The 56073-nt window shown below is 56.3% G+C and carries 58 protein-coding genes and 1 other annotated feature (1 of these 59 only partly in view); of the genes, 17 read left to right on the forward strand and 41 right to left on the reverse strand.

Annotated features, from left to right (window positions below; translation table 11 throughout):
* The first annotated feature begins 107 nt into the window (after positions 1-107).
* Entirely contained in the window at positions 108-1013 is a 906-nt protein-coding gene (locus IM284_RS09620; protein WP_047366710.1) for an EamA family transporter, read from the forward strand.
* A gap of 48 nt (positions 1014-1061) precedes the next feature.
* Here IM284_RS09620 and nepI read toward each other — a convergent pair whose 3' ends face one another.
* Entirely contained in the window at positions 1062-2252 is a 1191-nt protein-coding gene (nepI, locus tag IM284_RS09625; protein WP_047366711.1) for a purine ribonucleoside efflux pump NepI, read from the reverse strand.
* Positions 2253-2459: 207 nt separating this feature from the next.
* Between nepI and IM284_RS09630 the strand changes: the two genes are divergently transcribed.
* The gene (locus IM284_RS09630; protein WP_047366712.1) at positions 2460-3458 is read left to right on the forward strand and encodes an aldo/keto reductase; all 999 of its coding nucleotides are present in this window, start codon (positions 2460-2462) and stop codon (positions 3456-3458) included.
* 63 nt (positions 3459-3521) lie between these two features.
* Here IM284_RS09630 and IM284_RS09635 read toward each other — a convergent pair whose 3' ends face one another.
* Genes IM284_RS09635 through IM284_RS09670 form a run of 8 tightly spaced genes read right to left on the reverse strand, consistent with a single transcriptional unit; the run spans position 3522 to position 9446 of the window.
* Positions 3522-4697, reverse strand: a complete 1176-nt coding sequence (locus IM284_RS09635; protein WP_028014974.1) for an acetyl-CoA C-acetyltransferase — start codon at positions 4695-4697, stop codon at positions 3522-3524.
* The gene (locus tag IM284_RS09640; RefSeq protein WP_047366713.1) at positions 4694-5107 is read right to left on the reverse strand and encodes a carboxymuconolactone decarboxylase family protein; all 414 of its coding nucleotides are present in this window, start codon (positions 5105-5107) and stop codon (positions 4694-4696) included. The genes IM284_RS09635 and IM284_RS09640 overlap by 4 nt, the downstream gene beginning before the upstream one ends.
* The gene (locus tag IM284_RS09645; RefSeq protein WP_041911706.1) at positions 5094-6314 is read right to left on the reverse strand and encodes an MFS transporter; all 1221 of its coding nucleotides are present in this window, start codon (positions 6312-6314) and stop codon (positions 5094-5096) included. Before IM284_RS09645 ends, IM284_RS09640 begins: the two co-directional genes overlap by 14 nt.
* Before the next feature lie 21 nt (positions 6315-6335).
* On the reverse strand, positions 6336-6986 hold the full coding sequence (locus IM284_RS09650; RefSeq protein ID WP_047366714.1) for an HAD family phosphatase: 651 nt from the start codon (positions 6984-6986) through the stop codon (positions 6336-6338).
* Between the two features lie 3 nt (positions 6987-6989).
* The gene (locus tag IM284_RS09655; protein WP_041911708.1) at positions 6990-7214 is read right to left on the reverse strand and encodes a 2-hydroxymuconate tautomerase; all 225 of its coding nucleotides are present in this window, start codon (positions 7212-7214) and stop codon (positions 6990-6992) included.
* A gap of 7 nt (positions 7215-7221) precedes the next feature.
* Positions 7222-8055, reverse strand: a complete 834-nt coding sequence (locus IM284_RS09660; protein ID WP_047366715.1) for a hypothetical protein — start codon at positions 8053-8055, stop codon at positions 7222-7224.
* Positions 8048-8824 (reverse strand): AfsA-related hotdog domain-containing protein, encoded by a 777-nt coding sequence (locus tag IM284_RS09665; RefSeq protein ID WP_047366716.1) that lies wholly within the window; start codon positions 8822-8824, stop codon positions 8048-8050. The genes IM284_RS09660 and IM284_RS09665 overlap by 8 nt, the downstream gene beginning before the upstream one ends.
* A gap of 10 nt (positions 8825-8834) precedes the next feature.
* Positions 8835-9446, reverse strand: a complete 612-nt coding sequence (locus IM284_RS09670) for a hypothetical protein (RefSeq protein ID WP_045260828.1) — start codon at positions 9444-9446, stop codon at positions 8835-8837.
* A gap of 187 nt (positions 9447-9633) precedes the next feature.
* Between IM284_RS09670 and IM284_RS09675 the strand changes: the two genes are divergently transcribed.
* Positions 9634-10554 (forward strand): LysR family transcriptional regulator, encoded by a 921-nt coding sequence (locus IM284_RS09675; RefSeq protein WP_028014966.1) that lies wholly within the window; start codon positions 9634-9636, stop codon positions 10552-10554.
* On the opposite strand, the gene IM284_RS09680 is transcribed toward IM284_RS09675, so the two are convergent.
* From IM284_RS09680 to IM284_RS09730, 11 genes are all read right to left on the reverse strand, one after another.
* The gene (locus IM284_RS09680; RefSeq protein WP_028014965.1) at positions 10551-11003 is read right to left on the reverse strand and encodes a DUF1198 domain-containing protein; all 453 of its coding nucleotides are present in this window, start codon (positions 11001-11003) and stop codon (positions 10551-10553) included. The two genes, IM284_RS09675 and IM284_RS09680, sit on opposite strands and share 4 nt — an antisense overlap.
* Positions 11004-11154: 151 nt before the next feature.
* Positions 11155-12159, reverse strand: a complete 1005-nt coding sequence (locus tag IM284_RS09685) for an alpha/beta fold hydrolase (protein ID WP_047366717.1) — start codon at positions 12157-12159, stop codon at positions 11155-11157.
* Positions 12160-12320: 161 nt separating this feature from the next.
* Complete coding sequence (uhpT, locus tag IM284_RS09690) at positions 12321-13712, reverse strand: hexose-6-phosphate:phosphate antiporter (RefSeq protein WP_047366718.1); 1392 nt, start codon at positions 13710-13712, stop codon at positions 12321-12323.
* A gap of 132 nt (positions 13713-13844) precedes the next feature.
* Positions 13845-15155, reverse strand: a complete 1311-nt coding sequence (locus IM284_RS09695; protein ID WP_047366719.1) for an MFS transporter — start codon at positions 15153-15155, stop codon at positions 13845-13847.
* Positions 15148-16653 carry a signal transduction histidine-protein kinase/phosphatase UhpB gene (gene uhpB / locus IM284_RS09700; RefSeq protein ID WP_047366720.1) on the reverse strand — a complete coding sequence of 502 codons (1506 nt, stop codon included), beginning with the start codon at positions 16651-16653 and terminating at the stop codon, positions 15148-15150. Before uhpB ends, IM284_RS09695 begins: the two co-directional genes overlap by 8 nt.
* Positions 16650-17243 carry a transcriptional regulator UhpA gene (gene uhpA, locus IM284_RS09705; RefSeq protein WP_041911714.1) on the reverse strand — a complete coding sequence of 198 codons (594 nt, stop codon included), beginning with the start codon at positions 17241-17243 and terminating at the stop codon, positions 16650-16652. Before uhpA ends, uhpB begins: the two co-directional genes overlap by 4 nt.
* 82 nt (positions 17244-17325) lie before the next feature.
* Complete coding sequence (ilvN, locus tag IM284_RS09710) at positions 17326-17613, reverse strand: acetolactate synthase small subunit (RefSeq protein ID WP_010426528.1); 288 nt, start codon at positions 17611-17613, stop codon at positions 17326-17328.
* Positions 17614-17616: 3 nt separating this feature from the next.
* On the reverse strand, positions 17617-19305 hold the full coding sequence (gene ilvB / locus IM284_RS09715) for an acetolactate synthase large subunit (RefSeq protein WP_045260834.1): 1689 nt from the start codon (positions 19303-19305) through the stop codon (positions 17617-17619).
* Positions 19306-19411: 106 nt separating this feature from the next.
* Positions 19412-19510 carry an ilvB operon leader peptide IvbL gene (ivbL, locus tag IM284_RS09720; RefSeq protein WP_057979964.1) on the reverse strand — a complete coding sequence of 33 codons (99 nt, stop codon included), beginning with the start codon at positions 19508-19510 and terminating at the stop codon, positions 19412-19414.
* Between the two features lie 107 nt (positions 19511-19617).
* On the reverse strand, positions 19618-20097 hold the full coding sequence (locus IM284_RS09725) for a type VI secretion system tube protein TssD (protein WP_047366721.1): 480 nt from the start codon (positions 20095-20097) through the stop codon (positions 19618-19620).
* A 208-nt stretch (positions 20098-20305) separates the two neighbouring features.
* Positions 20306-21010, reverse strand: coding sequence for a hypothetical protein (locus IM284_RS09730; RefSeq protein WP_048957713.1), 705 nt, complete (start codon positions 21008-21010; stop codon positions 20306-20308).
* A gap of 691 nt (positions 21011-21701) precedes the next feature.
* Between IM284_RS09730 and tisB the strand changes: the two genes are divergently transcribed.
* From tisB to emrD, 4 genes are all read left to right on the forward strand, one after another.
* On the forward strand, positions 21702-21791 hold the full coding sequence (gene tisB, locus IM284_RS09735) for a type I toxin-antitoxin system toxin TisB (RefSeq protein WP_045260836.1): 90 nt from the start codon (positions 21702-21704) through the stop codon (positions 21789-21791).
* A 64-nt stretch (positions 21792-21855) separates the two neighbouring features.
* Positions 21856-22302, forward strand: a complete 447-nt coding sequence (locus IM284_RS09740) for a GNAT family N-acetyltransferase (RefSeq protein WP_028014956.1) — start codon at positions 21856-21858, stop codon at positions 22300-22302.
* Between the two features lie 62 nt (positions 22303-22364).
* A complete protein-coding gene (locus IM284_RS09745) occupies positions 22365-23198 on the forward strand; it encodes an EamA family transporter (RefSeq protein WP_028014955.1) in 834 nt (277 codons plus the stop codon).
* A 175-nt stretch (positions 23199-23373) separates the two neighbouring features.
* On the forward strand, positions 23374-24558 hold the full coding sequence (gene emrD, locus IM284_RS09750; protein ID WP_039024559.1) for a multidrug efflux MFS transporter EmrD: 1185 nt from the start codon (positions 23374-23376) through the stop codon (positions 24556-24558).
* On the opposite strand, the gene IM284_RS09755 is transcribed toward emrD, so the two are convergent.
* Positions 24461-25549, reverse strand: coding sequence for a glycoside hydrolase family 5 protein (locus IM284_RS09755; protein ID WP_047366722.1), 1089 nt, complete (start codon positions 25547-25549; stop codon positions 24461-24463). The two genes, emrD and IM284_RS09755, sit on opposite strands and share 98 nt — an antisense overlap.
* A gap of 84 nt (positions 25550-25633) precedes the next feature.
* A complete protein-coding gene (gene dsdC, locus IM284_RS09760; protein ID WP_047366723.1) occupies positions 25634-26560 on the reverse strand; it encodes a DNA-binding transcriptional regulator DsdC in 927 nt (308 codons plus the stop codon).
* A 204-nt stretch (positions 26561-26764) separates the two neighbouring features.
* Here dsdC and dsdX point away from each other — a divergent pair, with 204 nt between their 5' ends.
* Together dsdX and dsdA are read left to right on the forward strand one after the other, a co-directional pair.
* Positions 26765-28102 (forward strand): D-serine transporter DsdX, encoded by a 1338-nt coding sequence (gene dsdX, locus IM284_RS09765; RefSeq protein ID WP_028014951.1) that lies wholly within the window; start codon positions 26765-26767, stop codon positions 28100-28102.
* A gap of 17 nt (positions 28103-28119) precedes the next feature.
* Entirely contained in the window at positions 28120-29406 is a 1287-nt protein-coding gene (gene dsdA, locus IM284_RS09770) for a D-serine ammonia-lyase (RefSeq protein ID WP_047366725.1), read from the forward strand.
* 17 nt (positions 29407-29423) lie between these two features.
* On the opposite strand, the gene IM284_RS09775 is transcribed toward dsdA, so the two are convergent.
* The 4 genes from IM284_RS09775 to IM284_RS09790 form a co-directional block, all read right to left on the reverse strand.
* Positions 29424-29771: a DUF202 domain-containing protein gene (locus IM284_RS09775; protein WP_023309822.1), complete on the reverse strand. Its 348-nt coding sequence runs from the start codon at positions 29769-29771 to the stop codon at positions 29424-29426.
* The gene (locus tag IM284_RS09780; protein WP_047366726.1) at positions 29761-30108 is read right to left on the reverse strand and encodes a YidH family protein; all 348 of its coding nucleotides are present in this window, start codon (positions 30106-30108) and stop codon (positions 29761-29763) included. The genes IM284_RS09775 and IM284_RS09780 overlap by 11 nt, the downstream gene beginning before the upstream one ends.
* 92 nt (positions 30109-30200) lie before the next feature.
* Positions 30201-31523, reverse strand: coding sequence for a 6-phospho-alpha-glucosidase (locus IM284_RS09785; protein WP_045260840.1), 1323 nt, complete (start codon positions 31521-31523; stop codon positions 30201-30203).
* Positions 31520-33142, reverse strand: a complete 1623-nt coding sequence (locus IM284_RS09790; protein WP_047366727.1) for an alpha-glucoside-specific PTS transporter subunit IIBC — start codon at positions 33140-33142, stop codon at positions 31520-31522. Before IM284_RS09790 ends, IM284_RS09785 begins: the two co-directional genes overlap by 4 nt.
* A 221-nt stretch (positions 33143-33363) precedes the next feature.
* On the opposite strand from IM284_RS09790, the gene IM284_RS09795 reads away from it, so the two are divergent.
* Positions 33364-34110 carry a GntR family transcriptional regulator gene (locus IM284_RS09795; RefSeq protein WP_028014945.1) on the forward strand — a complete coding sequence of 249 codons (747 nt, stop codon included), beginning with the start codon at positions 33364-33366 and terminating at the stop codon, positions 34108-34110.
* On the opposite strand, the gene IM284_RS09800 is transcribed toward IM284_RS09795, so the two are convergent.
* The 3 genes from IM284_RS09800 to ibpA all read right to left on the reverse strand — a co-directional run bounded on the left by IM284_RS09800 (position 34078) and on the right by ibpA (position 36844).
* Positions 34078-35739, reverse strand: a complete 1662-nt coding sequence (locus tag IM284_RS09800; protein ID WP_047366728.1) for a putative transporter — start codon at positions 35737-35739, stop codon at positions 34078-34080. The genes IM284_RS09795 and IM284_RS09800 overlap by 33 nt on opposite strands.
* Before the next feature lie 129 nt (positions 35740-35868).
* Positions 35869-36297, reverse strand: coding sequence for a small heat shock chaperone IbpB (gene ibpB, locus IM284_RS09805; RefSeq protein WP_028014943.1), 429 nt, complete (start codon positions 36295-36297; stop codon positions 35869-35871).
* A gap of 136 nt (positions 36298-36433) precedes the next feature.
* Entirely contained in the window at positions 36434-36844 is a 411-nt protein-coding gene (ibpA, locus tag IM284_RS09810; RefSeq protein ID WP_008500162.1) for a small heat shock chaperone IbpA, read from the reverse strand.
* Positions 36838-36909: a sequence feature (ROSE (Repression Of Heat Shock gene Expression) occurs in the 5'-region of heat shock genes and acts as an RNA thermometer to modulate expression.), on the reverse strand. It overlaps the preceding gene by 7 nt.
* Before the next feature lie 250 nt (positions 36910-37159).
* Between ibpA and IM284_RS09815 the strand changes: the two genes are divergently transcribed.
* Positions 37160-37492 (forward strand): YceK/YidQ family lipoprotein, encoded by a 333-nt coding sequence (locus tag IM284_RS09815; RefSeq protein ID WP_014881914.1) that lies wholly within the window; start codon positions 37160-37162, stop codon positions 37490-37492.
* Here IM284_RS09815 and IM284_RS09820 read toward each other — a convergent pair.
* From IM284_RS09820 to IM284_RS09855, 8 genes are all read right to left on the reverse strand, one after another.
* Entirely contained in the window at positions 37489-38718 is a 1230-nt protein-coding gene (locus IM284_RS09820; RefSeq protein ID WP_193055800.1) for a DUF3748 domain-containing protein, read from the reverse strand. The genes IM284_RS09815 and IM284_RS09820 overlap by 4 nt on opposite strands.
* A gap of 51 nt (positions 38719-38769) precedes the next feature.
* On the reverse strand, positions 38770-40107 hold the full coding sequence (locus IM284_RS09825) for an MFS transporter (protein ID WP_080351061.1): 1338 nt from the start codon (positions 40105-40107) through the stop codon (positions 38770-38772).
* 78 nt (positions 40108-40185) lie between these two features.
* Complete coding sequence (gene dgoD, locus IM284_RS09830) at positions 40186-41334, reverse strand: galactonate dehydratase (protein ID WP_047366730.1); 1149 nt, start codon at positions 41332-41334, stop codon at positions 40186-40188.
* Positions 41331-41948 (reverse strand): 2-dehydro-3-deoxy-6-phosphogalactonate aldolase, encoded by a 618-nt coding sequence (locus IM284_RS09835; RefSeq protein ID WP_028014939.1) that lies wholly within the window; start codon positions 41946-41948, stop codon positions 41331-41333. The genes dgoD and IM284_RS09835 overlap by 4 nt, the downstream gene beginning before the upstream one ends.
* Positions 41932-42810: a 2-dehydro-3-deoxygalactonokinase gene (locus tag IM284_RS09840; protein ID WP_047366731.1), complete on the reverse strand. Its 879-nt coding sequence runs from the start codon at positions 42808-42810 to the stop codon at positions 41932-41934. Before IM284_RS09840 ends, IM284_RS09835 begins: the two co-directional genes overlap by 17 nt.
* Positions 42807-43496, reverse strand: a complete 690-nt coding sequence (gene dgoR, locus IM284_RS09845; protein ID WP_003861109.1) for a D-galactonate utilization transcriptional regulator DgoR — start codon at positions 43494-43496, stop codon at positions 42807-42809. The genes IM284_RS09840 and dgoR overlap by 4 nt, the downstream gene beginning before the upstream one ends.
* A gap of 225 nt (positions 43497-43721) precedes the next feature.
* Complete coding sequence (yidA, locus tag IM284_RS09850) at positions 43722-44534, reverse strand: sugar-phosphatase (protein ID WP_047366732.1); 813 nt, start codon at positions 44532-44534, stop codon at positions 43722-43724.
* Positions 44535-44649: 115 nt separating this feature from the next.
* The gene (locus IM284_RS09855; RefSeq protein WP_047366733.1) at positions 44650-45675 is read right to left on the reverse strand and encodes an NAD(P)-dependent alcohol dehydrogenase; all 1026 of its coding nucleotides are present in this window, start codon (positions 45673-45675) and stop codon (positions 44650-44652) included.
* Between the two features lie 109 nt (positions 45676-45784).
* Here IM284_RS09855 and IM284_RS09860 point away from each other — a divergent pair, with 109 nt between their 5' ends.
* Entirely contained in the window at positions 45785-46720 is a 936-nt protein-coding gene (locus tag IM284_RS09860; protein WP_047366734.1) for a LysR family transcriptional regulator, read from the forward strand.
* Between the two features lie 34 nt (positions 46721-46754).
* Here the strand turns inward: IM284_RS09860 and gyrB are convergent, their stop codons facing one another.
* From gyrB to dnaA, 4 genes are read right to left on the reverse strand one after another with little or no spacing between them, the layout of a single operon-like run.
* Positions 46755-49166 (reverse strand): DNA topoisomerase (ATP-hydrolyzing) subunit B, encoded by a 2412-nt coding sequence (gyrB, locus tag IM284_RS09865; protein ID WP_193055801.1) that lies wholly within the window; start codon positions 49164-49166, stop codon positions 46755-46757.
* Positions 49167-49194: 28 nt separating this feature from the next.
* Positions 49195-50268, reverse strand: a complete 1074-nt coding sequence (gene recF / locus IM284_RS09870) for a DNA replication/repair protein RecF (RefSeq protein WP_045260850.1) — start codon at positions 50266-50268, stop codon at positions 49195-49197.
* Complete coding sequence (dnaN, locus tag IM284_RS09875; RefSeq protein WP_008500170.1) at positions 50268-51368, reverse strand: DNA polymerase III subunit beta; 1101 nt, start codon at positions 51366-51368, stop codon at positions 50268-50270. The genes recF and dnaN overlap by 1 nt, the downstream gene beginning before the upstream one ends.
* Positions 51369-51372: 4 nt before the next feature.
* Complete coding sequence (gene dnaA, locus IM284_RS09880; RefSeq protein WP_032644944.1) at positions 51373-52767, reverse strand: chromosomal replication initiator protein DnaA; 1395 nt, start codon at positions 52765-52767, stop codon at positions 51373-51375.
* A 599-nt stretch (positions 52768-53366) separates the two neighbouring features.
* On the opposite strand from dnaA, the gene rpmH reads away from it, so the two are divergent.
* The 5 genes from rpmH to mnmE form a co-directional block, all read left to right on the forward strand.
* The gene (gene rpmH / locus IM284_RS09885) at positions 53367-53507 is read left to right on the forward strand and encodes a 50S ribosomal protein L34 (RefSeq protein WP_000831330.1); all 141 of its coding nucleotides are present in this window, start codon (positions 53367-53369) and stop codon (positions 53505-53507) included.
* Between the two features lie 16 nt (positions 53508-53523).
* A complete protein-coding gene (rnpA, locus tag IM284_RS09890) occupies positions 53524-53883 on the forward strand; it encodes a ribonuclease P protein component (protein WP_014072458.1) in 360 nt (119 codons plus the stop codon).
* Positions 53847-54104 carry a membrane protein insertion efficiency factor YidD gene (gene yidD, locus IM284_RS09895; RefSeq protein ID WP_001307474.1) on the forward strand — a complete coding sequence of 86 codons (258 nt, stop codon included), beginning with the start codon at positions 53847-53849 and terminating at the stop codon, positions 54102-54104. Before rnpA ends, yidD begins: the two co-directional genes overlap by 37 nt.
* Before the next feature lie 2 nt (positions 54105-54106).
* A complete protein-coding gene (yidC, locus tag IM284_RS09900) occupies positions 54107-55750 on the forward strand; it encodes a membrane protein insertase YidC (RefSeq protein ID WP_047366735.1) in 1644 nt (547 codons plus the stop codon).
* Positions 55751-55822: 72 nt separating this feature from the next.
* Positions 55823-56073, forward strand: the start of a protein-coding gene (mnmE, locus tag IM284_RS09905; RefSeq protein WP_028014930.1) for a tRNA uridine-5-carboxymethylaminomethyl(34) synthesis GTPase MnmE. Its footprint extends 1114 nt past the window's final position; only the first 251 of its 1365 coding nucleotides appear in the window; its start codon is at positions 55823-55825; its stop codon lies beyond the right edge, outside the window.

Genomic DNA, 56073 nt, shown 5'->3' on the forward strand with positions numbered 1-56073 from the left:
CTATGTCCCCGGACCGTACAGTGGGAGAGGGCCGGGGTGAGGGCATCAGGCCGCACACAACCATGCTATGCTGTTGGCCAATTAACGACAACATAGCAGGGGAGAAAATGGGTTCCACACGCAAAGGGATGCTGAACGTCCTGATCGCCGCCGTTTTATGGGGCAGTTCCGGAGTTTGCGCGCAGTACATCATGGAGAAAAGCCACATTTCTTCGCCTTACCTGACCATGGTTCGCCTGCTGTTTACCGGCGTGATCCTGCTGACGCTCTCCTTCGTTCACGGCGACAAGATTTTCTCGATCATCAAGCATCGTAAAGACGCCCTCAGTCTGCTGTTTTTCTCGCTGGTCGGCGCGCTCACCGTGCAGCTCACCTTCCTGCTGACGATTGAAAAATCCAACGCCGCTACGGCGACCGTGCTCCAGTTCCTGTCGCCGACCATCATTGTGGCGTGGTTCGCCCTGGCGCGGAAAACGCGTCCCGGCGTGTTTGTCCTGTCAGCGATTTTTACGTCGTTGATCGGCACTTTCCTGCTGGTGACCCACGGCGACCCAACCTCGCTCTCCATCTCCCCTGCCGCGCTGTTCTTCGGCATCGCCTCGGCGTTTGCCGCCGCGTTTTACACCACCTATCCGTCAGCGCTGATTGCCCGCTACGGCACGCTGCCGATTGTCGGCTGGAGCATGTTGATTGCCGGGTTAATGCTTACGCCGTTCTACGCCGGGCGCGGCACCACTTTCGTGATTGACGGCGGCCTGCTGCTGGCGTTTTTCTACCTGGTGGTGATCGGCACGGCGCTGACGTTCAGCCTGTACCTGAAGGGCGCGCAGATGATTGGCGGGCCGAAGGCGAGCATTCTGAGCTGCGCCGAGCCGCTGAGCAGCGCGCTGCTGTCGGTGATATTGCTGGGCGTGGCGTTCACCCTGCCGGACTGGCTGGGGACGCTGCTGATCGTGTCGTCGGTGGTGCTGATTTCGATGGATTCGCGTAGAAGGGTTAAGGCATCGGCGTAGCATGATGCCCTCACCCCAACCCTCTCCCACGGGAGAGGGAGAAAAACACTACTTCGCCTTAACCTTCCCCGCCACCAGCAGCGCGGTCAGCAGCATCAGCGCGCCGGAAATCACCAGCGGTGACGTCAGCCCCAGATGGTCGAGCGCCACGCCGCCAATGGCCGCACCGCAGGTGTTCGCCAGTTGGATCACCGCCACCTGAATCGACCCGGCTTTTTCCGCCTGATCGGCAAGCGTTCGGGTGATCCACGTCGACCAGCCCACCGGTACCAGCGCAAAGGCAAAGCCCCAGATAATCGCAATCGCCGAGGCAACCCACTTGTCGCTACCCCACAGAATCAGCACCGTGGCACTCACCGCCAGCAGCAACGGCGCACCCGCCAGCGCCACCTTCAGGGAGCGCTTCAGGAACTGGGACGACAGCGACGTGCCGATAAAGCTGGCGATACCGAAGCTCAGCAGCACCAGCGTCAGGCCGTCCACGTCAAAGCCCGCCATGGTCATAAACACCGGGCGGATGTAGGTGAAAAAGGCAAACTGCCCGGCAAAGGCCATAAAGATGGCGGTCATCCCCGCCAGCACGCCCGGACGCTTGAGCAGCGCGAACATGTTCTGTTTGTGGTGCGCCGCTTCGCCCGGCAGGGACGGCAGCGCCTTCCACACCCAGATAATGCAGAACACACCCATCACTGCCGCCGCGTTAAAGACGTTACGCCAGCCGATAATCCCACCAAGGAAGCTGCCCAGCGGCGCGGCAATCACCAGCGCAATAGAGACCGCGCCGAAGATAACGGACAGCGCTTTTGGCACGGTGCGCGCGGGCACCAGGCGCATGGTCAGCGAGGCCGACATCGCCCAGAAGCCGCCTAATCCCAGCCCCAAACAGGCGCGACCGAGCAGCAGCAGGGTGAAGCTTTCCGCGAAAGAGACCAGCAGGCAGGAGAGCGTCAGCAGCACGCTGAACAGAATGACCACTTTGCGGCGATCAATCGCGCCAATCACCTGCGTGATAAACAGGCTGGCGAACATCGCCACAAAGGCGGTGACGGTAACGGACTGCCCCGCCACGCCTTCGGAAATGCCCAGATCCTGCGCCATCGGCGTCAGCAGGCTCACCGGTAGAAACTCAACGGTAATCAGGCAGGCGACGCAGAACGCCACGGAGAAAACCGCCGACCAGTTGGGGCGTGACACCTCTTTGGTCTGCGGTCTGGTTGTGGGCTGGATATGTTCTGTCATGGCGTCACCTGAAGATAAAAACGTGCGGAAAAGTCGCGCAGTTTATCATCAAAAGTGTGACGGATTTAACGATTTGACAACTTTTGCCGTTTTTAATGATTCGGAAGGCAGAGCGGCGGTGACTGATACCTTTTCAGCATAACGAAAATGAAAATTCAGTAACCACAATTGAGGTGAAACAATCATAGCGTCTGAAAAGGAGAAACTATGAAAACACGTACTTTATCTCAAAATCTTACCGTCAGTGCCGTCGGCTACGGTGCCATGGGTCTGAGTGAATTTTATGGCCAGACTGATGACAAAGGTTCACTGCAGGTATTGCATAACCTCATCGATCTGAACGTGACGTTTATTGATACCGCAAATTTATATGGCCGTGGCCATAATGAAAGGCTAATCGGTCACTTTCTTGCCGGGCTGGATAAAAACACTCGCGACCAGTTCAAAATCGCCACGAAGTGCGGCATCGATCGCTCTCCTGACGAGTCCTACGCCCGCACCATCAACAATACGCCGGACTATATCATCCGCTGCTGTAACGAATCCCTTAAGCGGCTTGGTGTGGAGCGAATCGACCTCTTTTATCTTCACAGAGTGAGTAACGCAACCCCGATCGAAGAGAGTATGGATTGTCTGCGCACCCTTGTTAAAGAGGGCAAGATCAACCACATCGGCCTTTGCGAAGTGTCGGCTTCAACGCTGCAACGGGCGCATGCGGTGCATCCGGTCACCGCATTGCAAACAGAATATTCTCTGTGGACACGAGACATCGAGGAAAACATTTTGCCGGTCGTGAAAGCGCTAGGTATCGGCCTGGTGCCCTACTCACCTCTTGGCAGAGGCTTCCTGACGGGAAAATACCTGAACAACAACGATTTTGCAGAAGGTGATTTCCGCAAGAATAACGAACGATTTGTTCAGTCCAGCCTCGATCATAATCGCCAGTTGCTCGATATCATTACCCCGCTGGCGACAAAATACGGCTGTACCGCAGGTCAGATTGCGCTTGCCTGGCTGTTAGCACAATACGATCGGCTGGTTCCCATTCCGGGTACTAAGCACGTCAGCTATCTGGCCGAGAACGCGCGCGCTGCCGATATTGTGCTTGAGAAGAGCGATATCGAATCGTTGAACAACCTTCATCGCCGGGTAGCGATTAAAGGCGATCGTTATTCTGCCGAGGGTATGAAGGGCGTGAATGCCTGATACGGCATATTGAAAATAAAAAAACCGGGTTTCCCCGGTTTTTTTATATCTAGGGATACGCCGTTAGCGATAAACGCTCAACGCGACGCCTTCCCCGCCGCCAACGCACAGTGCGGCAACGCCACGCCTGGCATCATTACGGATCAGGGAATGAACCAGCGTCACCAAAATTCGGCAGCCGGATGCACCTATCGCATGCCCAAGCGCGATTGCCCCGCCGTATGGATTGATACGATCCGGGGAAATCCCGGCCCGCTGAATCACGGCCAGCGCCTGGGCGGCAAACGCTTCGTTGGATTCGAGATGATCGACATCCTCAGGCTTCCATCCCGAGCGGGAAAGACAGTCGGCAATGGCCTGAATCGGGGCTGCACCCATTAATGCCGGCTGGATACCGGAATTGGAAAATACGCCCAGCGATGCCAGAACCGGCAAGCCACGTGCTTCGGCAGTCTCACGCGTACAAAGCAGGACCGCCGCGGCACCGTCATTCAACGATGAAGCATTTCCCGCCGTCACCGTACCCTCTTTTCGGAAAACAGGCTTCAGTTTCGTCAATTTTTCGATACTGGTTGCACGGGGTCCTTCATCCCTCTCCACGCTGATCGTTTCACCTTTTCGCGTTTGCCACTCAACCGGGACAATTTCACGCTCAAAAATGCCACGCGCCTGCGCTTCAAGCGCATTGTGGTGAGAGACAAGGGCATATTCATCCTGCATTTCGCGGCTGATACCAAACTCCGTCGCAACATTCTCTGCAGTGATACCCATGTGATAATCGTTGAAGGCATCCCAGAGCCCGTCAGAAACCAGGCTATCTTTGAGAGTAATATCACCCAGCCGCGTTCCGCTACGCGACGTCGTGGCGATATGCGGCGCGTTGGACATACTCTCCTGACCACCGGCGATAACAAACTCAGCCTCCCCCGTCTGCAGCGCCTGCATGCCAAGATGGACCGCCTTAAGCCCGGACCCGCACACTTTGTTTACCGTCAGACATTGCGTATCTACGGGCAATCCAGCATTCAGTGCCGACTGTCGGGCCGGGTTCTGGCCGCACCCCGCAGTAAGAACCTGTCCCATAATGACCTGAGAGATATCACTGGCTTCTACGCCAGATTCTTTCAGGAGCGCCTGAATGACGCGGCTTCCCAGATCAGAGGCTGAATGTTCCGCAAGCGCGCCCTGAAATGCGCCCGTCGCCGTGCGGCGGGCTGCAATAATAACAATCTCGCTCATGCGTCACTTCCCTTCAGTCCTGGCAAAGTATGGCCCGTCGCGGCCATTGCCGCGCGGTATGCAGTAAGACCATTCATGCAGGCGGGAACGCCAGCATATACCGCCATCTGTATCACAATTTCAAGCAGCTCTTCCGGCGTCACGCCGGTATTGAGCGCGCCTCGCATATGCAGTTCTAGCTGCGGCATGGCATTACCCAGCGTCACAAGCGAGGCGACGGTCAACATTTCGCGCGTTTTGAGATCCAGTCCCGGACGACCCACCACATCCCCGAACGCATAGTCGGTAATCAGGGCGGGCAGCCCCGGGTCCAGCTCGCTCAGGCGGCGGGTGACTTTCTCCGCGAGCCCCGCTTCAAGACGGTCCATAATCTCTCTGCCATAGCGCGTGCGGTCATTAATTTGACTCATAAGATTTCTCCATACGGGATTGTTTTGCGGTCAACGTTGCCGGAATAACCGCGACAAGCAGAACGGACAGACCGATGGCCGTACCGGCGACGATATACAGGAGCGGCATTGAAAATGATGAAACCATCCAGGCACCGACTGACGCACCGATACCAATGGCGGTATTGAAAAATGAAACGTAGATTGCGGAGGCCGGGAAGGCTTTATCCTCTGCCATACGTAAAACCCACGTCTGGAAACCGACAAATATTCCTGATACGGCGACACCCCAGACAACCATACTGGTAAATATCAACGCAGCAGAGAGCGAGGAACCAGACAGGCCCAGGAACAGCAGCACTGCACAGATCAGCAGTACAGACAAAGAGACCGTCAGCTTGAGATACTTATCAATCAACACGCCGGTCAGGAAATTACCTGCCAGACCCGCGATGCCGTAAACAAAAAGCACAGCAGGAATAATGGTGGTGGACAGTAAACTCTGCGTGTGTAGCCAGGGTTCAATGTACGTAAAGGCAGCAAAGTGAGCCGTCACAGCCAGCAAGGTTGCTGAGTAAATTTTCCATAATGTTGACGATTTCAGCACGCCTTTAAGCGCATCCAGCCCGAGCGCGCTTTTGCTGGTAATCCTGGGAACAAGAACGCTAATACCCACAAAGGCAATTACGCTCAGCGCGGCCATCAGCCAAAATGCCTGCCGCCAGCCGAAGTGAATACCAATATAGTTGGATACCGGTACGCCAAAAACGCTTGCTGCGGAAACACCACCAAATACGATTGACGTCGCCGCCCCTATATATCTGGCAGGGACCATAGCCACCGCCGTTGCGCCGATCATCGCCCAGAATGCGCCGTGAGCGAGCGCTCCCAGTACGCGGGCGCTAAGCAGCATGCTATAGACGTTTACCGTCGCAGCCATAACGTTAGAGACCAGAAGTACCACGGTAAGCACAAGTAAAAGCCGCTTCTTGGCCACATTCCCTAAAAAGACGGAGGCAAACAGCGCACTCAACGCCCCCACCCAGGCATAAAGCGACACGGTCATGCCCACCGCAGATTCCGAAGACTGTAGCCCCTCTGCGATTGGCGTTAATAATCCGACTGGCGCCAGTTCGGTGGTGACAATAGTAAAGGTTGAAATAGCCAGAATGAATAAAGCTAGCCATGACCTTAACGTCATATTCTGCGGAGTGAGTTCTGAAGTCATACTACTTACCTCAATAAGGATTTAAATAATGTGCCAATTTTTTTCAGTTGCATATCTGGTAAGCGCGGAATGCTCTCCCACACAGACGGGATGGCCAGTGGCTTCCAGCATTGGAATATCCGAAAGATCGTCGCCGTAGGCATAACAATCCACGGGGTTAATCTCTTTATCATCGCAAAAGGCGATAAGCGCGTCTTTTTTACCTGTTCCAATTGTTTGAGGCAGGCCGATTTCACCCGTCAACTCACCTTCGTCATTTATTATCACCGGCGCACAGAGTACTTCCGTTACTCCAAGATATTTTGCAATGGGTGAAAGAATCGGAAGCATAGAGCCCGATATAAATACGGTATACATGTTCTGGTTCTGATGTTTTTTAAGGGCTGAAACAGCACTCTCAATAAAAAAATTGCTTTCCAGCTTACGCCTGAACCACTTCTCACCCATTTCTTCCAGATAACGACAAGACACACCTTTAAACTGACGATAATAATCTCTGTTCAGAGCTTCCCTTGGCACGCCGTTTTTCACGTCGGTGCGAAAACGAGACATATAGCGTTGAAGACGATCGTTTTGATTATTTTCCCTGCACCAGAAATCATAGAAATCAAACATGCTTTTAATATTTATAAGCGTTTCATCAACATCAAAAAAAGCGGCATGTTTACGCAAACTTTATTCCTCGTAGTTTTTTCTTCGACTCTTAACCGGAAAATCTCTATCCGTACCAGACACGCCTGCATCCGCCCAGCGGGAAGGCGCAATTTCAGAAACCACCACGGAAATTTTATCCAGCGGCGCACCCGTGTTTTTGTGAACGGCAAATGTAATATCTTCCTGGAGTCTGATGATTTGATTTTCATCTTTCGCAGGCCAGGTCATAACATGAACAAATGGCATATTTTTCTCACTCTATAGTTGTAAATTCATCGAAGGAACGGCCTTTGAGTTTTAAATGGGCATGGATATCGCCTCCAAGACCATAAAAGCCAATTGCCCCGCCGTAGCTCTGACGCGAGCTCATATAAAGTACGACTACGTTAATAATTCTGTTTCCTTTCCTCGCCGGAGCCGGGAAAGGATCGGTTAACTCTGCCCAATATTCGGCATTACCTTCGCTATCGGTTATAAATACGTTGGGTATTCCCAGCGGACCTGGCCTGCTCGGATCCTCCGAGGCTAGATCGTTTTCCCTGAGACTCATCACGGTGTAAACGCTATCCGGAACAAGGCTCCGGAACGAAAACGTGAACCGGGCTCGTTTCTTATCTTCGGACAATGTGACCTCAAAGGTGCCCTCTGCCTCGAGCCAGGCAGCGAGGGTCACTGGCTCGATCTCTCGCTTTCCATCGCTGCTGCGATAATCCGCGATATAGCCTTCATGAAGTGGCAGGCCAGGCCTTATTTCATTATTGGCCTGCGGCCGCTGTTCTGGTGCGAAAACCATCCGATAGTTGTTCATCGGAATGGGTAAAGGAAGAGTATGAAGAATGATGTCCTTCAACGCGTCCTGAGGCATCTTGTCCAGATCGCACAGAATGTTATAGGGTGCGACTTCCCCAAATGCCGGAAGCGGGCTTTCCGGAGAGACAATGACGCTTCGCCACTGCAGTCCGTTATCCCCTGGCACCATGCCAACCACGACAAAATTACCCTTCCCGTCCATGACCTCCGCAGGGGGGTAAAGCGGCCCCTGCGTGGTCGCAGCCAGACGGTATTTCTGGCTACGTAATTCAGGCATGCGTTACCCCCTGAGTCACCCCTTGCTGCTCAATAAGGGTCGCCTGCATGGCAACCTCAGCCAGAGATTTCTCTTTCTCTGTAATCAGGGCGGAAGGATAGACGGTGAACGAGACATCCATTGTCGCGCAAAGCGTTTGGTGCTGAGTGACGCGAACCTGAGCCTTGAAACGCCCCCGGCGGTCGTTAATATCTTTTTCAAGAAATTCAAAGTGGACCAGCGCCGGTAAAGGGAACAGGAAACTGGCGAAATTGATTGCCATGCTATTAATGACGTAATAGCGTCCACTTTCCTGCTGGTAAATAAATTCTTCGGTGACGCCGATAAAGGCCTGTCGGCTGGCTTCAACCAGGAGCATTCCCTGAATATGCTGCCCCGTCTGATGATCCGCCATCAATTCGCAACGCTCATCGATTAACAGCGGCATCGCATAAAGATCGTGGTTATGCTCAGCTTGTTCCGCAGGACCTATAAGTACATTCTGTTCCAGTCTTTTATGGCAATAAGCATTTTTTTTGTCGCTAACTAGTTTTTCCAGAGAGCACATTTTTAACTTATTACCATGAATCGCATTTCTTGCCTGATTTGAAATTACCTTTCCGGCAAAATCCTTGCGCACGCCCTGCCCAACAATAATTTCATGTTCTTTATCAATGATATTCGCAGGGATTTGAGTCAATAATTCTAGCTGAGATATAGTCAGTACATCTTTACCATTGGCAAATTCATTAAATTTATCGCCAACAACTACCAACTTTTTACAGTTCATTCATTGTCCCTCAACAACAGCAAGCACGATAGATACGTGTATAAAGGCCGTCATTACCGCCAGTAATAAAGTTATCGCCGGCCTGTTGAATGATTTCCTGATAACGCGCATTGGTAAATGCTTCTTTATATGCTGCTTTATCGCCGTTGAATGAGGAGATAAACATTACACCCGGAACGCCACTGATCAGTGAATGAAATGCTTCGAAACTTTCAATCTTATCTTTGTTATCTCTTACAACATTAAAAATGGTTTCATCGCGCCACTGACGGTACTGCTGATAGTTATGCGCAGGCACTTCGACGTGTCGGAGTTGAATATAATTTGATTGTGGCAAGCTATTTTTATTATCAATTGGGGATTCAACAAACTTAAGCAGTTCGCGACGGATATCGGCAGAAAGAACTTCAGAGAAACGATGGAACATGGATTCCATTTCACTTTCAACCCATGCAATTTCTTTAATATCGTTGAATGCGCGTAATTCCAGCAATTCATTAACGCCGTTTTCTTCACAGGTATAGTAGCGAACGTTTTCATTGCTTTTTAAGGAAGTAAATTCTTTTTCAGAAAAAGTGTTTTTTAATGGGAAGCGTGATACCAGTACATATTTGGACGACATAATTACTCCGAGTATTGATTAAGTGAGGATTCGGATAGAAATTTATCAATACAGGAAACTATTGGAATTGTTAAATTTGTAATATATTTTTTGTATTACTGTTAAAACAGGTTTTGCTGCCAGCATTTAGCGTGTAATATCGAAATGGAAAAAAGACGAAATACCTTTTCGCATTTAGGACCCACGTATGGCTACAGCAGAACATTTAATCAGCAATAACCTGCCCAGTATCAAACAATTACAATGCTTTCTCGCTGTTGCACATGAACTGAACTTTCGTAAGGCTGCCGAACGTCTGCGCATGACTCAACCGCCTCTGACGCGTCAGATAAAATGCCTTGAAGCGGTGTTGAAACGTCAGTTGTTCAGTCGCAGTACGCATGACGTTAGCCTCACTGAAGCAGGCCGAGCGCTGGTCGTTCAGGCAGAAAAAATACTCAAAGACATCAGCAGCTTAAAAGAAGACCCTCACTCTTCAGAAACGAATCTGCGCATCGGTCTCACGCGCACGCTTAATTTTGAATATATTGAACCTGTAAATACCCAGCTTCAAAAAATGAACGCCGGAGATGACGTTGAAACGCCCGACCTGACGTCAGCACAGCTGCTGCAAAGCTTGTCTAAAAATATGCTGGATCTGGTGCTGACCGGGGAAAAAGGAACGGGTCATGAAGACATTGTTCAATACCGCTGGGTCTGCCAGGAACCGTTGCTCATCGCAATGCCTTCTTTACATCCTGCCAGTCTGAAAGAGAAAGTCTCGCTGGAAGACATTAGCGATCTTCCACTTTTTTGGTTTTCGAGAAGCGCTAATCCGTCATTCTATGATAAATGCGAAAGCTACTTTGACACGCTGAAAACGCCGCTGAAGCGTATTAAAGAGCCGGATGATTCCCTCGTGATGCTAAGCCGTATCGCAAGAGGGAAAGGGTTTGCGCTGCTGCCTCAGTCAAAATGCACCTTCAATCAGGAGGGGCTATGCTATCGCGAACTAACGGACGATGAGGCAAAGAGATTAAATATTGATATCTATGCCGCAACTCGCCTCAATGAAAACAGAGAGGAGATCCTGAACGCTCAGAATATCTTGTGCGGCAAAAAGGCTTAATGCAGATAAAACACACCTTCTTCCGGCAGAAATAGCTGGTTATAGCGCAGCTGGAAGGCGTTCAGCTCCTGCGGATCGGGCTCCATTTCGCGCATAAAGCCAAGTGCCAGACGAATTTGCGCATCGGTAATGGGTGCGGCAAGGCGGGCTTTACGCAGCATACGGTGCCAGGTATGCAGATTCTCTTCGCTACCGTCGACAATGCAGACCTGCCAGATGAGCAGCACCTGCGCGGCGTTTTGCAGATGCGCCTCGTCAGGCCGCTCAAGGTAGCGGATAAATTCATTGCCCGGTGTTTTACCGAACTGGTCAATCATCGACTCGATTGGCATCGGGGTAATCCCCAGCCGTTCGCTTAAACGTTTGATGGCGCGGCGGGAATCTGAGGTCAGGACGCGAAATCCCACCACAAACACCACGGCAAGCGTTGCCAGCATTATCCAGACCATGCGTTCTCCTTAGACTAGCCGCTCATCATAGCGGGAAACGCAGCGTGTCGACAGCGGCTACGGCCAGAATAGTGAACCGAAAAAAGCTGGATAAATGCGATGTAAGCAATCCCGCGCAGGCGTGGCTGCGCGGGCTGTTGCTGGAGACCCGTCAGCGCGCCTGAAGCCCCTTCAACAGCGCCTCGTGAAAGCGTGCGGGATCCTGCATCTGCGGCGCGTGGCCCATGTCGTTAAACTCCACCAGCGTCGCGTGCGGGATGCGCTTCGCCGTTTCTTTGCCCAGCACCGCATAGTTGCCAAGCGTCTTGCGGACCTCCGGCGGGGCGAGGTCTTTCCCGATGGCGGTGTTGTCCTTCGTGCCGATCATCAATAATACCGGCATCTTCAGGTCGCTAAATTCATAGATGACCGGCTGGGTGTAGATCATGTCGTAGAGCAGCGCCGAGTTCCACGCCACGCGCGCCTTACCCGGCCCGTTGTTCAGCCCGGCAAGCATCGTGACCCAGCGTTCGTACTCCGGCTTCCACTCCCCGGCGTAGTAGGTATTTTTCTCGTACTGACGAATGCCGTCGGCGCTGACCTTCAGCTCGCGCTGGTACCACTGGTCAACCGTGATATGCGGCACGCCGCGCGCTTTCCAGTCTTCCAGGCCTATCGGGTTCACCATCACCAGCTGCTCTACCTGCTGCGGCCACATTAGCGCGTAGCGGGTTGCCAGCATGCCGCCGGTCGAGTGGCCGATAACCGTCGCGCGATCGACGCCAAGCGATGTGAGCAGCGCGTGGGTGTTGTCCGCCAGCTGCTGGAAGGTGTACTGATAATGCGCCGGCTTGGTGGATTTACAGAAACCAATCTGGTCGGGTGCGATCACGCGATACCCGCTGGCCGACAGCGCACGGATCGTGCCGTCCCAGGTGCCGGCGCAAAAGTTTTTGCCGTGCATCAGCACCACGGTACGTCCGTTGGGTTTTTCCGGCTTCACGTCCAGGTAAGCCATATCCAGAGACTGGTTTTGCGAGGTAAAGGTAAAGTGTTTTACCGGCCAGCCGTAGTCGAAACCTTCCAGCTTCTCGCCGTAGGTGGGGGCATCCGCAGCCATTGCGGGGGACGCCAGCGCCATCAGCAGCGCCAGGCAGGACAATCGTCGGGTTAACATGCAAGCTCTCCGTTAGCAAAAGGGGCTAAGGCTGCACGAAAGGCGGCAGCAAAAAACACTGTAGAGCATGGAGAGGAGTGGGTGTGTAAAGCGGGGTAAAGGTAGGACGAGCAAATAAAAAAAGCCCGGCGGTCAGCCGGGCAAAGAAGTTACCTGCACACTCAGGCCGCTTTTAATTTCTGCGCGCGGTTCTCGCGGCGAATTTTACGTTCTTCCAGCACCGCGACCATCGCCATCAGGACGATACAGCCAATCGCTGCCGCATCCAGCGCCGCGAAGGTGCCCGCCCAACCGGTGAGGCCGAAAATCGGCGTACCGTCGGCGATCATCCCCAGGCCCAGCTTGGCGAAGCTGTCGCCGATCAGGTAGGCGAAGGTGCCTTTAATCCCATCGGCGGCGCCGATCGCTTTTTTCGGCACGAACCCTACGGCCGCCACGCCAATCAGCAACTGAGGGCCAAACACCAGGAAGCCGAGTGCGAACAGGGACGCCAGGTAAACGTACTGGTTGCTGGCGTGCTGGTAGATGCCGAGCGTGGCGATAATCAGCGCCAGCGCGACGCAGGCCACCAGCGCACGGCGGCCGTTGGCGAGGTCGGAGAGCCAGCCCCACAGCAGCGTGCCGACCAGCGCGCCCACTTCGAACAGGGTGAAGCCCTGAATCGCCACCTCTTTCGAGAGCTTCAACTCCTGGAAGGCGTACACCGTTGACCACTGGTCGATGCCGATGCGCACCACGTACAGGAAGATGTTCGAGAAGCACAGCAGCCAGATCACTTTGTTTTTCAGCACGTACTCAACAAAGATCTGCCATTTGGACATCTCGTTCTCTTCGGTCTCTTTGTCCTCTTCGCTGATCTCCTCGCCGAACAGCTCTTCGGCTTTGCCGAGGCCGTAGGATTCCGGGGAGTCGCTGCCGAAGCGCAGGCCGATAAAGCCGACGATCAGGGCGATAATCGACGGGAAGATAAACATGCCGATCACGTGGCCGTCGAACAGATAGTTCGCGCCAAACAGCGCCACGCCTGCCGCACCCGCCCCGCCGAGGTTGTGGGAGATGTTCCACATGCCGAGGTACGAACCCCGCTTACGGCGCGGCGTCCATTTGGTGATGGTGGAGTAGCTGCACGACCCGCCGGTGCTCTGGAAGAAACCGCTCAGGGCGTAGAAGGCGATCATCAGGAACAGGCTGATGGAGCCCGCGCCCATGCTGGCGCTGAAGCCGAGCATACAGATGGCGGAGAGGATCAGCATAAACGGCAGGAACTGCTTGGTGTTTTTGCCGTCCGCGTAGTAGGACACAACCGTTTTCCCCACCCCGTAGGTGATGGAGAAGCCCAGGCCAATCATCCCCAGCTGCGTCATGCTCAGCCCGTAGGTGGAGATCATGTCGTTCTGCGCGATGTTAAAGTTTTTGCGGATCAGGTACATGGTCAGGTAGCCGATGAAGACCACCAGATAAGACTGCATGAACGGTTTGAACCACATCTTGCGCCGCACGTCGAGCGGCAGATCCAGGGTCGGCTTGCGCACCTGGTTTAAGAAGGCCAGCATGGTTGGTTTACTCCTGAGCTGATTTTTGCAGCATTGTAAAAATCAGCCGGGAGAGATGCCTGAGACAGCGTCCAGGTGAAACCGGGAAAATTTCCTAGTTTTGCGGCACTCGGCAACAAAAGGTGAGGCACGTCACGCTTCGCGCGGCGCCTGGGCGTGCAAAAACGGCAGCAGCAGCAAGGCGGAAATGCCCGCCGCGATGGCGATCGCCGCGAAGAACCCGCTCCAGTGCCAGACGTCGATGACCCGTGCCAGCGGCCAGCCGGAGAGCGACGCGCCGAGGTAGGCAAACAGCCCGACAAAGCCCGTCGCCGCGCCTGCCGCCTCCTTGTGCGAGCACTCCGCCGCCGCCATGCCGATCAGCATCTGCGGGCCAAAGACAAAAAAGCCGATGGTGAAGAAGCACGCCGCCTGCATCACGTAGCTGGCGAACGGCATCAGCCACAGCGAGCCCACGGAGAGCAAAATCCCGGCGGCAAAAATCAGGTTCATCGGGCCGCGGTTGCCGTTGAACAGCTTGTCCGAGCCCCAGCCCGCCACCAGCGCGCCGATAAACCCACCCAGCTCAAACATTGTGACCGCAGAGTTAGCGGTCACCAGGTCCACGCCGAGCGTCTCGGACATGTACAGGTTGCCCCAGTCGTTGATCGCCGCGCGCACCACGTAGACCAGCACGTAGCAGAGGGACAGCAGCCAGATGTACGGATTTTTCAGCACGTATTTGGTGAGGATTTCCTGGCGGGACAGCCCGGCGCCCTCCTGCTGCTGAGCGATCTCCATCTCGTCGTGCCGCCAGTCGCCCACCGCCGGCAGGCCGACGGTTTGCGGCCTGTCGCGCAGGCGCCAGCAGAGGAACAGCCCGGCGACAATCGCGAGGGCACCGGCAATCATCATCCCCGTGCGCCAGCCGTAGTGCAGCGCTGCGGCTCCCACCACCATCGGGATCAGCGCACCGCCAACGTTATGCGCGGTGTTCCAGATTGCCCACCATCCGCCGCGCTCGTTGCGCGAGTACCAGGCGGTGAGCAGGCGGGCGCAGACCGGCGCGCCCCAGCCCTGGAAAAAGGCGTTCAGCGCCCACAACAGGGCGAAGGCCCACAGCGAGGTGGAGAAGCCAAACAGGATGTTCACCACGCCGGTGGCGATCAGCCCGACACCCATGAAATAGCGCGCGTTGGAGCGGTCGCTGACGATGCCGGAGAAGAACTTCGACAGCCCGTAGCTGATGTAAAACAGCGTCGCCAGCAGGCCGATATCGGTGCGCGTCATCACGCCGTTGGCGAGGATTTCCGGCGCGGCGGCGTTGAAGCTTTTACGGGTGAAGTAGAACAGCGCATAGCCGAGCCAGATGGTGATCAGGATATGGCGACGCCAGTAGCGGTAGCGGGCGTCGATTTCCGCCTTGTCGCGCAACGGAGCCGCGCTGGTTGGGGTTTTAAACATGGTACGTCCTTAACGGCAAACTGACGCTGACGCGCGTCCCGTGGGTGCAGGAGAGGGTCAGCGTGCCGCCCAGCGCCTTGACGCGCTCGCGCATGCCCGCCAGGCCAAAGCCCTGCTGGCCGGAGCCCGGCGGCAGGCCGCAGCCGTCGTCTTCAATCACCAGCATCAGGCGCTCGTCCTGCTGCCAGCCCTGGATCGTCACCGCGCTTGCATTGGCATGTTTAACGATATTGTTCAGCCCCTCCTGACAGACGCGGAACAGCGTCACGCGCTGGCCTTCGCTGAGCAATGATTCATCAATGCGCCAGTCGAGATGGCTGACAATGCCGCGGCTTTCCAGCTCCATCTCGCGCATCAGGGAGCGTATCGCCTGCTCCAGCGACAGATCATCAAGCTGGCGCGGACGCAGCCGTCCCAGCAAGCGGCGAACGGCGTCATAGACACCCAGCGAAAGCTGTTCGATATGCGCCCCGCCCTGCTTCACGCCCGCGTTATCCGCCGCCAGACGCTGGACGATGCCCGCCTGCGTGCGGATGGCGGTTATGGTCTGGCCGATATCATCGTGCAGCTCGCGAGCCACCTCCTGCCGCACGCTCTCTTCGGTTTCCAGCAGACGCTCCGCCAGACGTCGGTTGCGCGCCAGCTCGGCTTGCAGGGACTGGTTCAGCTCGCGCAGACGCTGAATGCCCGCGCCGAGCAGCAGTCCGGTCAGGCTCTGGGCCAGCAGCGAGAGCAGCAGATCCACCGGATGATCGTGCCAGGTCTGGCTGGCGATCAGCGCGATGGCGTTCATCAGCGTGGCGATCAGCGCCCCCTGCCAGCCGTAGTGCCAGGCCAGAGCGATGATCGGCAGCGCCAGGCAAAACGGCGTGAAGCGCGAAAGCTCGGCGGGCAGACCAAGCTGCAGCCACAGGCTCACCATAAACAGCAGCAAATACCAGATGAGGTGTCGGGCGCGCCAGTTCACCGGTTGGGAGACCAGCGCGGGGCCGAGCGGCTGCCAGACGGTGCTGGTGAGGTAGTGCCAGAAAACCAGACAGGTCGGCGCGAGGGTCAGACCACCGGTCAGGGTCAGAAGCAGGGCGTTAAGCATCTCCTTCTCGCCGATCCACGGCAGGGATTGTAACAGCGCGGCGGCAATCAGCGCCGCCCCCTGACGCAGCAGCGTGCGCCAGTCGCGCTGGTAGCGGTAGCGGGAAATCAGGGCAACGGGGAGAAGCGTAAGCAGGCTTCCGGTCATCAATAAGGGAAGATGCGCGAGGGCCACCTCCTGCGCCAGCCAGACCAGCATCAGCCACTCCGCGCCGAGCAAAACGGGCCAGTAGCCGCGCGGGCACTGGAGCATTAGCCCCAGACGCAGGCCGAAGGGAAACAGCAGCACCGCCAGCTCCGGACGCTCCACCAGGTGCAGGCTGATGCTCCACAGGCAAAACCATGCGGCGGAGAAGATAAAAAAGCTGGCAACGACGGCGATCAGCCGCGAAAACACGGGACTCATTGCCAGCTGTCGAACATGCGGCGCGCCAGCTCGACGTCATTGCTGACGTTGAGTTTTTCCATCAGGTTGGCGCGGTGGACGTGCACGGTTTTCGGCGACAGATCCAGCTCGGCGGCAATCTCTTTCACCGACATGCCCTGGGCAAGCTTCTCCGCCACCTGGCGCTCGCGTCTGGTGAGCGGATCCTGACGTCCGGCCGCCAGCTTGATGGCGATATCCGGCGTCAGGTAGCAGCCGCCGGTGGAGACGGTGCGCACGGCAGCGATCAGCTCGTCCGGGCTACAGCGTTTGGAGAGGAAGCCGCGCGCCCCCGCGTTGAGCGCCTGCTCGACCAGCGCCGGGCTGTCGTGAACCGAGAGCATGATCGTCGCCATCCCTTTCGGCAGCTGGCTCAACAGCTCCAGCCCGGAGAGATCCGGCATCGAGATGTCACAGATACAGACCTGCACCCCGCGCCCCGGCAGGCCCGCCAGCGCCTCGTGACCGGAGCCAAACTCGGCCACGACCTGAAAATCCGGTTCGAGGTTAAGAAGCTGGGCAAAGCCGGAGCGGACGATAAGGTGGTCGTCGATGAGAGCGATGGTGGTCATGTGTGTTCCTGCGATCTGAAAAAGCCGGATGACGCTGCGCTTATCCGGCCTACAAGAGCGAAAGACGCTTACCTTAAGCGATTTACTCGAAAAACACCGCAATTTTGTTAAACATGGTGGGATCGGACTGGTTGCGCGCCACTTTGGTGACGTCTTCCAGCTTGTCGATCTGCGCCATCATCTGCTCCAGACGCTGATCGTCGTTGACCAGTAGCCAGATGCGGCTGTGCTCGCTGCCCTGAATCGGCAGGCAGAGAATACCTTCCACGTTAAACGCGCGGCGGGCAAACAGCCCACAGACGTGGGTCATAACGCCAGGGTGGTTGCGGACGGTGAGTTCCAGAATGACGTTATCATGTTGTTTCTGCATGGTTTATTCCCCCACCATCTCAGTATTGGCCGCACCCGGCGGCACCATCGGATACACTTTTTGTTCAGGGTCGATACGCACGTGGATCAGCGCCGGGCCGGGACGAGAAATCGCCGCCTGCAGCGCCGCGTGGGCGTCTTCTTCCGCGTTCAGATCGCAGGTGTGCAGGCCAAAGCCGGCGGCAATCTGCATAAAGTTAATCATCCCCGGATAGGTCGCCGCAAACACGCCCTGCTTGTAGAACAGGCTCTGCTGCTGGTGTACCAGGCCCAGCGCCTCATTGTTCATCAGGATGATTTTCACGTCTAACTGGTTTTCGGCTGCAGTCGCCATCTCCTGAATGTTCATCATCAGGCTGCCGTCGCCGGAGAAGCAGATAACCTTGCGGTCCGGGTTGGCGAGCGCCGCGCCTACTGCCGCCGGCAGGCCGAAGCCCATGGTGCCGAGGCCGCCGGAGGTCAGCCACTGGCGCGGACGATTCAGCGGATACGCCTGCGCGGTCCACATCTGGTGCTGGCCCACGTCAGTGGTGATAATCGCGCTGTCGTCCACGCAGGCGGCCACGGCGTTGATCAGCCCGTAGTGGCTCAGCGGGTCGCCCTCAGCTGGAATGGCGCCCGGGAACTCGCGTTGCAGATCCGCCACCAGCTGACGCCAGTCGGCCCGGTCAGTTGCGTCCGTCTGCGGGATCAGTTGCGCCAGCACTTCGGCCACGTCGCCCTGAATCGCCACGTGCGGCTGTTTGATTTTACCCAGCTCGGCGCGGTCAATATCCACGTGAATAATTTTGGCGTTCGGGCAGAACTGCTCGGTTTTGCCAATCGCCCGGTCATCAAAACGTGCCCCCATAACAATCAGCAAATCCGCCTCTTGCAGGATGTAGTTGGTGCTACGCGCGCCGTGCATGCCCAGCATGCCTAATGACAACGGATGCGCTTTAGGCAGCATACCCAGCGCCATCAGGGTCATGGTGGTCGGCAGGTTGGCCTTTTCCGCAAACTGGCGGATTTCATCCGCAGCGTTAATCGCCCCGCCGCCCAGATAGAGCACCGGGCGTTTGGCTGCATTAATCATGGCGGCAGCGTCGCGCACGCTTTCAGCGCTGAATTCCGGCGCGGGGGCGCGCTCGCCCGGCTCCGGCAACACGTCGATCTCGATCTCTGCGGTCTGGACATCCTTAGGAATGTCTATCCACACCGGGCCCGGGCGGCCAGACTGCGCAATGCGGAACGCATCACTGATAACCTGAGGCAGCTCGCTGATATCGCGAACTAAATAGTTATGTTTGGTGATGGGGATAGAGATGCCGTAGGTGTCCACTTCCTGGAACGCATCGGTGCCGATCATCGAGGACGGCACCTGGCCGGTAATGCAGATCAGCGGAATGGAGTCGAGGCGCGCGTCGGCGATGGCGGTCACCAGGTTGGTTGCGCCGGGGCCGCTGCAGGCCATACAGACCGCCGGTTTGCCCTGCGTACGCGCCATGCCCTGAGCGATAAAGCCTGCCCCCTGCTCGTGACGCGCCAGCACGTGGCGGATCTGCGTGCTTTGGCTCAACGCATCGTACAGCGGCAGCACGGTTCCACCCGGGATACCCGCAACCGTGGTGATGCCCTGTCGTTCCAGTAAATGAACAATCAGCTGCGCGCCTGTAAAACGCGTCTTTGTGGATGTTGTGCCCGAACTTGCCATGCTCCAGTCCTTTTCTTCTGGGCCGACTTTCCGGGGAGGGTCCTAAACGAAAAACCCCGCCCGGTTTGCGCCGGCGGGGTTTTGGATTCGTGTGTTGATCCAGTCCCTACGGCGCATTGCCGACGACCACCACCACACGCACGACGACCACTGCGGCAGGTTGCGCAGTTTTTAGTAGGGTCGAAGTGAAGATGGATGAAGTCATTGGGGACCTGTGTTTGGAATCATTGATTGAATTTATACAAACACAGGTTTTCGGGCGTGACAATGGAAATATTTTCATCTGCGCAAAAATGCGTCAGGGATCACGTTTCAGTACGTTGCTCGCTCATTCCAGGAGTCACTATACATGACATTGCCGTCGCAATGCTTCCAGGTGATTTTCTCATAGCGTATGAGAACCGTTTCAAGGTGTGTTCCCGTGTTTGCGCCGGGATACAGGTCAGGTGTGATTGAAGTTATTTTCACATTCTCCAGGAGGATATTAAAATATTCCTGTTCTAAACCCGCCTCATTAATCTGATACATCTTAATGGTGGCTGACTGGAGTGTTCTTCCCGTACTCAGCGCGCGAAAGAGAAGCGGGGTTACACGATCAAATTCTTTCTGGAACATGATGGGCATGTGTATGCGCGTGCCCGTCAATTTCCCGGTATTCCCGTCGACTGGAATGTTGACATTATGAGTGAATGATTTGAGTTCAATTGCACCTTCACGCCCTGTCACAAGGCAGGGGCCAACCATGGGGGAACCATTTTCATCTGTAAGAAATAAATAAGCCGGATTTGACATAACGAATACCTTTTTTTTTAAAAATCAATCGTACTTATCAAAACGACCAAAAATTATTGGATGAACAAGGATAAATACACCGATAGCAATAAATGTGAGTAATACCCAGTGGTCAGGTACCAACCATAGAAAAAAAGAGGCGCATACAAAAACATAAACGGGAAATAAAATATCCGTAAAGAGAATTGATAACAGACTCTTAAACACGCTACTTGTCCCTTAAGTCGTCGTAAATCGCTTCAAAATCCCTGTAGAAACCCATTTGAACCTTCTTAATCAGTTCAGACAGGAATGGTTCAATAAAGTAATAGAGCATTTCCAGTTGTGCGGCATAGAGGGTGGCGTAATACTTTGGGTCCAACGTTTTCAGGCGACGAGCAGCAAGCGCGCACTTCTGGTCCGTGCCAATCAATTGAAATGCCATTACAACGTTCGGTACGCGACGTGCAAGCCGTTCGACGACGATTTCTGAGAGCAGGCCAGATTTGGAAAGATATATTGCCAACCCCCATGCTATTGCTAAACGCGCTGCTTTGCTTGTCGGGATATTTTTAACAAATCCGGTTACTTGTGAACCCGTCTTGCGGGCGCGATTTTGTTCATTTCCATTTTTAGAGTCATTTAGAACACTTTTAAAATAAAGATAGAGCATCTGTGCTATTACATCACGATAACGGTAAAGAGACACAATGGAGAGGTACATTCTCTTTTCTTCTGAGAGAAGCTCATCACATACATCGTGATAGCTGGGGATTAAGCATGATGAGTACCAGCTTACACGCTCCATTCCTGAATAGATATCAGAGCCGATTCCCTTTAATGCTTTCCATGTCCCGGCAACGCCTTGCTGTCCATAAATAGCCAACTGTCTGTCGCCCTGGAACTTCATCTTCAAATAATCCGATGCTTGCATAAGATATCCATATCATGATTGTGGCTATAAAAATATACAATGAAAAGCAGTGTAATTCAAACTGGTGAATTGCCTCAAAAATACATTCACGAGAAAAATAATTCGATTGAATATTATTTTTTAAGGCTATATACGATGCGGTTTTAATATCCTGGCGAGTCTGTTTTTTATATTAAATGACTTATTTGGTGCTGCATCTCGTAAAACTATCCTGGTTCCCCTGCATAAAATTGATTTCTTAAGAAGCCTGACCAGGCCACCGCTTATCCCGGTATTTTTTTGTGGGCAGACCAGAAAACAAAAAAACCCCGCCGGAGCGAGGTTTTTATCAGGGTTTTGCGGTTGGTCGCCGCAGAACACACTGTGTTACGTCAACGCGAAAAGTATACGCGATAGAACTCGAACGCGCAATTCCGGCACGGATTTTGACGTTTTTGAGTATGGATCACCTTCTAAATTTTGTCCAAAAAATACTGTTCATACATACAGTATTTATCTATACTGAGGGTGTTCGCAGTGAGCGAGGGGGCCGCAGTTTACCGGCGCAACGAAGTCCTGGCTGAAACGGGTGGTGCCGTCAGTGCCTTAACCCCTGAAGTGAGCACACTGTGTTACGTCAATCCAGGTGCTGGCAACAGGCGGCGGAAAGGTACGCCAGCATCGTGCTCCTTTTAACCAAAAGGAGACGCGTATGAGCGTAGTGGATATGGTGATACTTATCCTCAAACTCATTGTTGCAGTACTGCAACTGCTTGATGCTGTCCTGAAATACGTTCGGTAATTCAGGTTCAAGTCGCACCTGAGAGGGGCGGGCAACCGCCCCTCTTTAATAACGAGGGAATGCTATGTCGCGTCTGTTAATTGAGCCTGTCACACCGGATGAGCCGGGGTATATCGCCCTGAAGGCGGAAAGTATCGCGCTGAATTTCAACATGCTGCGCAGGCTGGAAGAGAACTGGCTGCGGGGTGAGAACCGCTTTAACGCGCCGGGTGAAAAGCTGCTGGGTGCGTTTCTTAACGGCAAGCTGGTGGGCGTGTGTGGCCTCAACCGCGATCCGTTCAGCCAGCAGCCGCGTGCCGGACGCATTCGCCATCTCTACGTCAGCGAGAAGTGCCGCGGGCTGGGCATTGGAAAACAGCTTTTAACCGTAGTGATGGCGGATGCCAGCATCTGGTTTGATTTTCTGAATACTCACGCGCCGGACAGCGCGTACGGATTTTACAATCGAGCCGGTTTTACGCTGGTCTCAGACGAACCACGGGTGACGCACCGCCTTTTTTGTGCGGTGTAACCGGCTGGCGGCATCAGGATGTGAATGTTACAGTTGAGTGACAATTCATCACCCAATACGCCATGACCATCACCGTTTTCTGCATTTTGCTTTTCGCCGCACTGCTGCATGCCAGCTGGAACGCTATCGTTAAAGCCGGAACGGATAAACTCTACTCTGCGATCGGCGTTAGCGGCTCAGCCGCGATTATTGCCCTGATTTTACTGCCCTTCTCACCACAGCCTTCTGCGGCAAGCTGGCCGTTTTTGATCGTCTCCTGCGCCTTACAGGTGGTCTACACCGTGCTTGTGGCGAAGACCTATCAGGTCTCAGACATGAGCCAGACCTATCCGCTGATGCGCGGCACCGCCCCGCTGCTGGTGGCGCTGATCAGCGTGCTGGCGCTCGGCGACCATCTCTCCTGGCTAGCCTGGTCCGGTATCGGAGTCATTTGCCTGTCGATTCTGGCGATGGCGATGAATGGCCGCATGCAGTCACGCAGGGGGATCTGGCTGGCGCTGCTGAACGCCTGTTTTATCGCCGGGTATACGCTGGTGGACGGCACCGGCGTGCGGCTGTCGGACACCGCGCTGGGCTACACGCTCTGGACCTTCTTTATGAACGGCTTCTGCCTGCTGGGCTGGGCGATGGTGGCGCGTCGGCGCGAGGCATCCAGCTACCTGCGCCTGCACTGGAAAAAAGGGCTGCTCGGCGGCGTGGGGACCATGGGCTCTTACGGTCTGGCCCTCTGGGCGATGACGCAGGCGCCGCTGGCGGTGGTCGCCGCGCTGCGTGAAACCTCGATTCTTTTCGGGGCGCTGATCGCCTTTGTCCTTTTAAAAGAGAAGGTTGCGGGCCTGCGCATCGCGGCAGCGCTGGGTATTGCTGTCGGCGCTATTCTGCTGCGTCTGGCGTAAATCGCTGGCAACATTAGTTGCCGTTCTTGTTTACAAATCCTGCCTTTCCCGGTTTTTTCATTCACCGCAACAATGCTTAAATTGTCATCTGTCTGTGGTAGATTCCTCGCGCATTTATGGGAATGCGTAGTCACTTATTCTTCATTTCTCTCTTTTGGCAAAAGTATTCAGCGACATGAAAAAGCAAAGGAACGTTAACTTATTGTTGATGCTGGTGTTACTGGTGGCCGTCGGTCAGATGGCGCAAACCATCTACATTCCGGCGATTGCCGACATGGCAAAGGAACTGAACGTCCGCGAAGGCGCGGTGCAGAGCGTGATGGCAGCCTACCTGCTGACCTATGGCGTTTCACAGCTCTTCTACGGCCCGCTCTCCGACCGCGTCGGGCGTCGCCCGGTGATCCTGGTGGGCATGAGCATTTTCATGGTAGCGACGGTGATTGCCATTACCACCCACAGCCTGACCGTACTGATTGCCGCCAGCGCCCTGCAGGGCGTTGGGACGGGTGTCGGCGGGGTGATGGCGCGAACCTTACCGCGCGATATGTATCAGGGCACCCAGCTCCGCCACGCCAACAGCCTGTTAAACATGGGCATTCTGGTCAGCCCGCTTCTCGCTCCACTGATTGGCGGCCTGCTGGACACAATGTGGTCCTGGCGCGCCTGTTACGCCTTTCTGCTGGTGCTCTGCGTAATTGTCACCTTCAGCATGGCGCGCTGGATGCCGGAAACCCGTCCAAAAGACGCGCCGCGCACGAAGCTTCTCACAAGCTATAAGACGCTGTTCGGCAACGGCGCGTTTACCTGCTACCTGCTGATGCTGATCGGCGGCCTGGCGGGTATTGCAGTGTTCGAAGCCTGCTCCGGCGTGCTGCTGGGCGCGGGTCTTGGCCTGAGCAGCATGGTGGTGAGCATTCTGTTTATTCTGCCAATCCCGGCGGCGTTCTTTGGCGCCTGGTTTGCCGGGCGTCAGAACAAGCGCTTTTCAACCCTGATGTGGCAGGCCGTGATCAGCTGCCTGCTGGCGGGTCTGATGATGTGGATCCCGGGGCTGTTTGGCGTGATGACCGTCTGGACGCTGCTGATTCCGGCGGCGCTGTTCTTCTTCGGCGCGGGAATGCTGTTCCCGCTCGCCACCAGCGGCGCGATGGAGCCGTTCCCGTTCCTCGCCGGCACGGCGGGCGCGCTGGTGGGCGGTTTGCAGAACATCGGTTCCGGCGCGCTGGCCTGGCTCTCGGCCATGATGCCGCAGACCGGGCAGGCTAGTTTGGGCCTGCTGATGACGCTAATGGGGCTGCTGATTTTACTGTGCTGGCTGCCGCTGTCGTCGCGCGTTCCGCATCACGAGCAGCCGGTTTAACCGCATGATGGCCCGGCTTCTCGCCGGGCTTTTCACAGACGGGCGCAATCATCGCCTGCAATAACGGCTCCGGCGCAGGCCGCCAGGCCCCCTCTTCCCCGTCATAAAACTGGAAATCCGCGTTAAGCGCATACGGGATTTTCGCCTTTTGCAGCTCGCAGGCCATAAAGGTGGCGAAGGCCATTTGCGAAGCGGTTGGCGTGAGGTGGTTTGACTCCCCCACGCCCCAGCCCCCAACCCAACTGACGTGCCCGGTTTTTTGCTGCCAGCGCAGCGCGGCGCTGATGCGGTTACGGATAGCCGCCTTCTCAGCCGCCGTGCCGGACGTCCACGGGTATTTACCGCTATTTTTCAGCGGCCCCCACGGGAAAATATGCCACTCCGCCAGCAGGTAGTTTTGACTGTGCGCAGGCAGCTTCAGGCCGGATAAATCTTCCGGCGCGGCACGCAGGCGCGGCGCAATGAAAATCATGCGCTGCGGGTCGATGTCGTGGATCGCTTTAATGGTTTTTTCATACACGCGGTTTAACGACGCGAGGTTGTGGTTAAGCTTGTCGGCTGGCTCATAAATGAGGTCAAAACCCAGCAGCGGATAGCTCTGGCCGAAATAGTGCGCCACGGCAATCCACCAGTTGATCGTCTCTTTCTCGTTATCGGCTTTGGGGTCGTTTTTATATTCATCGGCCTGATAAGCGATAATCGGGATCACGCCATATTGCTCGCAGGCTTCCACCAGCTTGCGCAGGTGGATCAGCCGTGCTTCCGTCGGCTCATCGGCGACGCGAATGCGCACGTGGGTAATGCCTTTTGCGCGAAAATCGCGAACCACCAGCGGGTCGAACTCGCGTATGCCGCGCTCGGTGCGCGCCCAGTCCACATCCATCCCGACGCCCAGCTGCTGCGCATAACGGGCAGCCGTCAGCGGCGGCTCAGCGGCAATGGCCCAGCCGGAAGAGATCAGTAACGCGGTCGCTATAAGAGGCTTTAACACGGTTTACCCTGGATAAATCGAAAGCATTACCTGTATTTAGCATGCTTTTTCACATTTGGTGTAGCGCGAAAGCGTAATAATTCTTCAACCTGCCAGTTCTCTCAGCCAGCCGATAAAGGCGTCTATTTTCGGCCACTGTCGGCCCGAAAGCGTCGAAACATAGTAGTGCTGATGGCATTTCAGGGTCTTGTCACCAAACGGGGCGATCAGTTCGCCCCGTTCAAGCCGTTTTTGCACCAGCCGCTTTCTCCCCATCGCGACGCCGACGTGGTTGATGGCCGCAATAATCGCTAAGTAGGAACAATCGAAACCAATACCCGACGATGGCGGCATATTCACCGCAAAGTGCTGCGCCCAGCTCAGCCACTCATCCGTACCGGAATCATTGCTCCAGGCCTGACGGTCGTGCAGCAGCGTGCAGTGGCTAAGGTTATCGGGGTTTTTCAACAGCTCATGCTCGCGGGCATACTGCGGCGAGCAGACGGGCAAAATCTCTTCGTCCATCAGGAAGTGATGAGACAGATGGTTTGGCGGCGTATCGTCGAAATAGAGCGCCAGATCGACCCCCGTTCGCTGCATATTGATGTAATCATTGCCGGTCAGGACGGTGAGCGAAATCGACGGATAGCGGCGGGTAAAGTCGCCCAGCATGGGTACCAGCCAGCACTGAGCGATCGACGGCCGGGAGTAGACCGTCAGCGTGCCGGACAGCGCCTGGTTTTTGATGTCCAGGATCTCCTGATTCAGGGTGTCGAGGGACGATTTTAGCGTCCAGTAAACGCGCTTTCCCTCCTGCGTCAGCTCGACTTTACGGTGCGAACGGACAAACAGCTGAATACCGAGCTCTTCTTCGAGCAGGTTGATGCGGTGGCTCACCGCGCTGGGGCTGAGCGACAGCTCCTCCGCCGCCAGCGCGAAGGATTCATGTCGAGCCGCCACTTCAAAGGTGTACATTTTCGACAGCTGCCAGCCGTTGAGCAGCCGGTTTCTGGCTTCATTTGCATCGGTCATCACAATTCTCACGCGTGGTTTCTGCGCTCAGCATACTGTTTAAGGGTGAATATATGTGAACCTAATGCGGTTTAAGCGCGTTTTTTAGAGCGCAGTCACTCAGTTGATTCAATCTGGCTCACCTGAACGCCAATTTATATCGTTTGTCAGCCCACGCCGCTTTTTCGTCCAATACCCCCAGATGACATAAGGGTGAGGTGAGATATGGGATCTCAGGTCTGGGTTGTGGCAACGCTGCTGGTCAGCATTGTGTTGATTGTTTTAACCATCGTTAAGCTAAAGTTTCACCCGTTCCTCGCGCTGCTGCTGGCGAGCTTTTTCGTCGGCGCAATGATGGGAATGAGCCCGCTGGATATGGTAAACGCCATTGAGAGTGGGATTGGCGGCACGCTGGGCTTCCTGGCGGCCGTGATTGGTCTTGGGACCATTCTCGGCAAGATGATGGAGGTTTCCGGCGCGGCAGAGCGCATCGGGATTACGTTGCAGCGCTGCCGCTGGCTGTCAGCAGACGTGATTATGGTGCTGGTGGGCCTGATCTGCGGCATTACGCTGTTCGTGGAAGTGGGCGTGGTCCTGCTGATACCGCTGGCGTTTTCCATCGCCAAAAAGACCCACACGTCGCTGCTCAAGCTGGCCATTCCGCTCTGTACCGCGCTGATGGCGGTGCACTGCGTGGTGCCGCCGCATCCGGCCGCGCTGTTTGTGACCAATAAATTAGGGGCGGACGTTGGAACGGTCATTGTCTACGGTTTGATGGTCGGCCTGATGGCCTCTCTGGTCGGCGGCCCGCTGTTCCTGAAGCTGCTCGGCAATCGTCTGCCGTTTAAACCGGTTCCGGCGGAATTTTCAGACCTGAAGGTGCGGGAGGAGCATACCCTGCCGTCGCTGGGCGCCACGCTGTTTACGGTGCTGCTGCCGATTGCCCTGATGCTGGTGAAGACCATCGCTGAACTGAATATGGCAAAAGACGGCACGCTGTATACGCTGCTGGAGTTTATCGGCAACCCGATCACCGCCATGTTTATCGCCGTGTTTGTCGCCTACTACCTGCTGGGCATCCGCCAGCACATGGGCATGGGCGCGATGCTGACGCACACCGAGCACGGCTTTGGCTCTATCGCCAACATTTTGCTGATTATCGGCGCGGGCGGCGCGTTCAACGCCATCCTGAAAACCAGCGGACTGGCGGACTCGCTGGCGCAAATTCTCTCGAACCTGCACATGCACCCTATCCTGCTCGCCTGGCTGGTGGCGCTGGTGCTGCATGCCGCCGTAGGCTCCGCCACGGTCGCGATGATGGGCGCCACGGCCATCGTCGCGCCGATGCTGCCGCTCTACCCGAACGTCAGCCCGGAGATCATCACCATTGCCATCGGTTCCGGCGCCATTGGCTGCACGATCGTGACCGATTCTCTCTTCTGGCTTGTGAAGCAATACTGCGGCGCGACCCTGAATGAGACCTTCAAATACTATACGACGGCGACGTTTATCGCCTCGGTGCTTGCACTTGGCGGCACATTCCTGCTTTCTTTCATTATCTGAGCGCGAAGAGACATATTATGGAAAACGCAACTATCACCACTTTAACCGCACAGTTTCCTCTGGTTGAGGATCTGATTGCCCTGAAAGAAACCACCTGGCTTAACCCGAACACCACCACGCTTGAAGAAGGGCTGCCCTATGTCGGGCTGACCAAAGCCGACGTGGACGATGCCCATGCGCGCCTCAACCGCTTCGCGCCGTATCTGGCGAAAGCCTTCCCGGAGACGGCGGCAACGGGTGGGATTATTGAATCTGAACTGGTCGCCATTCCGGCAATGCAGGCGCGGCTGGAGAGAGAATCTGGCAAATCCATTCCCGGCACGCTGCTGCTGAAAAAAGACAGCCACCTGCCGATTTCCGGCTCGATTAAAGCGCGCGGCGGCATCTATGAAGTGCTGACCCACGCGGAAAAACTGGCGCTGGAAGCCGGGTTGCTGACCACCGAAGACGACTACAGCATTCTGCTGGAGCCACGCTTTAAGGCCTTCTTCAGCCAGTACAGCATTGCCGTGGGCTCCACCGGCAACCTGGGGTTATCCATTGGCATAATGAGCGCCCGCATCGGCTTTAAGGTGACGGTCCATATGTCCACCGACGCCCGCGAGTGGAAGAAAGCCAGGCTGCGCAGCCACGGTGTCATCGTCGTGGAATATGAGCAGGATTACGGCGTGGCGGTGGAGCAAGGGCGCAAAGCGGCGGAAAGCGATCCGAACTGCTTCTTCATTGACGATGAGAATTCCCGCACCCTGTTCCTGGGCTATGCGGTGGCGGGCGAGCGCCTGAAAGCGCAGTTCACCGAACAGCGCCGCGTGGTGGATGCGGATCATCCCCTGTACGTCTATCTGCCGTGCGGCGTAGGCGGCGGGCCTGGCGGCGTGGCGTTTGGCCTGAAGCTGGCCTTTGGTGATAACGTGCACTGCTTCTTCGCGGAGCCAACGCACTCGCCGTGCATGCTGCTGGGCGTTTACACCGGCCTGCATGATGCGATTGCAGTGCAGGATCTGGGCATTGATAACGTGACGGCGGCGGACGGTCTGGCGGTTGGGCGCGCGTCCGGCTTCGTGGGCCGCGCGATGGAGCGCCTGCTCGACGGGTTCTATACCCTTTCCGATCGGAGCATGTACGACATGCTTGGCTGGATGGCGCAGGAGGAAGGGATCCGCCTTGAGCCTTCAGCACTGGCGGGGATGGCCGGGCCGCTGCGCGTGCCTTCAGACGCCAGCGTTACCCACCTGGTGTGGGCGACCGGCGGCGGCATGGTGCCGGAAGACGAGATGGCGAAGTATCTGGCTAAAGGGAAGTAATTAAGCCGCCACTCGGTTTACAGGCTCAAAATTTGCTGAATATGGGTCACCGCAAACAGCAGCGACAGCGAGAGAACAGCCAGCGCAATCAGGAATTTATCCCGCACTGCTTTCGGCTGTACAAAATCGTTCTGCGCCACGTCCATCAGGTTACGGCTGCGGGTATAGCGCCATAAAATGATGGCCACCAGCGCCAGCACAATAATAGAGATCCAGAATGGCACCCCGGTTCGGTGCCAGTTGTGCTTAATCGCCAGGGCAATCAGCGCGCCATACCCCAGCAGCGTGCGCAGCCAGGCCAACGACGTCCGCTCCGGCTGCAGGCCGGGGTCCGCTTCGCGCCGCGCTTTGCGACTATCCGCCATAGAACACCAGTGCCATCACCACGCCCGCCACCGCCAGCAGAATCACGCTGATGACGAGTAACCCGCGCGTATAGGGCAGATCCTGCTTCAGGCGCATCGCCTTCTCATTGCGCAGCCATCGCAGGTAGCCGTAAATCGACAGCACGCCCGCGAACAGGCACAGCAGCAGCGCCAGCACTTCACGAATCAGCGGCGTGGCAAAATCGGGGGCGAGCTGGTCAAGGCCGACACCTGCGGCCAGAAAGCCCAGTGCGGTGCGGATCCACGCTAAAAACGTGCGTTCATTAGCCAGAGAGAAGCGGTAGTCCGGCGCTTCGCCGAGGCGGGAAATTTTCATGAAGGTTCCTTGTCGTGCTACGGGCAGGCTTCAGCATAGCGTAAATCGACAAGGACAAGGAGACCGGCATCGGGCGATGCCGGTCAGGACGATTAATGCAGCTCTGGCCAGTACTCTTTGTTGGCCTCGATCAGGTCATCCAGAATCGCTTTCGCGACGGAGGCGCTCGGCACGGTTTTCGACAGGGTAATGGCCTGCCAGAGCTTCTGGTACGAGCGCTGCTCCCAGGCATCCACCACCAGTTTTTCCACCGCCACCTGCTGGCTCATCAGCCCTTTCTGGAAGTGCGGAATATCGCCCACCGTAAGCGGCTCCGGTCCGTTATGGCCCACCAGGCACGGGATCTCCACCATCGCGTCGGCGTCAAAGTTATGGATGGCACCGTTGTTTGGTACTATCAGCAGCATCCGCTCCTGGGTGTTAAAGGCAATCGCAGTCGCCAGATCGACGATGTACGACGCATGTTCGTCGATTTCCAGCTCACCGGCGGCGGAGTTGCCGGCTTCGATAATCGCCCGACAGGAACTGAACACATGCTTCTCACGGTGATCCATAACTTCATTGGCGCGGGTCCGTTCCGGGTTGGAATGCGCGACCACGTAGTCCGGGAACAGGTAATACTTCAGGTAGGTGTTCGGCATGGTATCCGGATCCAGCGCCTGCACGTCTTTAGCTTTGGCAAAGGTATCGTTCCAGCTCGCTTCGGTATGCGCATCTTCCGAAGGCGGAACATAGCCGTTTTTTGCCACGTATTCGCGCAGCTTCGGCATCAGATCGTTGCCGTTCAGGTCTTCAATCGACGTCCACCAGCCGAAGTGGTTCAGGCCGTAGTAGCGCACGCGCATCTCTTTGCGGTCTTTCAGGCCGACAATCTGCGCCATGCGCCCTTCAATGCCGATCGGCATATCGCAGATGTTGAGTATTTTAGCGTTCGGACGCAGGCGGCGCGTGGCTTCTGCGACAATCGCCGCCGGGTTGGAGTAGTTCAGCATCCACGCGTTCGGAGAGTACTGTTCCATATAATCCACCAGCTCCAGCACGCCGCCGATAGAGCGCATGCCGTAAGAGATACCGCCCGGTCCGCAGGTTTCCTGGCCCAGCACGCCGTGGCGCAGCGGGATTTTTTCATCTTTTTCGCGCATCGGGTATTTGCCCACGCGGATGTGCGCCATCACGAAATCGACATCGGTAAACGCCGCTTTTGGATCGGTGGTGTAGCTGAATTCAATCTCCGGGGCCTGCTCCTTAAGGATGATTCTGCACGCTTCGGCGATGGTCTCCTGACGCGCGCCGTCGTTGTCATAGAACTTCAGGGCGCGCAGCGGGAAGCGGTCGCGGTTGGCTAACAGCATCAGGACGATACCAGGCGTAAAGGTGCTGCCGCCGCCTGCAATGACAACTGAGAATTTTTTCATGATATAGCCTCTGTCAGGGTGGTTTGTTCATTTGTTAAAGGGGTTTTCATCAGCGATTCCAGCTGGTCGCGCACCTGAGGAACGTGCAGGCCGACAATTACCTGAATGCCGTTGCCGCGTCGCACTACGCCATGTGCGCCCAGGGCTTTGAAGACGTCGTCGCTTTGGGTTTTCGCCATATCCACCAGCGCGATACGCAGGCGGGTGGCGCAGTTGTTGATGCTTTCGATATTTGTTGCACCGCCGAGCGCCTGCAGGAATCCGGCGGCTTGCCCAACCTGCTGGCTGGCCGCCGCCGGGGCGGTGGTTTGCCCGCGCGCCGCCTTATAGTCGGCCTTGCTGTAGAGTTTGATTTCGCTCTCTTCCCGGCCCGGCGTTTTCAGGTTCAGACGCTCAATCAGCGTTTTGAAGATCACGAAGTAGATGCCGGTGAAGCAGACACCAATGCCGATCTGGGTGAACACCGTCGAGGCGTGGTTATGGAACATCGGGATCCAGTTTTGCGGCAGGAACTGGTCCAGCAGGCCGCCGCCCATGTTCCCCACGACGCCGAAGGCGTACATCACCGTCGCCATGGTGGCCGCCAGCACGGCGTGCACGGCGAACAGCAGCGGCGAGATAAACAGGAAGGTGAACTCAAGCGGTTCGGTAATGCCCACCAGCACGGCAGTTAGCGTGGCCGGAACCAGCAGGCCCGCCACCTTGACGCGATTTTCTGGCGACGCGGTGTACCAGATAGCGAAGGCAATCCCGACCGAGCCAAACACTTTTGAGTTGCCGTGCAGTGCGAAGCCACCCTCCGGGAAGAGGGTCTTCAGCGGCAAGGTGCTCTGGCTGAATTCCTGCAGATGCTGCGCCCAGTAGACCTGAATACCGCCCTCCACCGCCGCCGGGCCGAAGATGAACGGACCGTAGACGAAGTGGTGCAGCCCCGTTGGGATCAGAATGCGTTCCAGGAAGGTATACACCCACACGCCCAGCGCACCGGCAGAGCGCAGGAACGCCTGCAGGGACTCAATACCCATCTGCACTTTCGGCCAGCCCAGCAGCGTCAGCCAGGCGCAGGGGATCATCACGAAGAACGCGAGGATAACGACAAACGAGCTGCCCTGGAAAATCCCCAGAAAGACCGGCAGCGGCTTGTCGAAATAGCGATTGTGGATGGCGGTGACGATGCCTGAGATCACGATGGCGCCGATGATGCTGGTATCGAGCGTTTTGATCCCGGCAATCATCGCCAGCCCGCTTCCCGCCGTCGGTTCGGCGGAGAAGTCGACGCCAAAGAAGTGGCCCCAGGTCATCCCCATCGCGTTAATGAAGTAGTTCCAGGTCAGGAAGCTAATCAGCACGGCCAGACAGGCGCGGCCCTGGGCCTGCTTCGCCAGGCCAATCGGTAAGCCGACGGCAAAAATCAGCGGCATATTGCGAAACACCGCCCAGCCGCCCTCTTCAATGATGTGAACGATCTGCGCGAAAAGATGATCGGGGGCGGTTAAGGCTTCGCCGACAAACAGCGGGTTGCGAAGCATGATGGCGATTCCCACCACGATCCCGGCAAACGGAAACAGCAACACCGGGGTAAACATGGCACCGCCAAAACGTTGTATTTGACTGAGCATTTTTAAATCCTCACGTAACAACCTGTAGGGGTAGAGGCCTTTATGGTTTTGTGCTGGCCTGAGGTGAGCATAAGAACTTACTGATGCGCGAACATGGCGTGCCGCTGCGATTCGTGATCGCATTCATGGTTTTATTTTGACCAGTCAGGTCTACTTCTTGCGGTAAATATGGACATGTCAGGACGCATTCCACGCCCTGGTAAGGGCAGAGAGGTCTACTGGTGATCTACAAATCAATTGCTGACAGGTTGCGGCTGCGGCTGAATTCATCGGACTACAACATCGGCAGCCCGCTGCCTGGTGAAAAAGCGCTGGCGCAGGAGTTTGGCGTGGCGCGCATGACCATCCGCAAGGCGCTGGATCTGCTGGTGAGCTGGGGGCTGGTTGAGCGCCGGCACGGCAGCGGAACGTTTGTCTCGCGCAAAGACGTTCACCACGAAACCACTAACCTGACCGGGCTGGTGGAGGTGCTGCGTCAGCAGGGAAAAGAGGTGCAGAGCAAGGTGCTGCAGTTCGAAGTGATGCCCGCCCCGCCCGCCATCGCCAGCCAGCTGCGGATCCAGGTGGATGAGCGGATCTACTTTTCACGGCGGGTGCGCTACGTGGACGGAAAGCCGCTGATGCTGGAAGACAGCTTTATGCCGGTGAAGCTGTTCCGCAACCTGTCGCTGGCGCATCTTGAGGGGTCTAAGTTTGATTACATTGAGAAGGAGTGCGGGATCACCATCAGCGGCAACTACGAGAGCCTGACGCCGGTATTGGCAGATAAACAGCTGGCCGGTTATATGAATCTGCCGGAACAGACGCCACTGCTGCGAATTACCTCTCTCTCCTACAGCGACAGCGGCGAGTTCCTCAATTATTCCGTGATGTTCCGAAATACCAGCGATTACCAGGTGGACTACCATCTGCGGCGCATCCACCCGGAAGAGCTGTTAGCCCATCCCCCAGAACAGCACCGCCAGTAGCTGCGGGGTGATGATGCGCAGGAACATCACCAGCGGGTAGACGGTGGCATAGGAGAGCGCGGCCGCGCCGCTGGTGGCGTGCAGGTTGTTGGCAAAAGCGAGCGCTGGCGGGTCGGTCATGGAGCCCGCCAGCATGCCGCACAGCGTCAGGTAATTCATTTTGGCGAACATCCGCGCCAGGATTGCCACCGTCAGCAGCGGGATCGCCGTGATAAAGATGCCGTAGCCGACCCAGCTCATCCCTTCGCCCTTGACCAGGGTATCGATAAAATCCCCGCCGGACTTCAGCCCGACAACCGCCAGGAACAGCACGATGCCCAGCTCGCGCAGCGCCAGGTTAGCGCTCGGCGGCATAAACCAGTAGAGCTTCCCGATACAGCCGATACGCCCGAGGATCAGCGCCATAATCAGCGGCCCGCCCGCCAGGCCGAGCTTGAGCGCCACCGGGAAGCCCGGCACGTACAGCGGAATAGAGCCGAGCAGCACGCCAAGCCCGATGCCGATAAACACCGGCAGCATCTGCACCTGCTGCAGTTTTTGCTGGGCGTTGCCTACCATATCCGCCACGGCATCGATGGACGACGGGCGTCCGACCAGGTTGAGGATATCCCCGAACTGCAGGCTGGCCTCCGGGCTGGCAACCAGTTCGACGCCCGCACGGTTGAGGCGGGAGATGACCACGTCGTAGCGCTCTTTTACCTGCAGATCGCGTATTTTCTTGCCAAGAACGTGCTCGTTGGTCACCACAACACGCTCCACGCGCATATCGGTGCCGCGGGTTGAAAGCGAGGTATCCACTTCCTGACCAATCACCAACCGCGCGTTGTTCAAATCCCCCGGCTGGCCGACCAGGTGCAGCAGGTCACCCTGCTGGATCATCGTGCCGGGCGCAGGCACCATCAGCACGTCGTCGCGCTTAAGGCGGGAGCAGATAATATTGGCGCTGTTCAGGATCGGTACGTCCTGAATCGCCATATTGTTCAGGTTGGGGTTATCGACGCGAATGTTGATGGTTTTGATCGGCATATGGCCATTGGTGAGCGTGGTTTCGTGATCCTTCGCCTCTTTGTCGACGTTAACGCGAAACAGGACGCGGACCAGCCACATGGAGAGCAGAATGCCGCAAATCCCAAACGGATAGGCCATGGCGTAGCTCATCCCCATCTGGTCGACAATGCCGGGTTCAATGCCCAAATCGCGAAGGATTTGCTGCCCGGCACCGAGCGCCGGCGTGTTGGTAACCGCCCCGGAGAAAATGCCCAGCACCACGGGCAGCGGGATAGCAAAGATTTTGTGCAGGATTGCGGTGACCAGCCCGCCCATCACCACAATGCCGAGGGCAAACAGATTGAGCCGTAGCCCGGAGACGCGCAGGGAAGCGAAAAAGCCCGGCCCTACCTGAATCCCGATGGTGTAGACGAAGAGGATCAGGCCGAACTCCTGAATAAAGTGGAGCATATCGGCGCTGAGAACCAGCCCGAGCTTGTCAGCAAAATGCCCGACAAAAATGCCGCCAAACAGCACCCCGCCAATCCCAAACCCGACGCCACGGATTTTGATATTGCCAATCCATAGCCCTACAACCGCGGCCAGGGCCAACACGCTTACGGTTAACGCGATATCACTCATGATCCACATCCTTGGCATAACCTTAGTTATAACAAGGATTTTCTCAGAGCCGGATGCGGTTGTATGGGCGATGGCGCACAAAAAAGCCCTGCCGGAGCAGGGCTTTGTGCAGTCTGTGAGTAAAGCGGATTAGCTGTTCAACGCCGGCCGCTCGCTAATGGCGATACGCTGCGGTGCGATGGCTTCCGGCACGTTACGGATAAGATCGATATGCAGCAGCCCGTTGGTAAACGTCGCACCGGACACTTCCATATGGTCTGCCAGGGTAAAGCTCAGGCTAAACGGCTGATTAACCAGACCCTGATGCAGCCACCGGGTTTCGGTCTCTTGTTTTTCCGGCGTACCCTTCACGGTCAGGCGCGCGCCTTCGAGCTGGATATCCAGATCTTCCTGGCGGAACCCGGCCAGCGCAAGGGTGATGCGATAGTGGTTATCGTCGCTTTTTTCGATGTTGTACGGCGGAAATGTCTGTTGCTCGGTGGTGCTTTGCAGGGCATTAGCCAGTTTGTCAAAACCAATCCACTGACGCAGCAGGGGGGATAAATCGTAGTTACGCATACTAAATCTCCTTCTGAGAAGCGAGTTCGGCACAGTTTAATTTTGTGCACAGTTGTTCCTGCAAATCCTGATGGATTCGCATATGCTCCCGTTACGGCAAGCAAGTCTGGGTGGGCCGCCCGCGCGACCCGCGTAATTAGTTAATTTCGATACGGCGCGGTTTTTTCTCTTCCGGAATCACGCGTTCCAGTTCGATAAACAGCAGGCCGTTAACCAGGTTCGCGCCTTTAACGTGAATGTTCTCGGCTAACTGGAACTTGCGTTCAAAGTTGCGCTCGGCGATGCCCTGGTAAAGGTAGGTACGTTCTTTCTGCTCGGCCGTATGGGAACCTTTCACCACCAGCAGGTTGTCCTGCGCGGTGATTTCCAGCTCGTTTTCTGCAAAACCGGCGACGGCAATGGCGATGCGGTAGTGGTTTTCGTCAACCAGCTCAACATTGTATGGAGGGTAGCCGTTGCTCTGGCTTTGGTTATTTTCTAAATGGTTAAACAGGCGGTCAAAACCAATTGCAGAACGGTATAGCGGAGAAAGATCGAAGTTACGCATAGATAATACTCCTGAAATCAGCGAGAAATTGTAGCCTTCCACCATGGACAGGCCTTTGCGCCCCCGAGCACCCATCAGGCGTGTTCGTTATCGGGTCACATTCTTAAAATGGGTCTGGAACCGAGCTTTTCAAGACTATTTAGGCGAGATTTTTTTGCACTTTGCTGGTTGTCGCATAGACTCTGGGACAACAGCACAAAGGGTTAAATTGCGATGGCTGCCACAGTGCGGGGTTATCGGGCTATTCATTTCGGATAAGGCTCGCTATAACCCTGAGTTGCAGGTCTATGCAGTGCCATTAACGATGACTGAGTGATGATGAAAAATGTTCTGATAAAGCTGACGACGTTCAGCGGGGTGGTTTTACTTTGCGGGTGTTCGAGCGTGATGTCTCACACCGGCGGTAAAGAAGGAACATATCCGGGGACGCGCGCCAGCGCGGCGATGATCTCCGATGACGATACGAACTGGGGCACCAAATCCCTGGTTATCCTGGATATGCCCTTTACAGCAGTGGCGGATACGCTTCTGCTGCCGTGGGATGTATTCCGTAAGGACGATTCCGTGCGCTCACGGGTAGAGAAAAGCGAGCAGGAAAATCTGGCGACAAACGCCGTTATCCCGCCCGCCGAGATGCCGCCGCGCTAGTCCTTCGCGGTTTCCGTTACCCAAAGCTGACGGAAACCGCCCGTCTCTTGCATCCACGCAATAAAGCGCCCGTCCGGGGAAAACACGACCGCATCAGCAGACGGCGGATTGCCGTGATCGGACGTCAAAAACGTCACTTCTCCAGTCTTCGCATCACAGCAGGCGATTCGGTTTTCAAGCACAAATCCCAGCATGTTCCCGGAAGGGTGCCAGTTAAACGCAGACTGAATACCGCTCCCGGTGCGCGTCAGCTGGCGCGGTTCGCCGCCCTCAGGAGAGATCAGCCACAGCTGCACAATGCCGTTATCATCCCGCATCAGAAACGCGATTTGCGTCCCCTGGGGGTTACTGCGCACCCAGTGACGCGGCACGTTCACCAGACCCGGGTAGGCCCTCTGGTGGGTAAAGGTCAGACGACGCTGCTTCACCTCGGCAGGCGGCGCTGGCAGGGTGTCTGGGGTGCCCTGCAGCGGCGCATCGCCCGCTCGTTTCCAGCCCTGCTCGTCTTCTGGCAGGTTAACAATAAACAGTTCAGGCACTTTTTCGCCCTGCGCGGAGAGGGTGTCGCCGATAAATGCCAGCCTGTTGTTGCCCACCCAGCCCTCTTCGTAGGCGCGGTTAATTTCATCGCTGCCCGGCTGCGGGTTGGGTGTTGTGCGGCTGACCAGCACGCTCCAGAACGTGCCTGAATATTCACGTGGATGATTCCCCTGCGGGTTCATCGGGCCAAACGGTGCCGCCACGCCGACGTTGCGTAAATCGAGCTTCGGATCGCGCTCATGTAAAACATGGTCGTTATAGGTGAAGCTGACGAACTGCCCGTTCGGGCTGAAGACGTGCACGTGGCTGCCGCCGCGCAGCGCGCCTGCGGTATAAGGCGCGGTGATATCCATCGCGTCCAGGTTGCTCACCTGACCGTGATGCACAATCACACCCTGACGATGATGAAAATCGTAGTGCCAGTCAGCATCCGGTTTTTTCGGACCGTGGATAAAGACGTATTTGTCCTGTGCCGGATGAACGGTCACCACGCCAACATGCGCGCCGTCAGTAGCGCGATAAACCACCTCCACCTCACCCGTAACGACGTTGACCTGCTCAATGGTTTCGCCGGTAAATGACGCGCCTGACGGGCGCACGTCGTAGACCAGCCACTGGCTGTCCGGCGTCCAGGTATTGATGTTGGTCAGCTGGTGGTTGCGGGAAGCGAAGGTAATTTGTTTCATGAGGATACCCTGATGCACGGTGAGTGCATCAGGGTAAAACATCCGCAGTGATTAGCCTACTCGTTTCACATCGCCCACCAGCAGGATGTAGGAGAGTGCCCCGATCAGCGCCACGGCAGAGATGTAGACCAGCGCCGGGCCGAAGCCGTAGTCCTGCGCCAGGTAGCCGATGACCAGCGGTACGGTGATCCCGCCCAGTCCGCCGACAAAGTTGAACACACCGCCGGTCAGGCCAATCAGCCGCATCGGCGCAAGGGACGACACCAGCGACCAGGTGATAGAGGCGAAACCGTTACCAAAGAACGCCACCGCCATCAGGGCCATAATCCACACCGGATCGTTGGTGTAGTTGGCACCCATGATGCAGGTTGAGATCAGCAAGCCGCAGATAATCGGCGTTTTACGCGCCACGCCCAGCGAGTACCCTTTTTTCACCAGCTTATCGGCCAGCCAGCCGGAGAGCAGCACGCCGAAAAATGCGGCGAGGAACGGCACGGTGGTCATAAAGCCCGCCTTTAGCGCCGCGATCCCCTTTTCCTGCGTCAGGTAGTTCGGGAACCAGGTCAGGAAGAACCACAGCGTCGAGGTGACCGCAAACTGCCCCAGATACACGCCCACCAGCTTACGGTGGAAGACCAGCTTCCAGTCCGCTTTGGTCAGCGGCTGACGCGCCTCTTTTTTCACCGGCGCATCACCATCCACCAGACCGCCACCGTCGCGGATGTAGTCCAGCTCGGCCCTGGTGATACTTTTGGTCAGACGCGGCGGCTGGTAGACCTTGAACCAGATTAGCGACCAGATAATGCCAATCCCGCCGGTGACGATGAACACCCAGTGCCAGCTCAGCAGCTCCTGGATCCAGATCAGCAGCGGCGTCAGGAACGCCAGGCCGACAAACTGGCCAGAGGTGTAAAAACCAACGGCGGACGCGCGCTCATGTTCCGGGAACCAGCTGGTCACCATACGGTTGTTGGTCGGAAACGCGGGCGCTTCGAAAACCCCGGTGATGGCACGCAGGCCAATCAGCGATATCAGCCCGGTGGCGAAGCCCTGGAATAGGGTCGCCACGGACCAGCCTAATATGGCGATAAAGTAGGTCAGACGTGAACCCACGCGGTCAAGAAACCAGCCGCCGGGGATCTGGCATAAGGTATACAACCAGGCAAACGCCGAGAAGACGTAGCCCATTTCCGCTTTGGTGATGCCAAACTCTTCCTGAATATGGGCCGATGCCACGGCAAGGTTGGCGCGGTCGACATAGCAAATGACCACGGTAATAAAGATCATCATCAGCGTCAGGTAGCGGCGACGCCCGATTTTTGTAGCGGTAACTGGAATATCCATCGCAATCTGTCTCCAGATTTTGGGCATAGCGAAGCCGCTCACCATGCCCTGTAATTTACAGAGGGTTATATTTTTGTATGTATGATTTTTGCCCGGAGGCTTACCGGGTCTACGGCATGGCGATTACCATTCCGCTACGCTGCCGTCCTCATGACGCCACAGCGGGTTTCGCCAGTCCGGCGCATTCTTACTCAGCTCAATGACTTTAGCTTCGTCAATTTCCACGCCAAGGCCCGGCTTCGTAAGCGGTTTAAAGAAACCGCCTTCCATGCAGAAGTCTTCTTTATTTTTCACAAAATCGAGCAGTTCCGCGCCCTTGTTATAGTGAATCCCCATGCTCTGTTCCTGGAACACCGCATTGCGGGAGACGAAGTCGACGTGCAGGCAGGCCGCCAGCGCGATTGGGCCGAGCGGGCAGTGCGGTGCCAGCGCCACATCGTAAGCTTCTGCCATCCCGGCAATTTTGTAGCATTCGGTGATGCCGCCCGCATGAGAAAGGTCCGGCTGCAGGATCGCTATGCCGCCCGCTTCAAGTACGCGTTTAAACTCGAAGCGCGAGAACATACGTTCACCCGCCGCGATAGGAATGTGGGTCTGTTCAGCCAGCTTCGGGTAGTACTCCGCCTGCTCGGCCAGCACCGGCTCTTCGATAAACAGCGGGCGATACGGCTCCAGCTCTTTAATCAGCACTTTGGCCATCGGAGCGCTGACGCGGCCGTGGAAATCCAGGCCAAACTCAATCTCGTTGCCGAAGGCTTCACGAATTTGCGCCACGGTATTGACCGCCCGGTCTACCGCACGCGAATTGTCGATAACGCCCATCTCTTCGCAGCCGTTGAGCTTGAAGGTGTCAAAGCCGATATTGCGTAACCGCGTGATGCCGTCGATCACTTCCGCAGGACGGTCGCCGCCTACCCAGCTGTAGGCTTTGATTTTGTCGCGCACCAGGCCGCCCATAAGCTGCCATACCGGCGCGTTAAGCACTTTACCTTTGATATCCCACAGCGCCTGGTCGATACCGGCGATGGCGCTCATCAGGATCGGACCACCTCGGTAGAAGCCCGCGCGGTACATCACCTGCCACAGGTCGTTAATGCGCGCCGGATCCTGACCAATCAGGTATTCGCCCAGCTCGTGTACTGCCGCTTCAACGGTGCGCGCGCGCCCTTCAATCACCGGTTCGCCCCAGCCTACAACCCCTTCATCGGTTTCGATTTTCAGGAACATCCAGCGCGGGGGTAAACGGTACGTGGTGAGTTTGGTTATTTTCATTTCACTGCCTCTCGATACGCTTTCACAAATGCTGCCGCCTGCTGTGCGGTACGTTCCACGGACTGTCCGGCACGATAAAGATCGCTACCCAACCCTGCGCCCACACAGCCAGCGCTCATCCACTGGCCCAGGTTTTCTGGCGTTACGCCGCCCACGGCAAAGACCGGTACGCTGGCGGGCAATACCGCTTTCAACGCCTTGATGTAGTCCGGTCCAAAAGCTGATGACGGGAAAATTTTGAGCGACTGCGCTCCCGCATCAAGGGCAGTAAAGGCTTCCGTGGCGGTGGCGCAGCCCGGGCAGACTGTCATGCCGTAACCCACCGCGCGGCGGATCACCTCAGGCTGAATATTGGGCGTGACGATAAGCCTGCAGCCCATCGTTGCCAGCCGATCGACCTGCTCAGGCTGTAACACGGTGCCTGCGCCAATCAGCGCCTTATCGCCGAAAACCTCCACCACGGCCGGAATGCTTTTTTCCCAGTCGGGCGAGTTGAGCGGGATTTCTACCGCGTCGAATCCGGCGTCGATAACCGCGCCGACGTGGTCTAACGCCTCATCGGGCGTGATGCCGCGCAAAATCGCGATAAGGGGAAGATCAGTTTGCCACTGCATGAGCGATGCTCCTTATTCCTGCCTGAAATGCCGTGTCGCCGGATACCGTCGAAACATCACGCCCAACGGCGCGAAATGCCTGTTCGTAGCGCGACGTTAGCGATGCGCCTGCGACAATCGTAATGGCCTGCTCGTGCGCGATGAACTCACGCATGCTGGCGACCTCTGCGCCAATCAGCAGACCGGAGAGAAACTCGCTGACCTGCTCGCGCGGGAGAAGTCCCAGCACGTGCGAGGCGCGAACCTCAAAAAGCTGCGGCAACACATCAGGGGAGGCGATCCCACGTTCAAGCCCGGCGGCAAACGCCTCTGACGAGGATTCCTGCTCAGGTAAACCGGCCCCGACCAGCGAATGGTTGAGCAGCAAATGGTGCAGCTCGCCGGTCATTACGGTGCGAAAATCGTGGATTTGCTCAGCGTCAGCCTGGACCCACTTACAGTGCGTGCCGGGCATGACGTAGACAGAAGAAGGAGAGAGAGCGCGCGCGCCAAGCAGCTGCGTCTCTTCGCCGCGCATCACGTTGTGGTTATCGTCGCGAGAGACGCTCAAACCGGGAATAATCCAGATATTGTCGCCAACGGACGTTAACTGCTCGCCAATAGCGGAGAAATGGGCGGGAACCGGCAGGTAAGGTGCAATTTTCCAGCCTACGTTACTGCCCACCATTCCCGCCATTACCACCGGCGTGGCGCTGTCGCGCCAGTTTTGTGTGACCTCTGCTAACACCGCCTCGGGGGATTTACCGTTCAGGCGCGTCACGCCTGCTTCTGATTGCCTGCTCTCCAGGCACTGCTCGCCCTGATAAAGCCAGGCGCGCAGATTGGTCGATCCCCAGTCAATTGCGATGTAGCGAGATGTCATGTGATTTCCTTCAGCCTTCGTGTCGAGCTGGCAATCATGGTAAGCGCCGCCTGCTCTGCCGCATCGCCGTCCTGATGCCGTATCGCATCGAACAGCGCTTTATGTTCCTGGAGCGTTTTTGGCATGTTGGCCTCATCACCCATCCAGGTACGTTCAAATACTGCTCGCTGTAGCGAGCTGATCGCCACGCTAAGCTGCTGTAATACCGGGTTATGCACCGACTGCAGCACCGCTTCGTGGTAGCGAATGTCCGCCTCGTTGAACGCCTCCCGGTTCTGGTTATTGGCGATCATGTCGTTTAAAGCCGATTCAATCTGGGCCAAATCACCGGAGGTCGCGCGTTCCGCTGCCCAGCGCGCAATTGCCGGCTCCACCAGGTTTCGAACTTCACTCATCGCGCCGATAAGCCGCGGGTCGTAGTCGTTTTCCAGCACCCACTGCAGCACGTCGGTATCGAGGTAGTTCCACTGGTTGCGCGGAGCAACAAACGCGCCGCGATAGCGCTTCATTTCAATCAGCCGCTTCGCCATCAGCGAGCGGAACACTTCCCGGATGATGTTGCGCGAGGTTTCAAACTCCTCGCACAATTCAGCCTCTGCGGGGAGCGGCGAACCGGGAACGTATTTACCGCCCACAATCTGGGTGCCCAGCGTAATAACGATGCGATCGGTTTTATTGAGAGTCATGGAGAGTCCTTGTGCTCTGTATGTCCATCACTACTTTACCGCGACCGCTGAATTTCGCCTCACTTTTGCAGTACAAACGTGAGGCCATTCGTCTTTGCCGTGGTGACAATGTAGTACAATCAGTTAATTTTGTACTACAATCAAGATCACAAAAAGAACAATTCGATAAATTCAGGGCAAAAAAAGCCCCGGTTGATAACCGGGGCTGATGATTGAAAATAAGCGTTACTGCAGCACAAACTTCTCGATCGCGTAGGCAACGCCGTCTTCGAGGTTAGATTTTGTGACGAAATCAGCCACCTCTTTCACCGAAGGAATGGCGTTATCCATTGCCACGCCAACGCCCGCGAATTCAATCATCGCGATGTCGTTTTCCTGGTCGCCGAGCGCCATGATTTCTTCCTGCTTAATCCCTAACGCATCAGCAAGTGATTTCACGCCGGTGCCCTTATTGACGCGTTTATCGAGGATTTCGAGGAAGTACGGCGCACTTTTCAGCACGGTGTACTTCTCTTTTACCTCTGCCGGAATGCGCGCGATGGCTTTATCCAGGATCTCCGGCTCGTCAATCATCATCACCTTCAGGAACTGCGTCGCCGGATCCATTTTCTCGGCTTCACAGAACACCAGCGGAATGGTCGCAACGTAGGATTCATGCACCGTGTAGTAGCTGATATCGCGGTTGGCGGTGTAGAGCGTATTGCGATCGAGCGCATGGAAGTGGGAGCCCACTTCACGGGACAGTTTTTCGAGGAACAGGTAGTCATCATAGCTCAGCGCAGTTTGCGCAACCGTGCTGCCGTCTGCGGCTTTCTGCACCAGCGCGGCGTTATAGGTGATGCAGTAATCGCCCGGCTGATTCATGTGCAGCTCTTTCAGGTAGCTGTGTACGCCCGCATACGGACGCCCCGTGGTCAGAACCACATTCACGCCCTTCGCTCGTGCGGCGGCGATCGCGTTTTTAACGGCAGGAGAGATAGTGTGGTCTGGCAGCAGCAGCGTGCCGTCCATATCGATTGCAATGAGTTTGATAGCCATGAGTTCCCCGGGATAAATGAGTGCTGCCTCATGCTAACGCGATTAAGCACACAAAAATAGAGCGACATTGCGCAACAGAAACACCCCTTTTACGCTTATCCCGGGGAACGACGACTTATTCGCGGGTGAGAACGATTTTACCGAATGCGCCGCGATCCAGATGTTCAAGGGCCTGTTCAAGCTCGTTAAAACGGTAGCGATGCTCAATCACCGGCTTCAGTCCCTTGACGTCAACAGCACGGACGAAATCCTCCAGCGCCCGGCGGTGTCCCACGCCAATCCCCTGAATGACGGGGGATTTCAGCAGCAGCTCACCAGCAGGCAGCGAAATGTCAGTCCCGGCCAGCACGCCAATGACGGAGATACGCCCGTGAACGGCAACGGCACGCAGGGAATGCTTCAGGTTTTCCCCACCCACGGTTTCGATAATATGGTCGATGCCGCGATCCTGAGTCAGCGCCAATGCTTCTTCAGCCCAGTCACTTTTCAGGCGGTTGACGCCCTGACTGGCGCCCAGTTTTTTGGCGAGCGCCAGCTTTTCATCGCTCCCGGACGTGACAATAACCTCTGCGCCGTGCGCTTTTGCAATTTGCAGGGCGAAAATCGCCACGCCGCCCGTCCCCTGTACCAGCACCGATTGCCCGGCGCGGAGCTGACCCCGCTCCACCAGCGCGAACCAGGCGGTAAGCCCTGCGCAGGGTAACGTGCTGGCCTCTGCGTCATTCAGAGTTTCCGGAGAGGCTACCAGCGCGTTTTCATTTACAACCACATATTCGGCCAGCATGCCCTGGAAATAGCCGCCGGACGTTTTGTAGGGCAAATCACGCGCGTCTGCCTGCGGCTTGCCGTCGATCCACTCCGGGAAGAAGGTTGAAATGACGCGAGCGCCGGGTTTGAAACGCGTGACACCTTCACCTACGCTGTCCACCACGCCCGCCATGTCAGACGCCGGGGTGAACGGGAAGGAAAGCGGAATCGGCATCGTGCCTTCGATGACCATTTTATCGCGATAGTTGAGCGCAACGGCATTCACCCGCACACGAATCTCACCGGGGCCTGGCTGTGGAACCGATTCATGAATGAGTTTGAGATTCTCGCGCCCGAGGGCGTTCATTGACCAGCGCTGCATTGTCTCTGTCATTTTTTTCTCCTGCCATCAGATAAGCTTCAGTAATGACAGTCTACCGTTGACTCCTCGTCACCAGTGGCGATAAGTTTTCTCTTCATTGACGCCTGAATGGATACAAACCGTGACCGATACGCTGAAAGATATTCCTGTTTTTGTCGCTGCTGTGGAGGCAGGAAGCTTTGCGCAGGCCGCAGTTCGCCTGCACCTGTCGCGCTCTGCGGTGGGTAAAAGCATTGCTCGACTTGAGGAACGTCTGGGCGTGCGGCTGTTTCAGCGCACCACCCGCAGCCAGCGGCTCACCGATAACGGCGCCCTGTTCTACGAGCGCTGCCTGCGCGCGCTGGAGGAGATCAGGAGCGCGGAATCCCTGCTGGAAACGGGGAAACATCAGATAAACGGTCGGCTTCGTGTTGCCATGCCGGTGCTGTTTGGGCGCCAGTGCGTCGCGCCGCTGCTGATTGAACTGGCGCAGGAACACCCTGGGCTTGAGCTTGAAATGTCGTTCAGCGACCGCGTGGTGGATCTGGTCGAGGAAGGCTTCGATATGGCGGTACGTAACGGCACGCTGCAGGACAGCAGCGTGCTGGTGGCCAGAAAGCTGGGAGAACACCGCATGGTCCTGTGCGCCTCGCCCGACTATCTGCAAAAAAGAGGTCATCCAGACGCTGTGGATGATTTATCCCGGCACGCGGCCATTAACTATCTGCGCGCAGGCCGCGTGCTATCCTGGCAGCTTATGGACAGCGACGGAACACCGCGCACGTTTACGCCGCGGTCATCACTCAATATGGATGATTTGCAGGCCATCTGCGACGCGGCGGTGACCGGGCACGGCATTGCCTGGCTCCCCTGCTGGATGGCCATCAAAGAAATTCATCAGGGAAAGCTTGTCCCGCTCTTTAAGCAGGCGCCGGATGTCCATTTTGACGTCCATGCCGTCTGGCAACAGACGCCGTACCTGCCGCTAAGGGTAAGAATGGCCATAGATGCGCTGGCGAGCCGTTTACCGGCGGTGATGTCGCTGGACATTCCTGCGCCCATAAAAAAGCCGCGCTAAAAGCGCGGCCAGTTTTCATGCGGGATAGCGACTGTTAAATATCGATATTCGCCGCTTTCAGCGCGTTCTCTTCAATGAACGCACGACGTGGTTCTACCGCATCGCCCATCAGGGTGGTGAACAGCTGATCCGCAGCAATCGCGTCTTTTACGGTGACGCGCAGCATGCGGCGGCTTTCCGGATCCATGGTGGTCTCCCACAGCTGATCCGGGTTCATTTCGCCCAGACCTTTATAACGCTGGATAGACAGACCGCGACGGGATTCTTTCACCAGCCAGTCCAGCGCCTGCTCGAAGCTTGCTACCGGCTGACGACGCTCGCCACGTTCGATGAAGGCATCGTCTTCGATCAGGCCGCGCAGCTTCTCGCCGAGGGTGCAGATACGGCGGTATTCCGGGCCGGTCACGAATTCGTGCTCCAGCGGGTAGTCGGTGTCGACGCCGTGAGTACGCACGCGAACAATCGGCTCAAACTGCTGTGCCGCATTCTGTTGAACGTCGAACTTCCACTGGCTGCCGTGCTGCTCTTTGTCGTTCAGCTCGCTCACCAGGGTATTCACCCAGCGGGTCACGGCCTGCTCGTTGCTCAGATCGGCTTCGGTCAGGGTTGGCTGATAGACCAGCTCCTTCAGCAGCGCTTTTGGATAGCGGCGTTCCATACGGCCAATCATTTTCTGCGTGGCGTTGAACTCGGAGACCAGACGCTCCAGCGGCTCGCCTGCCAGTGCCGGCGCGCTGGAGTTCGCGTGCAGGGTCGCGCCATCAAGGGCGATCGCGATTTGGTACTGATCCATCGCGTCGTCATCTTTAATGTACTGTTCCTGCTTACCTTTCTTCACTTTGTACAGCGGCGGCTGGGCAATGTAGACGTGGCCACGCTCAACGATTTCAGGCATCTGACGATAGAAGAAGGTCAACAGCAGCGTACGGATGTGCGAGCCGTCCACGTCCGCATCGGTCATGATGATGATGCTGTGATAGCGCAGCTTGTCCGGGTTGTACTCGTCGCGGCCAATGCCGCAGCCGAGCGCGGTGATGAGCGTCGCCACTTCCTGAGAAGAGAGCATCTTGTCGAAGCGCGCTTTCTCAACGTTGAGGATTTTACCCTTCAGCGGCAGGATCGCCTGGTTCTTGCGGTTACGGCCCTGCTTCGCAGAACCGCCCGCGGAGTCCCCTTCCACGAGGTACAGTTCGGACAGCGCCGGGTCACGTTCCTGACAGTCAGCCAGCTTGCCCGGCAGGCCTGCCAGGTCCAGCGCGCCTTTACGACGGGTCATTTCACGAGCTTTACGCGCCGCTTCACGGGCACGTGCCGCATCAATAATTTTGCCCACCACGATTTTCGCATCGTTCGGGTTTTCCAGCAGGTATTCGCTCAGCAGTTCGTTCATCTGCTGCTCAACCGCCGATTTCACCTCAGAAGAAACCAGCTTGTCTTTGGTCTGTGAGGAGAACTTCGGATCCGGCACCTTCACGGAAACCACGGCAATCAGGCCTTCACGGGCATCGTCACCGGTGGCGCTGACTTTCGCTTTCTTGCTGTAGCCTTCTTTGTCCATGTAGGCGTTCAGGGTACGGGTCATCGCCGCGCGGAAGCCCGCAAGGTGAGTACCGCCGTCGCGCTGCGGAATGTTGTTGGTGAAGCAGTAGATGTTTTCCTGGAAACCGTCGTTCCACTGCAGCGCCACTTCCACGCCGATACCGTCTTTTTCGGTGGAGAAATAGAAGATATTCGGGTGAATTGGCGTTTTGTTCTTGTTCAGATACTCAACAAACGCCTTGATACCGCCTTCGTAGTGGAAGTGGTCTTCTTTGTTGTCGCGTTTGTCGCGCAGGCGAATAGAGACGCCGGAGTTCAGGAACGACAGTTCACGCAGGCGCTTCGCCAGGATGTCGTACTCGAATTCAGTGACGTTGGTGAAGGTTTCAAGGCTCGGCCAGAAACGCACCATGGTACCGGTTTTATCGGTATCACCGGTAACGGCCAGCGGGGCTTCAGGCACGCCGTGCTGATAGATCTGACGGTGAATTTTGCCTTCGCGCTGAATAACCAGCTCCAGCTTTTGCGACAGGGCGTTTACTACGGAAACGCCTACGCCGTGCAGGCCGCCGGAAACCTTATAGGAGTTATCGTCGAACTTACCGCCTGCGTGCAGTACGGTCATGATCACTTCCGCAGCAGAGACGCCCTCTTCCGGGTGAATACCGGTCGGGATGCCACGGCCGTCATCGGTAACGGAGACGGAGTTGTCCGCATGGATGGTGACCACGATGTCTTTACAGTGACCCGCGAGCGCTTCGTCGATAGCGTTATCTACCACCTCGAATACCATGTGGTGCAGACCGGTGCCGTCATCCGTGTCGCCGATATACATACCCGGGCGCTTACGCACCGCATCCAGCCCTTTCAGGACTTTGATACTGGAGGAGTCATAAGAATTCGACATCAACGTTTCTCGCTCATTTCAACTTGGGTTAATCCGTTATTTTACCCTTTTCCACGGTAAACATCTTCGAATTTTCGTCCGACATGTCCATAACGTGTTCAGCGCTAATGGCGCTGACGAAAACCTGCGACTGCGTGGCTTTTAAGCGGCTGGCAAGCAGCCCGCGCCGCGCGTCGTCAAGTTCCGAGGCAAAATCATCTATCAGGTACAGGCAGCGCCGTCCGCTCTCGCGGGTGAGGAACTCCCCCTGCGCCAGGCGTAGCGCGCACATCAGGAGCTTGAGCTGCCCGCGCGACAGCGTGTCTTCCACCGGCGCACCGTCGGCACGAATGCGGAAATCCGCCTTGTGCGGGCCGTGCGCGGTGTAGGTCAACATCCGATCGCGCTCGAAGCTTCTCTCTAACACCTCGGCATAATCCGTCTCTTTCTCCCAGCCACGTTGGAAGGAGAAGGTGAGAGAGAACTCGGGTAAAAACTGTTTGCAGGTGTCGGCCATATCTTCGGCGATACCCGCGCTGTATTCGGCACGCCAGCGGCTTATCTGTTCCGCAAGAGGGATGAGTTCCATGTCCCACGGACGCAGCTGGGCGTAGCGCGTGACCTGGCGCAACGCGGCGTTACGCTGTTTAAGCAAACGCTTCAGGTTGCTCCAGGCGTTAAAGAAACCGGCTTCATTGTGAAAGCATCCCCAGTCGAGGAACGCTCTTCTGTATTTGGGGCCGCCGTTGAGTAAAGTAAACCCCTCGGGCGTAATCAGCTGCATTGGCATCAGCAACGCCAGCTCCGCCACCTTATGGCCGTCGGTGCCGTCGATGCGCACCTTGCTATCGCCCTGCTTGTCTTTGGTCAGGCCGATGGCGGTTTCCCGCTCTGCGCCCTGCAAACGCCCGTGCAGAACAAAGGATTCCTGCTCGTGGCGAATGACGCGACCAATTTGCAAACTGCGAAACGCCCGGCCATGGCCGAGCGTATAGATGGCTTCCAGCACGCTGGTTTTGCCGCTGCCGTTCGCGCCAACCAGGAAGTTAAAGCCGGGGGATAAAGCGAGATCCGCGCTTTCGATATTGCGAAAGTCGCGGATCAACAGACGGGTGAGCGACATTACAGTCTCATTGGCATGACAACATAAGCCGCGCTTTGGCTGGCCGCATCTTCAATCTGTACGCTCGAAACGGAGTCGGTCAGCAGAATGCGCACATTCTCGCATTTCAGTGCATTGAGCACATCCAGCACGTAGCTGACGTTGAAGCCGATTTCCATCTCAGCCCCGGCGTAGGTGACGTCCAGAATCTCTTCTGCCTCTTCCTGCTCCGGGTTGTTGGCGGTGATTTTGATCTGGTTTTCACTCACGTACAGGCGTACGCCGCGGAATTTCTCGTTCGAGAGAATGGCCGCGCGGGCAAACGCCTGCTTGAGGCTATCGCAGCCCGCTTCCAGCGTTTTGTCCGGGTTCTTCGGCAATACGCGGCGATAATCCGGGAAACGGCCATCAACCAGCTTCGAAGTGAAGACAAAATCGCCCACGTGGGCACGGATATTATTGCTGCCAATCTGCACCCGCAGCGGCGTGTCACCGCCGTCGAGCATACGCATCAGTTCAATCACGCCTTTACGCGGCACGATCACCGAATGGTTCGGCAGCGAGTCGCCAATCGGCATGGAACAGACCGCCAGACGGTGGCCGTCGGTGGCGACGGTACGCAGCTCTTCACCTTCGGTTTCGAACAGCATGCCGTTTAAGTAGTAACGAACGTCCTGATGCGCCATGGAGAACTGCGTGGCTTCAATCAGACGCTTCATCGTCGCCTGCGGAAGAGTGAATTCAACTTCACTCTGCCAGTCGTCCAGGTTCGGGAAGTCCGCAGCGGGCAGCGTGGAGAGCGAGAAACGGCTGCGGCCAGAGCGCACCAGCATGCGGTCGCCCTCCAGCTGCACGGCGATTTCAGCGCCTTCCGGCAACCCGCGGCAGATATCAAAGAATTTACGTGCCGGAACCGTGGTCGCGCCCGCGTCGTGCGGCTGCGTCAACGTAACGCGCGCGATCATTTCCATTTCCAGATCTGTACCGGTCAGCGACAGCGTACCGTCCGCGACCTGAAGCAGCAGGTTTCCGAGAATAGGCAGCGTTGGGCGGCCGCCTAATGGGCCACTCACCTGTTGCAGCGGTTTTAATAAATGTTCACGTTCAACGGTAAATTTCATAGCGTCACGATGATAATGTTCTGATTAGATTGGAAAAATCTTCTTTTATGTCGTGGCTTTCTTCGCGTAACTGCTCAATCTTGCGACAAGCGTGCAGCACGGTCGTATGGTCACGGCCACCAAACGCATCGCCGATTTCCGGCAGACTGTGGTTGGTTAACTCCTTTGCCAGCGCCATCGCCATCTGACGCGGACGCGCCACCGAGCGGGAACGACGTTTAGACAGTAAATCTGCCACTTTGATCTTGTAGTACTCAGCCACCGTCTTTTGAATATTGTCGATGGTGACCAGTTTTTCCTGCAATGCCAACAAATCGCGCAGCGCTTCACGCACAAAATCGATGGTGATCGCACGACCGGTGAAGTTGGCATTGGCGATAACGCGGTTCAGCGCCCCTTCCAGCTCACGCACGTTGGAGCGCAGGCGCTTGGCGATGAAGAACGCCACTTCACCCGGCAGGCGGATGTCGTTCTCATCGGCTTTCTTCATCAGGATCGCGACGCGGGTTTCCAGCTCCGGTGGCTCGATCGCCACGGTAAGGCCCCAGCCGAAGCGGGATTTCAGACGATCTTCAACGCCGTTGATCTCTTTAGGATAACGATCCGAGGTCAAAATGATCTGCTGATTACCTTCCAGCAGAGCGTTGAAGGTGTGGAAAAATTCTTCCTGCGATCGTTCTTTATTGGCAAAGAACTGGATGTCATCGATCAGCAGCGCGTCAACGGAACGGTAGTAGCGTTTAAACTCTTCGATCGCATTGTTTTGCAGGGCTTTTACCATGTCCTGAACGAAGCGCTCGGAGTGCATATACACCACTTTCGCGTTGGGCTTGCGCGCCATAATGCCGTTACCTACCGCATGCAGCAGGTGGGTTTTACCGAGACCCGTGCCGCCATACAGGAACAGCGGGTTGTAAGCACCGCCGGGGTTATCGGCAACCTGACGGGCTGCCGCGCGCGCCAGTTGGTTCGACTTACCTTCAACGAAGTTATCGAACGTGTGTTTCACGTTAACGTTAGAGCGGTAAGTTGGCTCTGCGGGGGCAGGGACGTTATCCCAGCCCTGACGAGCAGGTGCAACGCGAGGCGCCGGAGCCGGAACAGCCTGAGCGGGCGCGGCTACATTTACGGTTTCACGAACGGTTTGGGTGACCGGCTTTGTGCCCACTTCAAAACGCAGCTGTGGGACATCTGACCCGCAAAAATCGTTCAGCAGGCCATTGATGTTATTAAGGTACTTGTCTCTTACCCAATCGAGCACAAAACGGTTTGGCGCATACAAAGCCAGCGTGTTATCGCTCAGCTCCGCCTGCAACGGGCGGATCCACATACTGAATTCTGTGGCTGGTAACTCATCCTGCAATCGGGCAAGACACTGCTGCCAAAGCGAAAGTGACACGGCGGACTCCACTCGAACAATAAAAGAAAACTATTGAATATTCATGATTGTTGGCGCACATCGACATGACCCTGTGTAAAGGGGGACGTGCGAATTGCTATCTGCAATTTATCCTGACCAGGATCCTGGGATCCCGATCGGGACCGCGGATCATAGCGTAAACTGAGCCAGAGATCTTCTGTTTCTCACAGATTCTTCCCGATTTATCCACAGGAAGATCCGAAACCGGGTAAGTGTAAACGATCCTGGCGCGAGTGCCCCGCGATTTAGCCCGCATATTGGAAAATTTAATGAGCAGCGACAATTTATTGCTTAAATGATCTAACGAAGATCCGGGACGATCCTTGCGCTTTGTTGGCGAGGCCGTATAATCCTCGACCCGGCGCGTGATGCTCATCTTCCTGCGTCGTCCGTTGCTCATTTTCCACGCGAAATCGTGCGGAAATACGCGGGAAATAAGGAAAGAGAATTGACTCCGGAGTGTACAATTATTACAATCCGGCCTCTTTAATCACCCACGGCTTCGGCGTCCGTCATTCGAAACTCGGTCGGGCATCCGCAAAAGTCATGAATTTTTTCAAGTTTAGGTAGAAATCGCCATGAAACGCACTTTTCAACCGTCTGTACTGAAGCGCAACCGTTCTCACGGCTTCCGTGCTCGTATGGCTACTAAAAATGGTCGTCAGGTTCTGGCACGTCGTCGTGCTAAAGGCCGCGCTCGTCTGACCGTTTCCAAGTAATAAAGCTAACCCCTGAGTGGTTAAGCTAGCATTTCCCAGGGAGTTACGTTTGTTAACTCCCACTCATTTCACTTTCGTCTTCCAGCAGCCACAACGGGCTGGCACGCCGCAAATCACCATCCTCGGCCGCCAAAATTCGCTGGGGCATCCCCGCATCGGTCTCACAGTCGCTAAGAAAAACGTTAAGCGTGCGCATGAACGCAACCGGATTAAACGTCTGACGCGTGAAAGCTTCCGTTTACGTCAGCACGAACTGCCTTCTATGGATTTCGTGGTGGTGGCTAAAAAGGGGGTTGCCGACCTCGATAACCGTGCTCTCTCGGAAGCGTTGGAAAAATTATGGCGCCGCCACTGTCGCCTGGCTCACGGGTCCTGATAGCCCTCATTCGGGTCTATCAACGCCTGATTAGTCCGCTACTCGGGCCGCACTGCCGTTTCACACCAACATGCTCAAGCTACGGAATTGAGGCATTGCGCAGGTTTGGAGTGATAAAAGGCAGTTGGTTGACGGTGAAACGCGTATTAAAATGCCACCCTTTACACCCCGGTGGAGACGACCCCGTCCCCCCAGGACCTTTTGATACCAGAGAACACTAACGATGGATTCGCAACGCAATCTTCTTATCATCGCTTTGTTGTTCGTGTCTTTCATGATCTGGCAGGCATGGGAGCAGGATAAAAATCCTCAACCCCAGCAACAGACCACGCAGACCACGACCACCGCAGCGGGTAGCGCCGCCGACCAGGGCGTACCGGCCAGTGGCCAGGGGAAACAGATTACGGTTAAGACCGATGTGCTTGAGCTGACTATCAACACCCGTGGTGGTGATGTTGAGCAGGCGCTGCTGTTGACCTACCCGAAAGAGCTGAAGTCTAACGAACCGTTCCAGTTACTGGAAACCACACCGGAGTTCCTGTATCAGGCGCAGAGCGGCCTGACCGGTCGTGATGGCCCGGACAATCCGGCTAACGGTGCGCGTCCACTGTATAACGTCGAGAACGACACCTTTGTACTGGCCGATGGCCAGAACGAACTCGTTATCCCGATGACCTACACCGACGCGGCAGGCAACACCTTCACCAAAACCTTCACCCTGAAACGCGGTGAGTATGCGGTGAACGTGGGCTACAGCGTACAGAACGCCGGTGCGAAACCGCTGGAACTGTCTACCTTCGGTCAGTTGAAGCAGTCCATCAATCTGCCGTCACACCGTGACACCGGAAGCAGCAACTTTGCTCTGCATACCTTCCGTGGCGCGGCGTACTCCACGCCTGATGCGAAGTACGAGAAATACAAATTCGACACCATTGCCGATAACGAAAACCTGAACGTCAGCTCCAAAGGCGGCTGGGTCGCAATGCTGCAGCAGTATTTCGCGACTGCGTGGATCCCGAATAACGACGGTACGAATAACTTCTACACCGCGAACCTGGGCAACGGTATTGCAGCCATCGGCTACAAATCACAGCCTGTTCTGGTTCAGCCGGGTCAAACCGGTAAGCTGGCAAGCACCCTGTGGGTCGGCCCGGAAATCCAGGACAAAATGGCTGCCGTCGCGCCGCACCTGGATCTGACCGTTGATTACGGCTGGTTGTGGTTCATCTCTCAGCCGCTGTTTAAGCTGCTGAAGTTCATCCACAGCTTCCTGGGTAACTGGGGCTTCTCTATCATCGTTATCACCTTCATCGTTCGTGGCATCATGTACCCGCTGACCAAAGCGCAGTACACCTCCATGGCGAAGATGCGCATGCTGCAGCCGAAGATTCAGGCAATGCGTGAGCGTCTGGGCGATGATAAACAGCGTCAGAGCCAGGAAATGATGGCCCTGTATAAGGCAGAGAAAGTGAACCCACTGGGTGGTTGCTTCCCGCTGCTGATTCAGATGCCAATCTTCCTTGCGCTGTACTACATGCTGATGGGTTCCGTTGAGCTGCGCCACGCGCCGTTCGCTCTGTGGATCCATGACCTGTCCGCACAGGACCCGTACTACATCCTGCCGATCCTGATGGGCGTGACGATGTTCTTCATCCAGAAGATGTCGCCAACCACCGTGACCGACCCGATGCAGCAGAAGATCATGACCTTTATGCCGGTCATCTTCACCGTGTTCTTCCTGTGGTTCCCGTCAGGTCTGGTGCTGTACTATATCGTCAGCAACCTGGTGACCATCATCCAGCAGCAGCTGATTTACCGTGGTCTGGAAAAACGTGGCCTGCATAACCGCGAAAAGAAAAAGTCCTGATTCGGTAAGATAACGCTAAAATAAGGGCGGTCGATTGACCGCCTTTTTTATTTGTATTGAACGAGAGCAACCATGAGCCATAACGACACTATCGTCGCCCAGGCAACCCCACCGGGACGCGGTGGTGTAGGCATTCTGCGCATCTCCGGCCTGAAGGCGCGCGAGGTGGCTGAAGCGGTGCTGGGTAAACTGCCAAAGCCGCGCTACGCTGATTACCTGCCGTTTAAAGATGCCGACGGCACGCCGCTGGACCAGGGCATTGCGCTGTGGTTCCCCGGCCCGAACTCCTTTACCGGCGAAGACGTGCTGGAACTTCAGGGCCA

Source organism: Enterobacter cloacae complex sp. P12RS, assembly GCF_014895875.1.
Classification (GTDB): Bacteria; Pseudomonadota; Gammaproteobacteria; order Enterobacterales; family Enterobacteriaceae; genus Enterobacter; species Enterobacter bugandensis.

Excerpts from the sequence above, each read along its gene's own strand:
- IM284_RS09620 (WP_047366710.1), top strand. The coding sequence starts at position 108 with ATGGGTTCCACACGCAAAGGGATGCTGAACGTCCTGATCGCCGCCGTT.
- nepI (WP_047366711.1), bottom strand. The coding sequence starts at position 2,252 with ATGACAGAACATATCCAGCCCACAACCAGACCGCAGACCAAAGAGGTG.
- IM284_RS09630 (WP_047366712.1), top strand. The coding sequence starts at position 2,460 with ATGAAAACACGTACTTTATCTCAAAATCTTACCGTCAGTGCCGTCGGC.
- IM284_RS09635 (WP_028014974.1), bottom strand. The coding sequence starts at position 4,697 with ATGAGCGAGATTGTTATTATTGCAGCCCGCCGCACGGCGACGGGCGCA.
- IM284_RS09640 (WP_047366713.1), bottom strand. The coding sequence starts at position 5,107 with ATGAGTCAAATTAATGACCGCACGCGCTATGGCAGAGAGATTATGGAC.
- IM284_RS09645 (WP_041911706.1), bottom strand. The coding sequence starts at position 6,314 with ATGACTTCAGAACTCACTCCGCAGAATATGACGTTAAGGTCATGGCTA.
- IM284_RS09655 (WP_041911708.1), bottom strand. The coding sequence starts at position 7,214 with ATGCCATTTGTTCATGTTATGACCTGGCCTGCGAAAGATGAAAATCAA.
- IM284_RS09660 (WP_047366715.1), bottom strand. The coding sequence starts at position 8,055 with ATGCCTGAATTACGTAGCCAGAAATACCGTCTGGCTGCGACCACGCAG.
- IM284_RS09665 (WP_047366716.1), bottom strand. The coding sequence starts at position 8,824 with ATGAACTGTAAAAAGTTGGTAGTTGTTGGCGATAAATTTAATGAATTT.
- IM284_RS09670 (WP_045260828.1), bottom strand. The coding sequence starts at position 9,446 with ATGTCGTCCAAATATGTACTGGTATCACGCTTCCCATTAAAAAACACT.
- IM284_RS09675 (WP_028014966.1), top strand. The coding sequence starts at position 9,634 with ATGGCTACAGCAGAACATTTAATCAGCAATAACCTGCCCAGTATCAAA.
- IM284_RS09680 (WP_028014965.1), bottom strand. The coding sequence starts at position 11,003 with ATGGTCTGGATAATGCTGGCAACGCTTGCCGTGGTGTTTGTGGTGGGA.
- IM284_RS09685 (WP_047366717.1), bottom strand. The coding sequence starts at position 12,159 with ATGTTAACCCGACGATTGTCCTGCCTGGCGCTGCTGATGGCGCTGGCG.
- uhpT (WP_047366718.1), bottom strand. The coding sequence starts at position 13,712 with ATGCTGGCCTTCTTAAACCAGGTGCGCAAGCCGACCCTGGATCTGCCG.
- IM284_RS09695 (WP_047366719.1), bottom strand. The coding sequence starts at position 15,155 with ATGTTTAAAACCCCAACCAGCGCGGCTCCGTTGCGCGACAAGGCGGAA.
- uhpB (WP_047366720.1), bottom strand. The coding sequence starts at position 16,653 with ATGAGTCCCGTGTTTTCGCGGCTGATCGCCGTCGTTGCCAGCTTTTTT.
- uhpA (WP_041911714.1), bottom strand. The coding sequence starts at position 17,243 with ATGACCACCATCGCTCTCATCGACGACCACCTTATCGTCCGCTCCGGC.
- ilvN (WP_010426528.1), bottom strand. The coding sequence starts at position 17,613 with ATGCAGAAACAACATGATAACGTCATTCTGGAACTCACCGTCCGCAAC.
- ilvB (WP_045260834.1), bottom strand. The coding sequence starts at position 19,305 with ATGGCAAGTTCGGGCACAACATCCACAAAGACGCGTTTTACAGGCGCG.
- ivbL (WP_057979964.1), bottom strand. The coding sequence starts at position 19,510 with ATGACTTCATCCATCTTCACTTCGACCCTACTAAAAACTGCGCAACCT.
- IM284_RS09725 (WP_047366721.1), bottom strand. The coding sequence starts at position 20,097 with ATGTCAAATCCGGCTTATTTATTTCTTACAGATGAAAATGGTTCCCCC.
- IM284_RS09730 (WP_048957713.1), bottom strand. The coding sequence starts at position 21,010 with ATGCAAGCATCGGATTATTTGAAGATGAAGTTCCAGGGCGACAGACAG.
- tisB (WP_045260836.1), top strand. The coding sequence starts at position 21,702 with ATGAGCGTAGTGGATATGGTGATACTTATCCTCAAACTCATTGTTGCA.
- IM284_RS09740 (WP_028014956.1), top strand. The coding sequence starts at position 21,856 with ATGTCGCGTCTGTTAATTGAGCCTGTCACACCGGATGAGCCGGGGTAT.
- IM284_RS09745 (WP_028014955.1), top strand. The coding sequence starts at position 22,365 with ATGACCATCACCGTTTTCTGCATTTTGCTTTTCGCCGCACTGCTGCAT.
- emrD (WP_039024559.1), top strand. The coding sequence starts at position 23,374 with ATGAAAAAGCAAAGGAACGTTAACTTATTGTTGATGCTGGTGTTACTG.
- dsdC (WP_047366723.1), bottom strand. The coding sequence starts at position 26,560 with ATGACCGATGCAAATGAAGCCAGAAACCGGCTGCTCAACGGCTGGCAG.
- dsdX (WP_028014951.1), top strand. The coding sequence starts at position 26,765 with ATGGGATCTCAGGTCTGGGTTGTGGCAACGCTGCTGGTCAGCATTGTG.
- dsdA (WP_047366725.1), top strand. The coding sequence starts at position 28,120 with ATGGAAAACGCAACTATCACCACTTTAACCGCACAGTTTCCTCTGGTT.
- IM284_RS09775 (WP_023309822.1), bottom strand. The coding sequence starts at position 29,771 with ATGGCGGATAGTCGCAAAGCGCGGCGCGAAGCGGACCCCGGCCTGCAG.
- IM284_RS09780 (WP_047366726.1), bottom strand. The coding sequence starts at position 30,108 with ATGAAAATTTCCCGCCTCGGCGAAGCGCCGGACTACCGCTTCTCTCTG.
- IM284_RS09785 (WP_045260840.1), bottom strand. The coding sequence starts at position 31,523 with ATGAAAAAATTCTCAGTTGTCATTGCAGGCGGCGGCAGCACCTTTACG.
- IM284_RS09790 (WP_047366727.1), bottom strand. The coding sequence starts at position 33,142 with ATGCTCAGTCAAATACAACGTTTTGGCGGTGCCATGTTTACCCCGGTG.
- IM284_RS09800 (WP_047366728.1), bottom strand. The coding sequence starts at position 35,739 with ATGAGTGATATCGCGTTAACCGTAAGCGTGTTGGCCCTGGCCGCGGTT.
- ibpB (WP_028014943.1), bottom strand. The coding sequence starts at position 36,297 with ATGCGTAACTACGATTTATCCCCCCTGCTGCGTCAGTGGATTGGTTTT.
- ibpA (WP_008500162.1), bottom strand. The coding sequence starts at position 36,844 with ATGCGTAACTTCGATCTTTCTCCGCTATACCGTTCTGCAATTGGTTTT.
- IM284_RS09815 (WP_014881914.1), top strand. The coding sequence starts at position 37,160 with ATGATGAAAAATGTTCTGATAAAGCTGACGACGTTCAGCGGGGTGGTT.
- IM284_RS09820 (WP_193055800.1), bottom strand. The coding sequence starts at position 38,718 with ATGAAACAAATTACCTTCGCTTCCCGCAACCACCAGCTGACCAACATC.
- IM284_RS09825 (WP_080351061.1), bottom strand. The coding sequence starts at position 40,107 with ATGGTGAGCGGCTTCGCTATGCCCAAAATCTGGAGACAGATTGCGATG.
- dgoD (WP_047366730.1), bottom strand. The coding sequence starts at position 41,334 with ATGAAAATAACCAAACTCACCACGTACCGTTTACCCCCGCGCTGGATG.
- IM284_RS09835 (WP_028014939.1), bottom strand. The coding sequence starts at position 41,948 with ATGCAGTGGCAAACTGATCTTCCCCTTATCGCGATTTTGCGCGGCATC.
- IM284_RS09840 (WP_047366731.1), bottom strand. The coding sequence starts at position 42,810 with ATGACATCTCGCTACATCGCAATTGACTGGGGATCGACCAATCTGCGC.
- dgoR (WP_003861109.1), bottom strand. The coding sequence starts at position 43,496 with ATGACTCTCAATAAAACCGATCGCATCGTTATTACGCTGGGCACCCAG.
- yidA (WP_047366732.1), bottom strand. The coding sequence starts at position 44,534 with ATGGCTATCAAACTCATTGCAATCGATATGGACGGCACGCTGCTGCTG.
- IM284_RS09855 (WP_047366733.1), bottom strand. The coding sequence starts at position 45,675 with ATGACAGAGACAATGCAGCGCTGGTCAATGAACGCCCTCGGGCGCGAG.
- gyrB (WP_193055801.1), bottom strand. The coding sequence starts at position 49,166 with ATGTCGAATTCTTATGACTCCTCCAGTATCAAAGTCCTGAAAGGGCTG.
- recF (WP_045260850.1), bottom strand. The coding sequence starts at position 50,268 with ATGTCGCTCACCCGTCTGTTGATCCGCGACTTTCGCAATATCGAAAGC.
- dnaN (WP_008500170.1), bottom strand. The coding sequence starts at position 51,368 with ATGAAATTTACCGTTGAACGTGAACATTTATTAAAACCGCTGCAACAG.
- rpmH (WP_000831330.1), top strand. The coding sequence starts at position 53,367 with ATGAAACGCACTTTTCAACCGTCTGTACTGAAGCGCAACCGTTCTCAC.
- yidD (WP_001307474.1), top strand. The coding sequence starts at position 53,847 with ATGGCGCCGCCACTGTCGCCTGGCTCACGGGTCCTGATAGCCCTCATT.
- yidC (WP_047366735.1), top strand. The coding sequence starts at position 54,107 with ATGGATTCGCAACGCAATCTTCTTATCATCGCTTTGTTGTTCGTGTCT.